Source organism: Bordetella genomosp. 10 (assembly GCF_002261225.1).
In the GTDB taxonomy this organism is placed as follows: Bacteria; Pseudomonadota; Gammaproteobacteria; order Burkholderiales; family Burkholderiaceae_B; genus Bordetella_C.
In genome coordinates, this window is sequence record NZ_NEVM01000005.1 from 230,687 (window position 1) to 287,202 (window position 56,516).

Annotated in this window: 52 protein-coding genes (2 of these 52 running past the window's edge); 41 read left to right on the forward strand and 11 right to left on the reverse strand. The window is 70.0% G+C overall.

Annotation, left to right across the window (positions count from 1 at the left end; translation table 11 throughout):
- Positions 1-511: the 5' portion of a LysR family transcriptional regulator gene (locus tag CAL29_RS17235; RefSeq protein ID WP_179284087.1), read on the reverse strand. Its footprint begins 389 nt before the window's first position; the window shows 511 of its 900 coding nt (coding positions 1-511); it begins with the start codon at positions 509-511; its stop codon lies off the left edge, out of view.
- 220 nt (positions 512-731) lie between these two features.
- On the opposite strand from CAL29_RS17235, the gene CAL29_RS17240 reads away from it, so the two are divergent.
- The 3 genes from CAL29_RS17240 (at position 732) to CAL29_RS17250 (ending at position 3,765) form a co-directional block, all read left to right on the forward strand.
- Positions 732-2,240: an MFS transporter gene (locus CAL29_RS17240; protein ID WP_256977537.1), complete on the forward strand. Its 1,509-nt coding sequence runs from the start codon at positions 732-734 to the stop codon at positions 2,238-2,240.
- Between the two features lie 163 nt (positions 2,241-2,403).
- Positions 2,404-2,820 (forward strand): I78 family peptidase inhibitor, encoded by a 417-nt coding sequence (locus tag CAL29_RS17245; protein WP_094854315.1) that lies wholly within the window; start codon positions 2,404-2,406, stop codon positions 2,818-2,820.
- A 261-nt stretch (positions 2,821-3,081) separates the two neighbouring features.
- Positions 3,082-3,765, forward strand: coding sequence for a 2OG-Fe(II) oxygenase (locus CAL29_RS17250; protein ID WP_373559824.1), 684 nt, complete (start codon positions 3,082-3,084; stop codon positions 3,763-3,765).
- Between the two features lie 25 nt (positions 3,766-3,790).
- Here CAL29_RS17250 and CAL29_RS17255 read toward each other — a convergent pair whose 3' ends face one another.
- A complete protein-coding gene (locus tag CAL29_RS17255; protein WP_094854317.1) occupies positions 3,791-4,693 on the reverse strand; it encodes a LysR family transcriptional regulator in 903 nt (300 codons plus the stop codon).
- Between the two features lie 100 nt (positions 4,694-4,793).
- Here CAL29_RS17255 and CAL29_RS17260 point away from each other — a divergent pair, with 100 nt between their 5' ends.
- Positions 4,794-5,918 carry a muconate/chloromuconate family cycloisomerase gene (locus CAL29_RS17260; RefSeq protein ID WP_094854318.1) on the forward strand — a complete coding sequence of 375 codons (1,125 nt, stop codon included), beginning with the start codon at positions 4,794-4,796 and terminating at the stop codon, positions 5,916-5,918.
- A 111-nt stretch (positions 5,919-6,029) separates the two neighbouring features.
- Positions 6,030-7,007, forward strand: coding sequence for a tripartite tricarboxylate transporter substrate binding protein (locus CAL29_RS17265; RefSeq protein ID WP_094854319.1), 978 nt, complete (start codon positions 6,030-6,032; stop codon positions 7,005-7,007).
- On the opposite strand, the gene CAL29_RS17270 is transcribed toward CAL29_RS17265, so the two are convergent.
- Positions 6,994-7,917 (reverse strand): LysR family transcriptional regulator, encoded by a 924-nt coding sequence (locus CAL29_RS17270; protein WP_094854320.1) that lies wholly within the window; start codon positions 7,915-7,917, stop codon positions 6,994-6,996. The genes CAL29_RS17265 and CAL29_RS17270 overlap by 14 nt on opposite strands.
- A 117-nt stretch (positions 7,918-8,034) precedes the next feature.
- On the opposite strand from CAL29_RS17270, the gene CAL29_RS17275 reads away from it, so the two are divergent.
- The 3 genes from CAL29_RS17275 (at position 8,035) to CAL29_RS17285 (ending at position 11,145) form a co-directional block, all read left to right on the forward strand.
- A complete protein-coding gene (locus CAL29_RS17275) occupies positions 8,035-9,030 on the forward strand; it encodes an aldo/keto reductase (RefSeq protein ID WP_094854321.1) in 996 nt (331 codons plus the stop codon).
- Positions 9,031-9,274: 244 nt separating this feature from the next.
- Positions 9,275-10,105: an alpha/beta fold hydrolase gene (locus CAL29_RS17280; protein WP_094854322.1), complete on the forward strand. Its 831-nt coding sequence runs from the start codon at positions 9,275-9,277 to the stop codon at positions 10,103-10,105.
- Positions 10,102-11,145 (forward strand): leucyl aminopeptidase, encoded by a 1,044-nt coding sequence (locus CAL29_RS17285; protein ID WP_094854323.1) that lies wholly within the window; start codon positions 10,102-10,104, stop codon positions 11,143-11,145. Before CAL29_RS17280 ends, CAL29_RS17285 begins: the two co-directional genes overlap by 4 nt.
- Before the next feature lie 54 nt (positions 11,146-11,199).
- On the opposite strand, the gene CAL29_RS17290 is transcribed toward CAL29_RS17285, so the two are convergent.
- Positions 11,200-11,949 (reverse strand): IclR family transcriptional regulator, encoded by a 750-nt coding sequence (locus CAL29_RS17290; RefSeq protein WP_094854324.1) that lies wholly within the window; start codon positions 11,947-11,949, stop codon positions 11,200-11,202.
- Between the two features lie 152 nt (positions 11,950-12,101).
- Between CAL29_RS17290 and CAL29_RS17295 the strand changes: the two genes are divergently transcribed.
- The 8 genes from CAL29_RS17295 (at position 12,102) to umoC (ending at position 20,322) form a co-directional block, all read left to right on the forward strand.
- On the forward strand, positions 12,102-13,076 hold the full coding sequence (locus CAL29_RS17295) for a Bug family tripartite tricarboxylate transporter substrate binding protein (protein WP_094854325.1): 975 nt from the start codon (positions 12,102-12,104) through the stop codon (positions 13,074-13,076).
- Between the two features lie 13 nt (positions 13,077-13,089).
- Positions 13,090-15,402 (forward strand): xanthine dehydrogenase family protein molybdopterin-binding subunit, encoded by a 2,313-nt coding sequence (locus tag CAL29_RS17300; RefSeq protein WP_094854326.1) that lies wholly within the window; start codon positions 13,090-13,092, stop codon positions 15,400-15,402.
- Between the two features lie 48 nt (positions 15,403-15,450).
- A complete protein-coding gene (locus tag CAL29_RS17305; protein ID WP_094854327.1) occupies positions 15,451-16,275 on the forward strand; it encodes a CoxG family protein in 825 nt (274 codons plus the stop codon).
- Positions 16,275-17,138, forward strand: a complete 864-nt coding sequence (locus CAL29_RS17310; RefSeq protein ID WP_094854328.1) for an FAD binding domain-containing protein — start codon at positions 16,275-16,277, stop codon at positions 17,136-17,138. Before CAL29_RS17305 ends, CAL29_RS17310 begins: the two co-directional genes overlap by 1 nt.
- Positions 17,135-17,635, forward strand: coding sequence for a (2Fe-2S)-binding protein (locus CAL29_RS17315; protein WP_256977540.1), 501 nt, complete (start codon positions 17,135-17,137; stop codon positions 17,633-17,635). Before CAL29_RS17310 ends, CAL29_RS17315 begins: the two co-directional genes overlap by 4 nt.
- Positions 17,636-17,643: 8 nt before the next feature.
- A complete protein-coding gene (locus CAL29_RS17320) occupies positions 17,644-18,864 on the forward strand; it encodes an FAD-dependent monooxygenase (RefSeq protein ID WP_179284088.1) in 1,221 nt (406 codons plus the stop codon).
- A 4-nt stretch (positions 18,865-18,868) separates the two neighbouring features.
- The gene (locus CAL29_RS17325) at positions 18,869-19,570 is read left to right on the forward strand and encodes an isochorismatase family protein (protein ID WP_179284089.1); all 702 of its coding nucleotides are present in this window, start codon (positions 18,869-18,871) and stop codon (positions 19,568-19,570) included.
- 272 nt (positions 19,571-19,842) lie between these two features.
- A complete protein-coding gene (gene umoC / locus CAL29_RS17330; RefSeq protein ID WP_094854330.1) occupies positions 19,843-20,322 on the forward strand; it encodes a lysozyme inhibitor LprI family protein in 480 nt (159 codons plus the stop codon).
- 46 nt (positions 20,323-20,368) lie between these two features.
- Here the strand turns inward: umoC and CAL29_RS17335 are convergent, their stop codons facing one another.
- The 5 genes from CAL29_RS17335 to CAL29_RS17355 all read right to left on the reverse strand — a co-directional run bounded on the left by CAL29_RS17335 (position 20,369) and on the right by CAL29_RS17355 (position 25,697).
- The gene (locus tag CAL29_RS17335) at positions 20,369-21,199 is read right to left on the reverse strand and encodes an ABC transporter permease (protein ID WP_094856712.1); all 831 of its coding nucleotides are present in this window, start codon (positions 21,197-21,199) and stop codon (positions 20,369-20,371) included.
- A gap of 106 nt (positions 21,200-21,305) precedes the next feature.
- The gene (locus CAL29_RS17340; RefSeq protein WP_094854331.1) at positions 21,306-22,139 is read right to left on the reverse strand and encodes an ABC transporter ATP-binding protein; all 834 of its coding nucleotides are present in this window, start codon (positions 22,137-22,139) and stop codon (positions 21,306-21,308) included.
- Position 22,140: 1 nt separating this feature from the next.
- The gene (locus CAL29_RS17345) at positions 22,141-23,148 is read right to left on the reverse strand and encodes an ABC transporter substrate-binding protein (RefSeq protein ID WP_094854332.1); all 1,008 of its coding nucleotides are present in this window, start codon (positions 23,146-23,148) and stop codon (positions 22,141-22,143) included.
- A 218-nt stretch (positions 23,149-23,366) separates the two neighbouring features.
- The gene (locus tag CAL29_RS17350) at positions 23,367-24,665 is read right to left on the reverse strand and encodes an NAD(P)/FAD-dependent oxidoreductase (protein ID WP_094854333.1); all 1,299 of its coding nucleotides are present in this window, start codon (positions 24,663-24,665) and stop codon (positions 23,367-23,369) included.
- A gap of 120 nt (positions 24,666-24,785) precedes the next feature.
- On the reverse strand, positions 24,786-25,697 hold the full coding sequence (locus tag CAL29_RS17355) for a LysR family transcriptional regulator (RefSeq protein ID WP_094854334.1): 912 nt from the start codon (positions 25,695-25,697) through the stop codon (positions 24,786-24,788).
- A gap of 59 nt (positions 25,698-25,756) precedes the next feature.
- Between CAL29_RS17355 and CAL29_RS17360 the strand changes: the two genes are divergently transcribed.
- The 5 genes from CAL29_RS17360 (at position 25,757) to CAL29_RS17380 (ending at position 36,491) form a co-directional block, all read left to right on the forward strand.
- Entirely contained in the window at positions 25,757-30,238 is a 4,482-nt protein-coding gene (locus tag CAL29_RS17360; RefSeq protein WP_179284090.1) for a DEAD/DEAH box helicase, read from the forward strand.
- A 352-nt stretch (positions 30,239-30,590) separates the two neighbouring features.
- Positions 30,591-31,316 carry a translesion DNA synthesis-associated protein ImuA gene (gene imuA, locus CAL29_RS17365; RefSeq protein ID WP_094854335.1) on the forward strand — a complete coding sequence of 242 codons (726 nt, stop codon included), beginning with the start codon at positions 30,591-30,593 and terminating at the stop codon, positions 31,314-31,316.
- A complete protein-coding gene (locus CAL29_RS17370; RefSeq protein WP_094854336.1) occupies positions 31,240-32,703 on the forward strand; it encodes a Y-family DNA polymerase in 1,464 nt (487 codons plus the stop codon). The genes imuA and CAL29_RS17370 overlap by 77 nt, the downstream gene beginning before the upstream one ends.
- 33 nt (positions 32,704-32,736) lie before the next feature.
- Positions 32,737-36,045: an error-prone DNA polymerase gene (locus CAL29_RS17375; protein ID WP_094854337.1), complete on the forward strand. Its 3,309-nt coding sequence runs from the start codon at positions 32,737-32,739 to the stop codon at positions 36,043-36,045.
- Between the two features lie 155 nt (positions 36,046-36,200).
- A complete protein-coding gene (locus tag CAL29_RS17380; RefSeq protein WP_094854338.1) occupies positions 36,201-36,491 on the forward strand; it encodes a hypothetical protein in 291 nt (96 codons plus the stop codon).
- A 228-nt stretch (positions 36,492-36,719) separates the two neighbouring features.
- Here CAL29_RS17380 and CAL29_RS17385 read toward each other — a convergent pair whose 3' ends face one another.
- On the reverse strand, positions 36,720-37,967 hold the full coding sequence (locus CAL29_RS17385; RefSeq protein WP_094856714.1) for a D-amino acid dehydrogenase: 1,248 nt from the start codon (positions 37,965-37,967) through the stop codon (positions 36,720-36,722).
- Between the two features lie 180 nt (positions 37,968-38,147).
- Here CAL29_RS17385 and CAL29_RS17390 point away from each other — a divergent pair, with 180 nt between their 5' ends.
- Positions 38,148-39,035 carry a LysR family transcriptional regulator gene (locus CAL29_RS17390; RefSeq protein WP_094854339.1) on the forward strand — a complete coding sequence of 296 codons (888 nt, stop codon included), beginning with the start codon at positions 38,148-38,150 and terminating at the stop codon, positions 39,033-39,035.
- A gap of 31 nt (positions 39,036-39,066) precedes the next feature.
- Here CAL29_RS17390 and CAL29_RS17395 read toward each other — a convergent pair whose 3' ends face one another.
- Positions 39,067-39,825, reverse strand: a complete 759-nt coding sequence (locus CAL29_RS17395) for a 4'-phosphopantetheinyl transferase family protein (RefSeq protein ID WP_094854340.1) — start codon at positions 39,823-39,825, stop codon at positions 39,067-39,069.
- A gap of 150 nt (positions 39,826-39,975) precedes the next feature.
- On the opposite strand from CAL29_RS17395, the gene CAL29_RS17400 reads away from it, so the two are divergent.
- The 19 genes from CAL29_RS17400 to CAL29_RS17490 form a co-directional block, all read left to right on the forward strand.
- On the forward strand, positions 39,976-40,779 hold the full coding sequence (locus CAL29_RS17400) for a beta-ketoacyl synthase chain length factor (protein ID WP_094854341.1): 804 nt from the start codon (positions 39,976-39,978) through the stop codon (positions 40,777-40,779).
- A gap of 2 nt (positions 40,780-40,781) precedes the next feature.
- Positions 40,782-41,600: a lysophospholipid acyltransferase family protein gene (locus tag CAL29_RS17405; protein ID WP_094854342.1), complete on the forward strand. Its 819-nt coding sequence runs from the start codon at positions 40,782-40,784 to the stop codon at positions 41,598-41,600.
- Positions 41,581-41,841 (forward strand): phosphopantetheine-binding protein, encoded by a 261-nt coding sequence (locus CAL29_RS17410; RefSeq protein ID WP_094854343.1) that lies wholly within the window; start codon positions 41,581-41,583, stop codon positions 41,839-41,841. The genes CAL29_RS17405 and CAL29_RS17410 overlap by 20 nt, the downstream gene beginning before the upstream one ends.
- An 18-nt stretch (positions 41,842-41,859) precedes the next feature.
- On the forward strand, positions 41,860-42,114 hold the full coding sequence (locus tag CAL29_RS17415; protein ID WP_094854344.1) for an acyl carrier protein: 255 nt from the start codon (positions 41,860-41,862) through the stop codon (positions 42,112-42,114).
- On the forward strand, positions 42,111-42,662 hold the full coding sequence (locus tag CAL29_RS17420) for a hypothetical protein (protein ID WP_094854345.1): 552 nt from the start codon (positions 42,111-42,113) through the stop codon (positions 42,660-42,662). Before CAL29_RS17415 ends, CAL29_RS17420 begins: the two co-directional genes overlap by 4 nt.
- Positions 42,663-42,701: 39 nt before the next feature.
- Positions 42,702-44,522 carry an AMP-binding protein gene (locus CAL29_RS17425; protein ID WP_094856715.1) on the forward strand — a complete coding sequence of 607 codons (1,821 nt, stop codon included), beginning with the start codon at positions 42,702-42,704 and terminating at the stop codon, positions 44,520-44,522.
- A complete protein-coding gene (locus CAL29_RS17430) occupies positions 44,515-45,258 on the forward strand; it encodes a glycosyltransferase family 2 protein (RefSeq protein WP_094854346.1) in 744 nt (247 codons plus the stop codon). The genes CAL29_RS17425 and CAL29_RS17430 overlap by 8 nt, the downstream gene beginning before the upstream one ends.
- Entirely contained in the window at positions 45,255-46,226 is a 972-nt protein-coding gene (locus CAL29_RS17435) for an LpxL/LpxP family acyltransferase (RefSeq protein ID WP_143277692.1), read from the forward strand. Before CAL29_RS17430 ends, CAL29_RS17435 begins: the two co-directional genes overlap by 4 nt.
- On the forward strand, positions 46,219-46,662 hold the full coding sequence (locus tag CAL29_RS17440; RefSeq protein ID WP_094854347.1) for an acyl-CoA thioesterase: 444 nt from the start codon (positions 46,219-46,221) through the stop codon (positions 46,660-46,662). Before CAL29_RS17435 ends, CAL29_RS17440 begins: the two co-directional genes overlap by 8 nt.
- Positions 46,659-47,273 (forward strand): outer membrane lipoprotein carrier protein LolA, encoded by a 615-nt coding sequence (locus tag CAL29_RS17445; RefSeq protein ID WP_094854348.1) that lies wholly within the window; start codon positions 46,659-46,661, stop codon positions 47,271-47,273. The genes CAL29_RS17440 and CAL29_RS17445 overlap by 4 nt, the downstream gene beginning before the upstream one ends.
- Positions 47,248-49,623, forward strand: a complete 2,376-nt coding sequence (locus CAL29_RS17450; RefSeq protein ID WP_094854349.1) for an MMPL family transporter — start codon at positions 47,248-47,250, stop codon at positions 49,621-49,623. Before CAL29_RS17445 ends, CAL29_RS17450 begins: the two co-directional genes overlap by 26 nt.
- Before the next feature lie 18 nt (positions 49,624-49,641).
- Positions 49,642-50,958: an NAD(P)/FAD-dependent oxidoreductase gene (locus CAL29_RS17455; protein ID WP_094854350.1), complete on the forward strand. Its 1,317-nt coding sequence runs from the start codon at positions 49,642-49,644 to the stop codon at positions 50,956-50,958.
- 178 nt (positions 50,959-51,136) lie between these two features.
- Positions 51,137-51,676: a hypothetical protein gene (locus CAL29_RS17460; protein ID WP_094854351.1), complete on the forward strand. Its 540-nt coding sequence runs from the start codon at positions 51,137-51,139 to the stop codon at positions 51,674-51,676.
- The gene (locus CAL29_RS17465) at positions 51,673-53,214 is read left to right on the forward strand and encodes a beta-ketoacyl-ACP synthase (protein ID WP_094854352.1); all 1,542 of its coding nucleotides are present in this window, start codon (positions 51,673-51,675) and stop codon (positions 53,212-53,214) included. The genes CAL29_RS17460 and CAL29_RS17465 overlap by 4 nt, the downstream gene beginning before the upstream one ends.
- Positions 53,211-53,765, forward strand: coding sequence for a hotdog family protein (locus CAL29_RS17470; RefSeq protein ID WP_256977542.1), 555 nt, complete (start codon positions 53,211-53,213; stop codon positions 53,763-53,765). Before CAL29_RS17465 ends, CAL29_RS17470 begins: the two co-directional genes overlap by 4 nt.
- Positions 53,766-53,769: 4 nt before the next feature.
- Positions 53,770-54,510, forward strand: coding sequence for a 3-oxoacyl-ACP reductase FabG (fabG, locus tag CAL29_RS17475; protein WP_094854353.1), 741 nt, complete (start codon positions 53,770-53,772; stop codon positions 54,508-54,510).
- Complete coding sequence (locus CAL29_RS17480; protein ID WP_094854354.1) at positions 54,510-55,736, forward strand: beta-ketoacyl-ACP synthase; 1,227 nt, start codon at positions 54,510-54,512, stop codon at positions 55,734-55,736. The genes fabG and CAL29_RS17480 overlap by 1 nt, the downstream gene beginning before the upstream one ends.
- A gap of 141 nt (positions 55,737-55,877) precedes the next feature.
- Positions 55,878-56,318: an excinuclease gene (locus tag CAL29_RS17485; RefSeq protein ID WP_094854355.1), complete on the forward strand. Its 441-nt coding sequence runs from the start codon at positions 55,878-55,880 to the stop codon at positions 56,316-56,318.
- A 185-nt stretch (positions 56,319-56,503) separates the two neighbouring features.
- On the forward strand, positions 56,504-56,516 hold the start of the coding sequence (locus CAL29_RS17490; RefSeq protein ID WP_094854356.1) for a GatB/YqeY domain-containing protein. Its footprint extends 452 nt past the window's final position; 13 of the gene's 465 nt are visible here — the first part of the coding sequence; its start codon is at positions 56,504-56,506; the stop codon falls past the right edge of the window.

Sequence of the window (56,516 nt, forward strand, 5' to 3'; positions counted from 1 at the left end):
CCGGGCTGGCGCAGGCCACCATGCGCATCGGCGCCAGCCGCCGGGCGACCAGCGAGAGCAGCACCGGTTCGTCGGCCTGGCGGATGACGACGTCGGCGCCGCCGGTGACGAGGTCGGGAAACTGCTGGCTCAGGTCGACGTCGATCGACACCTCGGGATAGCGCGCCAGGAAACGCGCGACAACCGGCAGCAGATGGCGCCGCCCGAACGCCATGGCGGAACTGATGCGGATGCGGCCGCCGGGCGCGCTGCGGAATTGCTCGATCTCGTGGCGGGCGTCCTCCGCGTGGGCGATCAACTGGCGGCAGCGCTCGTGAAACAGCTCGCCGGCCGGGGTCAGCCCGAGCTTGCGGGTCGTGCGGTGCAACAGCCTGACGCCCAGCGACTGCTCCAGGTCGGCCACGTGCTTGCTCGCCAGCGCCTTGGAGATGCCCAGTTTCTCCGCCGCCCGGGAAAAACTCTTGGTGTCGGCGATGGCCGAAAACGTCAGGAATTCGTTCAAATCGAGCATAGGGTCCACGCTCAGGCCCGGTTTCGCGGCCATATTAGCGCAGCGCCGGCGCGGCGGCGCGCCCAGGGAGGATGAGGCCCCCTGGGCGCGGCACGCCTATATAGACCGGGGACTGGGTAACGCCCGTGCGGGGCCTGCCTGGCGGAACGGGCCCAAGACTTGCGGCGCGGCGGCATCCCGCGGCCCCGGGCCGTGGACCGAAACCGAGGAAAACGGAGCGATGTCCCCTACTTCCCCCATGGATCGTCCCTCTCCCGCCGGCCATCCCCCGCCGGCCCCCGCGTCCGGCGAGACAGGCACCGGCCCGGCGCCGGGCAGCATCACCAGCGATATCCCCGCCCGCCTCGACCGCCTGCCCTGGTCGGGCTGGCATTGGCGCGTCACCATCGCGCTGGGCGTGGCCTGGGTGCTGGACGGCCTGGAAGTGACGCTGGTCGGCTCCATCGGCGGCGTGCTGGAACGCGCCGACACGCTGGCGCTGTCGGCCACCCAGGTCGGCTGGGCCGGCTCGCTGTATATCGCCGGCGCGGTGGTGGGCGCCCTGGGGTTCGGGCGGCTGGCCGACCGGCTGGGCCGCAAGACGCTGTTCATGATGACGCTGGCCATCTATATGGCGGCGACGCTGGCGACGGCGTTTTCACCGGATTTCCTCTTTTTCGCCGTCTGCCGTTTCGCCACCGGCCTGGGCATCGGCGGCGAGTACGCCGCCATCAATTCCGCCATCGACGAGCTGATCCCGGCCCGCGTGCGCGGCCGCGTCAACCTGGCCATCAACGGCAGTTTCTGGCTGGGCGCCGCGCTGGGCGCCGGCCTCAGCCTGCTGCTGCTGGATCCCCGCGTCCTGGGCCCCGAACTGGGCTGGCGCGCGGGCTTCGGCCTGGGCGCGGTGCTCGCCCTGGCCATCCTGCTGGTCAGGCGCGACGTGCCGGAAAGCCCGCGCTGGCTGCTTTCGCATGGCCGCGGCGAGGAAGCCCACCGCATCATCGACGCCATCGAGGCGCGCGTCCGGGCCCAGCATGGCGAGCTGCCGCCGGCGCAAGGCAGCATCACCTTCCGCCGCCGCGCCGGCGGCGGCCTGCGCGAGGTCGCGCGCGTCCTGCTGCAGCGGTATCGCCGCCGCAGCGCGGTGGCGCTGGCGCTGATGGTGTCGCAGGCCTTCTTCTACAACGCCATCTTCTTCACCTACGCGCTGGCCTTGACCCGCTATATGGGCGTGTCCGAGGAAAGGGTGGCGCTGTACGTGTTTCCCTTCGCGCTGGGCAACGTGCTGGGCCCGCTGGTGCTGGGCCCCCTGTTCGACCGGGTGGGACGGCGGCGCATGATCGCGGCGACCTACGCCTGTTCGGGCGTGGCGCTGGCGATCACCGCCTGGGTGTTCGTGCGCGGCTGGCTGGGCGCCGATGGCCTGGCGCTGTGCTGGTCGGCGGTGTTCTTCCTGGCCTCGGCGGCCGCCAGCTCGGCCTACCTGACCGTCAGCGAGGTCTTTCCGCTGGAAACGCGCGCGCTGGCGATCTCGATTTTCTATGCCGTGGGCACGGGCGTCGGCGGGGTGATCGGGCCGGCCCTGTTCGGCCACCTGATCGAAAGCGGCAGCCGGGCGGACCTGGCGGCCGGCTACCTGGCCGCCGCCGTGCTGGTCATCGGCGCGGGCTTGCTGGCCTTGCGCCACGGGGTGGATGCGGAGCGCAAGCCCCTGGAGGAGATCGCCACCCCGCTGGGCGCGGAATAGCAAGGCGGGGCATGGCCTCGGGCCAGGCAAGGGGTAGCTTCCAGGGGTAGCGTCCTTATGGGCGTTATTGTCAAGTTGCGACGACTTGTACGCCCCGGAGCCCCGGGAAGCGGACCTTGGTCTATGATCGAGTTTCGTGTTGTCTACGCAAGCCGAGGTATGCATGAACTGGAAGTTCGCCGCCGTTTTCCTTCTCGTCGGGCTCACCGCCTGCGCCCACAACGACAATATCGCGTCGACCAGCGGGTCGGCCTCCAGCGCCAGTAGCCCCAGTAGCCCGAGTGGCGGCAGCGCCGCGCCCGACAGCGGCAGCTATGGGAGCGGCAGCGCCTACAGCGGCGGCAGCTATGGCGGCTCCGCCACCGGCGGCGCGGCCGCCAATTGCGACGCCCAGCCGGTGCAGAACCTGATCGGCAAGACGCTCACCAACGAAACGACGGAACAGGCGCGCACGGGATCGAATTCGGCCAAGGTGCGGGTGCTCAAGCCCGGCCAGGTCATGACCATGGAATACGACCCTACCCGCATCAACCTGATCACCGACAAGAACAACGCGCTGACCGCCCTGCGCTGCGGCTGATCCTTCCCCTTCGACGAGTCTCGGGCGCCGCGCCCCGCGCGGCCCGTGCCTGCGCGCGCCCGGGACGCGTCGGCCTGCCTTGCTTCATGGCCGGGAGGCAAGCCGGCGACCGGCCAGCGGCCGCAATAACCGGAGCGCCACGCGAGTGGGCGCGGCGCACAATGGAGAACTATGTTTCTCCAACCGTCCGCCCCCATGTCTCTCCCTCCGCCTTCCCTCCCCGCCCCCGTCGCCGAACGTCTGGCCCGCCTGGATGACGCGATGCTGGCGCGCGAGCTCGACGCGCGCGGCTGCGCGATCGTCGACGGCCTGCTGCCGCGCGCGGACTGCGATGCGCTGAGCGCCGCCTACGACGACGGCGGCGCGCCCGGCCAGCCGCGCTATCGCAGCCGCATCGTCATGCAGCGGCACGGGTTCGGGCGCGGGGAATACCAGTACTTCGCCTATCCGCTGCCGGACCTGGTGGCGGCGCTGCGCCACGCGCTCTATCCACGTCTGGCGCGGATCGCCAATGCCTGGAGCGCCCGCCTGGGCACCGACCTGCGCTACCCGGCCGCCCACGCCGATTTCCTGCGCGCCTGCCATGCCGCGGGCCAGACCCGGCCGACGCCGCTGATCCTGCGCTACGACGTCGGCGACTACAACTGCCTGCACCAGGATCTCTACGGCGAGCACGTCTTTCCCTTGCAGGTGGCGATACTGCTGTCCGAACCGGGCCGCGATTTCGAAGGCGGCGAGTTCGTGCTGACCGAACAGCGGCCGCGCCAGCAGTCCCGCGTGGAAGTCGTCGACCTGCGCCAGGGCGACGCGGTGGTGTTCGCCGTCAACGAACGCCCCATGCCAGGCGCGCGCGGCGACTACCGCGTGAAGCTTCGCCACGGCGTCAGCCGGCTGCGGGCGGGACGGCGGCATACGCTGGGCATCATTTTCCACGACGCCGCCTGAAGGCCCGGACGGGCGAGGCCTCAGCTCACGGCGCCATGCCGCCGCGCGCCAGACGTTCCGCCGCGGCGATGGCCTGGGCCAGGAAGGGCGAGGCGTCGCCGCGCCGCCAGCTCAGGATCACCGGCGAGGTGAAAGCCACCGTCCCCGCGGCGATGGGAAGGCTGCGCAGGTCCGCGCGCAGCGAACGCTGCACGCTGGCCGGCACGACCGTCACGCCCAGGCCGGCGGAAACCAGGCCCAGCGCCGTTTGCAGCTCGTTGGCTTCCTGCACGACCACGGGCTGGCGGCCGGCGGCGCGGAACAGGCCCATCACGTGATCGCCGTAGTTGGGCCGCGGCCGCGCGGGATAGAGCACGAAAGGCTGGGCCGCCAGCTCGGCCACCGTCAGCCGCTTGCGCGCGGCCAGGGGATGCGCGGGCGGCAGCACGGCCACCAGCGGCTCGTCCATCAAGACGCGGCGCTCGATGGCCGGGTCGTCGAAGGGAATGCGGCCGATGCCCAGGTCGATGCGGCCGCTCTTCAAGGCCTCGATCTGCGGCAGCGTGGTCATTTCGCTCAGGCCCACGTCGACCCGCGCGTCGGCCTGGCGCAGATGGCGTATCAGTTCTGGCACGAAGCCGGACAGCGTGGACGGCACGAAACCGATGCCGAACCAACGCACGGCGTGCGCGCCCAGGCGCCGCGTGCCGACGACGATTTCCTCCAACCGCGCGTTCAGTTGCAGCGATTGCTCGTAGAAGAAACGCCCCGCCTCGGTCAGCTTCAGCCCGCGCGCGCCACGCTCGACCAGGCACACGCCCAGCTCCTCTTCCAGTTGGCGGATCTGGCGCGACAGCGGCGGCTGGGCGATGTGCAGGGCGGCGGCGGCCCGCGTGAAACTGCCCTCGCGCGCCAGCGCCTGGAAATAGCGCAGGTGCCTGAGCTCCATCCCTATACCTCAAAAGTATGACTGCCAACCAATATAGTCTTGGACGCCTCTCTTTTCCAGGGCAATACTGCGCCTATTCGCCATTACCCTCGTTTCAGGTATGTCCACTCCCCACATCGCGTCGATCGAGACCCTCCTGGTCGATCTGCCCACCATCCGCGCCCATCAACTGGCCATGACCGTCATGCAGAAGCAGACCCTGGTCATCGTGCGCCTGCGCGCCAGCGACGGCATCGAAGGCCTGGGCGAGGCCACGACCATCGGCGGCCTGGCCTACGGCGAGGAAAGCCCGGAAGGCATGAAGCTGGCCATCGACGCCTATCTGGCCCCGGCCCTGGTCGGCCAGGACGCCGGCAACGTCAACGCCGCCATGCGCCGCCTGGACAAGGTCGCGCGCGGCAACCGCTGCGCCAAGTCCGCGCTGGAGACCGCCCTGCTCGACGCCCAGGGCAAGCGCCTGGGCGTGCCGGTGTCGGCCCTGCTGGGCGGCGCGGTGCGCGACGCCCTGCCGGTGCTGTGGACGCTGGCCAGCGGCGATACGGCGCGCGATATCGACGAGGCGGAATCGCTGCTGGCCGCCGGCCGGCACGACACCTTCAAGCTGAAAGTGGGCCGCCGCGCCATCGCCGACGACGTGCGCCACGTCGCGCGCATCAAGACCGCGCTGGGCGAGCGCGCGCGCGTCACGGTGGACGTGAACCAGGCCTGGAACGAAGCCGACGCGGCCGGCGCCATCGCGCGCCTGGAAGCGGCCGGCGTGGACCTGATCGAACAGCCCATCGCCCGCGAGAACCGCGCCGGCATGGCGCGCCTGGCCGCGCGCTTCGTCGTCCCCATCATGGCCGACGAAGCCGTCGCCACGCCCGAGGACGCGCTGGAGCTGGCCCGCCTGGGCGCGGCCGACGTGCTGGCCCTGAAGATCGCCAAGTCGGGCGGCCTGCACGGCGTCATGCGCTGCGCCGCCGTCGGCGACGCGGCCGGCATGGCCCTGTACGGCGGCACCATGCTGGAAGGCTCCATCGGATCGGTGGCCTCCGCGCATGGCTTTCGCGCGCTGCCCACCATGGCCTGGGGCACCGAGCTCTTCGGGCCCCTGCTGCTGAAGGACGACATCGTCGCCAACCCGCCGCGCTATGAGAATTTCTCGATGCACGTGCCGGCGGGACCGGGCCTGGGACTGACGCTGGACGAGGACAAGCTGGCGTTCTACCGCAGAAAGGAATAAGGCGAAGCAGGCGGAAAGACAGGCCCGCCGCTTCCCGCCGATCACCCCCCGCTTTATCGAATCCCCGGGCGCCGTCGTCCGGCACAAAAAACAAAGACACTGGAGACTTCCATGCGTATTACCCGAGTCCTCGCGCGCGCCATGCTGGCCGCCGGCTTCCTCCTGGGCGCGGCCGGCGCCCACGCCGCGGGCTATCCCGAACGCCCGGTCAAGTGGGTGGTCCCCTTCCCGCCGGGCGGCGCCATGGACGCCATCGCGCGCACCCTGGCCGAGTCCATGGGCCGCAAGCTGGGCACCTCGTTCATCGTCGAAAACCGCCCCGGCGCGGGCGGCAACATCGGCGCGTCGACGGTGGCGCGCTCGGCGCCCGACGGCTACACCATCATGATCGCGGCCAACGGCATGGCGGTGAATCCGGCGCTGTACCACGACATGAACTACGACCCGCAGAAGGACTTCGCGCCGATTTCCCTGCTGGCCATCGTGCCCAACGTGCTGGTGACCAATCCGCAGCGCAACGACGTGCACAGCGTGGCCGAGGTCATCGCGCAAGCCAAGGCCAAGCCGGGCCGCTACACCTACGCCTCGGCCGGCGTGGGCACCTCCATCCACCTGGCGGGCGAACTGTTCGCCTCGATGGCGCACGTCGACATGCTGCACGTCCCCTACAAGGGCAGCGGCCCCGCCATGGCCGATCTGCTGGGCGGCCAGGTCGACTATATGTTCGACAGCATCACCTCGGCCAAGCCGCACATCATGGCCGGCAAGCTGCGTGCGCTGGCGGTCACCACGTCCAAGCGCTCCGCGGCGCTGCCCGACGTGCCGACGGTGGCCGAGGCCGGCCTGCCCGGCTACGAGTTGCTGCCGTGGTTCGGCGCCTTCGCGCCTGCGGGCACGCCGCCGGAAATCGTGCAGAAGCTCAATGCGTCGATGCGCGAGGCGATGGCCGATCCCAAGGTCAAGGACACGCTGGACTCCATCGGCGCCGAGCCGGTCGGCAGCAGCCCGGAAGAACTGCGCGCGCACCTGGCCAAGGAAACCGCGCAATGGGCCGTGCTGGTGAAGGAACGGGGCATCAAGATCCAGTAGGACCGGCGGCGCGGTAAGGCGGGACGTCGGCCTGGAAGAACTCGATGAAGGCGCGCAGCGCCGGACGCATCTGCCTGCGCGAAGGATAGTAGATGTAGAAGCCGTCGAACGACGGGCACCAATCCTGCATCACGGCGACCAGGCGCCCCGCCTTCAAGTCGTCGGCGATGAGCTGCTCGAACAGGAAAGCCAGCCCCAGGCCGTCCAGCGCGGCCTGCCGCATCAGGGCCTGCTGCGGCAAGATAAGGTTGCCTTGCACCTCCACGTTGAGGGCCTTGCCGTCCTTCTGCAATTCCCAGCGATAGACCCGGCCGCTGCTGAAACGCCGCCGGATGCAGTTGTGGCCGGCCAGGTCGGCGGGCTCGCGCGGCGCCGGATGCCTGGCGAAATACGCCGGCGTGCCGACGATGAGGCTGCGCCGGGGACCGCTGGCGCGCACCGCGATCATGTCGGCCTCCAGGCTCTCGCCCAGCCGCACGCCCGCGTCGCAGCCGCTCTTGACGATGTCCTCGAAACTGTCGTCCGCGCGGATGTCGAGTTCGATCCCGGGATAACGGGCGCAGAATTCCGGCAGGCGCCGTACGATCAGGTCTTCCACCACCGCCAGCGCCATGGTGACGCGCAAGGGGCCGGACGGCGCGTGGCCCTCCTCCGCCGCCTCGCACAGCCCCGCGGCGATATCGGCGAAAGGCCCGGCGACCCGGGCCAGCAGGCGGGCGCCTTCCTCGGTGGGCCGCGTCGAACGGGTCGTGCGCGCCAGCAGGCGCACGCCCAGGCTTTGCTCCAGCGTCGAGACGGCATGGCTCACGGCCGACGGCGCGATGCCGAAGCGTTCGGCCGCGCGGCGGAAGCTGCCCAGTTCCGCCACGCCGGCGAACACCATGAGCTGGGTGATCTGCGTCCGGTTCATCGTTCTTTCCCCATTGTTCTATCTATTAGATCAAGGCAATCTCAATTACCCGGATTATCGAATCAATCGTAAGTTCTTACCATGTTGTCTTTGCCGCGCACTTCGAGGAGCAAGACGATGCAACACCGCAAACTCGCACAATTCCAGGTCTCCGCCATCGGCCTGGGCTGCATGGGGCTGAGCCATGCCTACGGCGCGCAGGACGAATCGGCGTCCCTGGCGACCCTGGCCCGGGCGCTGGACCTGGGCGTGAATTTCTTCGACACCGCCGAAGCCTACGGTCCCCTGCACAATGAAACCCTGCTGGGCAAGGCGTTCAAGGGCAAGCGCGACCAGGTGGTGATCGCGACCAAGTTCGGCTTCACCTTCCACCCGGACCGGATGGACTCCTCCGCCATCAAGGGCACGGACGGCAGTCCGGCCAACGCGCGCGCGGTGGCCGAGGCTTCCCTGCGGCGGCTGCAGACCGACGCGATCGACCTGTATTACCTGCACCGCGTCGACCCCGCGGTGCCCATCGAGGAAACGGTGGGCGCGATGGCCAGGCTGGTCGAGGAAGGCAAGGTGCGGGCCCTGGGCCTGTCCGAGGTATCGGCCGAGACGCTGCGTCGCGCCCACGCGGTGCACCCCATCGCCGCGCTGCAAAGCGAATATTCGCTCTGGACCCGCGACGTGGAGAACAACGGCGTGCTGGCCGCGTGCCGGGACCTGGGCATCGCGTTCGTTCCGTTCAGCCCCTTGGGCCGCGGTTTCCTGACGGGGAAGCTGGCGCCGGTCGCGGACCTGTCCGAGGGCGACTTCCGCCGCGGCCTGCCCCGCTTCCAGCCCGAGCACGCGGAAGCCAATCGCAAGCTGGTGAAGGTCATCGAGGACATGGCGGCGGCCAAGGGGGTCAGCGCCGCGCAGGTCGCCCTGGCCTGGGTGCTGGCCCAAGGCCAGGACATCGTTCCCATCCCGGGCGCCAAGCGCATCCCGCACCTGGAACAGAACGTCGCCGCGACGGAAGTCCGGCTCGACGCCGCCGACCTCGCCCGGCTGGCCGAGACTTTCGCGCCGGCGAACATCTCCGGCAGCCGCTATCCGGCGGCCTTGGCGGCCATGGCGCAGAGGTAAGGTCCGGCGAAGGGCCGGCGCGGGATACCGCCGCAGCGCCGAACCCTTTCCAGGGTTCGGCGCCTTCGCGCCGGCGGACGCGCCTGGATCGGGAAAGCCCTAGGATGGTCTTTCCCGTTCTGATCTGTAGAATATCGTTCTGCTGGACGCACCCTCATGCGTCGTCCGCCCGAAATGGCGGCATCCATGGGGCGACATCGCGCCAGCTCGCCCGGGAGTCCGCTGCCCACGCCAAGGAAACGATGTGAACGATCGAGGCAAAGGCGCGCATCTGCGCGCCAATGGCATCCGCCAGCATTATCTGCATTGGGCCGGCCCCGGTCCCGCCGTGCTCATTATCCCGGGCATCGTCAGTCCGGCCATCCTGTGGCGCCACGTCGGGGAATGGCTCTCGGACGACCACGAGTGCTACGTCCTGGACGTGCGGGGCCGCGGACTGTCCGAGGCCGGTCCGCACCTGGACTACGGCGTCGGCGCCTGCGCCCGGGACGCGATCGCCTTCGTCGAAGCGGCGCGGATGGAAAAGCCCATCGTGGTGGGCCATTCCATGGGCGGCCGCATCGCGCTGCGCGCGGCCGCGCTGGCGCCGGACGCATTCGGCGCGCTCGTCCTGGTCGATCCCCCCACCAGCGGTCCGGGCCGCAGGGCCTACCCGGTGCCCAAGGCGAGAACCCTGGGACTGCTGCGGGCGGCCCAGCGAGGCGAAGCGCTGGAAGCGATGCGGCAAAGCGGCGCCGCGCCGTGGCCGGACGAACTGCAACAACTGCGCGCCGAGTGGCTGTCCACCTGCGACGAACGCGCGGTGCACGTGGCCTATGACGACTTTCATGGCGAAGACATCTTCGCCGACCTCGCGCTCGCGCGCGCGCCGCTTTCCCTGCTCTGCGCGGGCATGGGCGGCGTCGTCGCGGACGCCGACGTCGCGGAGATGCGCCGCCTGCGCGACGATCTGTCCGTCACGCGCCTGCCCGATGCCGGCCACCAGATGCAGGCCGAGAATTTCGCGGCATTCAAACCCGCGTTGGGCGCCATCCTTGCCCGACATCGCCAGACCCTAGCGAGGACGCCCAATTGAAAGTCGACGCCGAAATACTGGACCTGTTCACGAAGGAACTGGCGCTATGCGGCGTCAAGCCCGGCGAAACCATCGTCGTCTTGACCGCCGACGACGAATGGCAGGAGAACGCCGCGGCCTTCATGGCGGCGGCCCAGGGCCTGGGGGCGGCGTCCTTCAACCTGAACGTGCGCCGCGGCCAGCAGAATGCCGTCGGCGTGCAGGGACGCCATCCCCTGGTCGGCAACGAACTCGCCATGCGCACGCTGAAGTCGGCGGATATGGTCATCGACATGGTGGGCCTGCTGTTCTCGCGCGAACAGGCGGAGATCCAGGCCGCCGGCGTCCGCATCCTGCGCGTGATGGAGCCTTTCCACGTGCTGAAGCAGATGTTCCCCACGGAGGACCTGAAGCGCCGCGTCGAATACGCCAAGGGCTTGCTGGAAAAGGCCAGTGAATTGCGCTTCACGTCCGAGGCCGGCACCGACGTCACGTACCGGCTGGGCCAGTATCCCGTGATCTCGGAATACGGCTACACCCATGAGCCCGGCCGCTGGGACCACTTTCCTTCCGGCTTTTCCTTCACGCAGGGCAACGACGGCGGCGTCAACGGCACCGTCGTATTGCAGCCGGGCGACATTCTCTGCGCCTTCAAGAAGTATGTCGAATCGCCGGTGACCTTGAAAATCAAGGATGGGAATGTCGTCGACATTGCCGGCAGCGGCGTCGACGCGCATCTCATCGACAGCTACATCAAGAGCTTCGATGACGACAGGGCCTATGCCATTTCCCACATAGGATGGGGGCTCAACGAAAAGGCGCGGTGGTACCAGTTCTCGGTTTCCCGCCAACTGCCGGCCGAGCACGTGATGAATGCCCTGTCGTTCTACGGCAACGTGCTTTTTTCCCTGGGCCCCAACCTGGAGGTGGGCGGAGACAACGACACGGCGTGCCACCTGGACCTGCCCATGCGCCGATGCAGCCTCTGGCTGGACGGCACGCAGATCCTGGAGCACGGCGAAGTGGTCCATCCAGAAATGCGCGTGCACCGGCACGCCTGAGCCCCGCACGGAGCCCCGCACGACTCGCCGCGCCGCCTGGCCGCCCCTTCGGCGTCATGCCGCCGAGCGGGTCTTCTCGTGCCAGCGATCGAACGCCGAGGTATCGCCGCCCAGGCGGCGCGAGAGGTCGGCGGCCGCCACCAACAGGCGCGCCGACATCGACGGCAGCAGCTCGGCGGAAAACCGCGCCGCCGGCCCGGAAAGCGCCACCGCGCCGCGCAGGTTCTTCTGCGGGCCGAAGACCGGCGCGGCGATGGCGGCGATGTCCGGCTCGCGCTCCCCGACCGTAATGATGTAGGGCTGCTCCGGCGCCCGGGACGCGGGCGTTATCGTCTGGTCGAACGCGGTCAGCACCCGGCCGGCCGCGCCCTTGTCGAGCGGCACCAGGTCCCCGGTCCGGATATGGTCGCGGATCGAGCGCGGCGAATCGACGCGGAAGAGGCAGACCCGATGGTTGCCTTCGCGCGTGAAAAACGAAGCGCCCTCTTCCGTCTCCTGCACCAGCCGGCGAAGAATCGGCGGCACGTGGTCGTCCAGGCGCAAGGCCGACTGGTAAAGGCCGCCCCAGTGCAGGAGCATCGAACCGAGCTGATAGGTCCCGTCGTCCAGGCGCACGATGCAGTGCTCCTGCACCAATGAAGACAAGAGCCGGAGGATGGTGCTCTTGTACATCCTGGTTCTTCGCGCGATCTCGTTGAGCGACAGGGAACTGTCGCCCGCGCGGAAGGCGTTCAGTATCGCGATCGCCCGCTCCACCGCCGCAACGCCACCCGCCTTCGTGTCGCTTTCCGCTTCTTCCGACATTTATTGGCTCGATCTAGTGCATGTCCTAGTTGACATTGTAGCGTACCGTTCTGCAGAATAAGGTTCTTCTAGACAGAACGTGCTCCATAGCACGCCAGTGTCTCGCCGCGTTGTTCCTCGTTGTTCCGATAACTTTCCAAGGGGTACCGACCATGCTTAACGACAGTTGGAAAAAGCGCCTTGCGATGCTGGCCTGTGGACTTTTCATGGCCGGCGCCGCCCACGCGGAAACATTCCCGAGCCGGCCCATCACGATCGTCGCGCCCTATCCTCCCGGCGGGGCGACCGACCTGTACGCGCGCTCCGTCGCCGCCGGCCTGGACGCGCTGGGCCAGTCCGTCATCGTCGACAACCGGGCCGGCGCCTCGGGCATCATCGGCGCGGACTATGTGTCCCGCGCGGCGCCCGACGGCTACACCATGCTCATCGGCGCGTCGTCCATGTTCTCCGTGCTGCCCCTGCTCAGCAAACGCATGGACGCCGTCTATCAACGGATCGAACCCATCTCCATCCTCGGCTTCAATCCTTCCTACGTGGTGGTGCCGGCGACCCTGCCGGTCGACACCATCCAGGAACTGGTGGCCTTCCTGAAGCAGCACCCCGGCAAGTACGGCTACGGCTCCGCCGGCGCCGGCACCTCGCAGCACGTGTTCATGGAGCTTTTCAAGCAGCGCGCCGGCGTCGATCTCTTCCCCGTGCAATACAAGGGAAGCTCGCCCATGGTGGTGGACCTGATCGCGGGGCGCGTGACCATGGCGATCGAACAGGGCCCCGCCGTCCTGTCGTACATCAAGTCGGGCAAGCTGAAGGCGCTTGCCGTCACGACGGCGAAACGGTCCGAAGCCTTGCCGAACGTCCCCACCCTGGCGGAAACCATCCTGCCGGGTTTCGAGGCCGTCACGTGGTTCGCGCTGTACGCGCCCAAGGGCGTTCCGCAAAACGTCCTGGACAAGGTGGTGCCGCAGATCGCCAGGACGATGGCGTCGAAGGAAGTGAAGGAACGCCTGGGCGCGGTCGGCGTCGAAGCCGCGTCCAGCACGCCCCAGGAAGTGGTGAAGCGGCAGGCGGCCGAGACCGCGCTGTGGAAGGACGTGATCGCGCGCTCGAAGATTTCGCTGGAAGACTGAGAGCGGGACCGCCATGCATTCCACGCCTCCGTTTTCCCTCGGCGCCGAGCCGCGCGCGGACTATCTTGAAAAGGTCACGGGCACGGCGCTCTATGCCAGCGACATCGCGGTGCCGGGCATGCTGCACGGGAAGATCCTGCGCAGCACGGTGCCGCATGCGCGCATCGCGAAGCTGGACGTGAGCGCGGCCCTCGCCGTCCCGGGCGTGGTGGCCATCCTCACCGGCGACGACCTCAAGGACCTGCCCGGCGCCGAGATCCGCTGGGGGCTGTCGCTGCGCGACCGCCCGGTCATCGCGCTGGAAAAAGTGCGCTACGTCGGCGACCCCGTCGCGGCGGTGGCCGCGGTCGACGAGGCGGCCGCGGAGGAAGCGGTCGACGCCATCGCCGTGACCTACGAGACGCTGCCGCACGCGACGACCGCGCGCGAAGCCCTGGCGCCGGGCGCGGCGCTGATCCACGAGGACATGGAGGTGCTGAAGGATTATTACTTCAGGGGGCATTGCACGCCGGTCGCGGGCACCAACCAGTTCCAGCAGTGGTCCTACGAAAGCGGCGACGTGGACGCCGTCTTCCGGAGCGGCGCGCGCACGTTCGAGGACACCTTCACCTTCCCCATGGTCTTTCACTACGCCATGGAGCCGCACGTCTGCATCGCGCACTGGCAACCGCATTCGCTGGAGCTGTGGAGCGGCGGCCAGACGCCCACCGCGATCCAGCGCGTCTGCTCGGAAATCCTGGGCCTCCCGCTGGCCTGCGTGCGGGTGCACTCGCCCTACGTCGGCGGCGGGTTCGGCGGCAAGGCATCGGTGAAGATCGATCCGCTGGTGGCGGCGCTGTCCTGGAAGGCGCGCGCGCCTGTCCGCGTCTGCCTGACCATTTCCGAATCGATGCTCACCTGCCGGCGCCTGGATGCGGAAGTCACGCTGAAGACCGCGGTGGACGCCAACGGCAGGATCGTCGCGAAGGCGGTCCGCGCGGTGGTCAACGGCGGCGCCTACGCGGACACCGGCCCGGCCATCGCCGTGAAGGCCGCGATCCGGGCCATCGGGCCCTACCACATCCCCAACCTGCGGCTGGAGGCGGTCGGCGTCTATACGAACACGGTGCCGGGCGCGGCGTTCCGGTCCATCGGCGGGCCGCAGGCCGTGTGGGCCACCGAATCGCAGATGGACATCATGGCCGACGCCCTGGGGCATGACCCGGTCGCGTTCAGGATGCTCAACATGGCGGAGAAAGGCCAGACGCTGAAGCACGACCTCCGGCCGCTCGACGTCGACATGCGGCGGTCGCTGCGCGCCGCCGTCGACACGCTCGAACGCCTGCCGCAACCGCGGCACGCGGGGCGCCGGGGGATGGGGGTGGCCGTGGGAGCGACGGACCCCGGCATCATGCCCATCGGCGGCGCCATCGTCCGCCTGCGCGCGGACGGGTCGGTCAACGTTTCCGCCAACACGGTGGAAATCGGCCAGGGCAGCCGCGGCGTGCTGCGCATCGTCGCCGCCAGAACGCTGAACCAGCCCTTGAAAATGATCGCCGTGGCGCAGCCCGACACCCTGCAGGCGCCCTATGACTGGGGGACGGGCGCCAGCCGTTCCACCGTCATCATCGGCCTGGCCGTGCAGATGGCCTGCGAGGACATCGTGCGGCAGGTGGGCGAGATCGCCGCCGAGGTGCTGGGCGGCGGCGCCGGCGACTACCGCCTGGTCGAAGGCGCCGTCGAAGGGCCGGAAGGCGCCATCGCGCTGATGGAGCTGCTGCGCCGCTTCAACGGCATGGCCGCGGGCGAGTTCCTGGGCGTGGGACGCGTCAACCCGAACACCCGGGATGGCGGCTTCAAGCTGCAGCCGCTGTTCTGGGAAACGGGCGCCGGCGCGTTCGAGATCGCCCTGGACGAAGGCACGGGCGCCATCCGGGTATTGCGGGCGAGCGGCGCCGCCGACCTGGGGTACGTCGTGAATCCGAAGGCGGCGGAAGGACAGGACGAAGGCGCCATGGTGATGGGGCTCGGCCACACGCTGTCCGAGGAGTACGTCTACACGGACGGCCAGGTCGTCAACGGCACGCTGTTCGACTACAAGGTTCCGACGATGGAGGAAGTCCCGGAGCAGGTGGGGACCACCTTGATCGAAAGCGGCGACGGGCCCGGTCCCTTCGGCGCGCGCGGCGGCGGCGAAGGGGCGATCCTGCCCGTGGCGCCGGCGGTCGCCAATGCGCTGTTCCAGGGATGGGGCATCCGGTTGAAGGAATTGCCGCTGACGCCGGAACGCGTGTGGCGGGCGCTGAAAGAAAAGGAATCCATCGAAGAAAAAACCACCGACGAATAACTCCCACGAATAACACCGACGAATAATACGGACGCTGATACGAACGCCATGGACTTCAGAATCGATGCGCTACTGCCCGCGACGGCTTCGCAACTGTGGGCGATCTTCTTCGACGTGAAGCGGGTCGCCACGCTCATACCCGGCTGCGAGAACGTCGAGGAGGTGGAGAAACTCAAGGTGTTCTCGGCGGTCATGCGGCAGAAGATCGGACCGTTCAAGCTGGACGTTCCCACCCGCATCGACGTCGAGTCCTACGAGACCGAGCGGCAGGTCCGCCTGAAGGCCGCGGGCAGCGACAAGGCGACCGGCACCTCGATCGACGTCGGCATGGAGGTCAACCTCGAGGAACAGCGCGACGGCGACGAGGTGCTGTGCAAGCTCGACGTCAGCGCCAGCATGCAAGTGGCCGGCCGCCTCGCCTCCCTCGGCTATCCCATCGTGCGGAAACGGTCCGAACAACTCTTCGCCGAATTCGAGGAGCGGCTGCGGGCGGAGCTGGACAACGTGAACGGGGTCCGGCCCGCCGAACCGGCGCCCGGCAGCGGCCGGGAGACGGCCGGCGCGGCAAGGCCGGCCGCCGCCGAACCGCTGGCGCCCACGCCGGCCGCGGCCGCGCAACAACCCCAACCAAGGCAAGCCGAAGCGCCACGGCAAGCGCCGCGACAATCGCCACCGCCGCGCCTTGCACCGGCGGCCGGATCCCGCCGCGGCCGCGAAATCGAACTCGTCTTCCTGTGGCCCAGGCTGGGCATCAACGTCGCCGTGGCCGTCGGCGTCGCCCATGGCGCGGTGGCCTTGGGCCAGTCGCCCTGGTGGTGGCTGGCCGCCCCGCTGCTGGGCGTCGCGGCCAGCCTGGGAAAGCGGGCCGACTGATGCGCGCCAAGAAATTCTTCCTGCACCGGCCGCGCGATCTGGCCGAGGCCATCGCGCTCAAGGCGGAGCACGGCGACGCCGCGACCTTCCACGCGGGCGGGACCGAACTGCTGGTCGCCCTGAAGGCGCACGTCCTGCGATACGAGCACGTGATCGACATCAAGCAGATCCCGGGCCTGAAGGGCGTGCGCGTGAAGGACGACGGCGCCATATCGATCGGTTCGCTGACCACGCACGACAGCATCGCCAACGATCCCATCGTCCGTGCGTCGCTGCCGGGATACGCCGAGCTCAGCGAAAACGTGGCGAACATCCGGGTCCGGATGGCCGGCACGCTGGGCGGCGTACTCTGTTTCGCCGAGCCGCACGCGGACGCGCCGACCATGCTGTGCGCGCTGGACGCCTGGGTCGTCCTGGCTGGCCCGAGCGGGGACCGCGAGCTGCCCTGCCGGGATTTCCACCTGGGTGAATTCGCCACCGCGCGCGGCGACGACGAATTGCTGACGGCGATAGAAATCGCGCCGCAGTCGGCGGGCACGCGGTCCGCCTACCGGGCCTTCGGGCACACGGAAAGGCCGGCCGTCGGCGTCGCCGCGGCCTGGTCGACGGACAACCCGCAACGGCTGAGCCTGTGGGCCGGCGCGATTTCCGCCTGTCCGACCCGGCTGGCGCGCGCCGAGGAGGCCGCCGCCGCGCTCGCCGACGATCTTTCCGCCGAGGCCGTATGGAAGCGCCTGCGGCCCGCGGTCGCCGCGGACGCGGAGGACATCGACGCCCACGACGACCTCCATGGCGGCGCCGACTACAAGCGCCATCTCGTTTCCGTTCTTGCCGAACGCGCCCTGAAGGCCTGCCTGCCATGACCCGGACCGATACCGAATTTCCCATGATGCGCGTGGACTTCAAGGTCAACGGCCAGGCCGCGTCGCTGGACATCGAGCCCTGTGAAATGCTGATCGACGTACTGCGCGACCGGCTGCAACTGAAGGGCACCAAGCGGTCTTGCGACGTGCAGGTCTGCGGCGCCTGCACGGTGCTGGTGGACGGCAATCCCACCTCCAGTTGCACGACCCTCTGCGCCGACGCGCACGAACGCGAGGTCACCACCATCGAGGGCCTGGCGCAAGGCAAGCGGCTGGATCCCCTCCAGCGCGCGTTCATCGCGCACGGCGCCCTGCAATGCGGGTTTTGCACGCCCGGCATGATCCTCGCCGTCAAGGCAATGCTGGCGCGCCATGAGCGGCCCTCCGAGGAAACGGTCCGCCATTACCTGCGCGGCAACATCTGCAGATGCACCGGCTACGTGAAGATCCTCGAAGCCATCATGGATCTCGTCCACAACCCTTCCCATTACCGATAGGAGAACCCATGTCCGACTCCAGCAATACCCCGCCACGCACGCACGCGATCATCGCCGGCGCCGGGATGGGAGGGTTGACCCTGGCGCTGGCCCTTTTGAAAAAGGGCTTCGACGTCGACGTCTACGAACAGTCCCCCGAGCTTCGCGAGGTCGGCGCAGGCCTGTGGATCTCGGCCAACGGCGCGAAGGTCATGGCCGCCCTGGGCCTGAAGGAAAGGCTGGAGGAGATCAACCTGCCGCCGCAGGACAGGCTGATCCGCTACTGGAAGACCGGCGAGGGTAGATCCGTCTACAACCGCGACGGCAACCCGTCGAAGGCCGACCACACGCTGATCCAGGTGCTGCGCTCGGAATTGCAGCGCGTGCTGTATGAAGCCGTCGTGGCGATCAAGCCGGACGCGGTGCACTTCGGCGTGCGCTCGGCCGGCGCCGAAACGGTTGGCGGCCGCGCCCGCCTGCTGCTCGGCGACGGCGGCCATGTGGATGGCGACGTCGTCGTCGGCTGCGACGGCGCGCACTCCCGCGTGCGCCAGTCGATGTTCGGTCCCGCGCCGGCCCGCTACACCGGCGCCCTGGCCTGGCGCGGCCTCACCCCCATGGGCAAGCTCAAGCCGCAGCATCGGGAAGCGCTGGCGTCGACCTGGGTCGGCCCCACCGCCCACGTCACGACCTATCCCGTGCAGAAGAACGGCGAGATGTTTGTCAGTTTCTCGGCGCAGGTCGACAGCGACACGTGGCACACCGAATCGTGGTCGGAGAAAGGAGACCTGGCCGACGCGCTCAAGGATTTCGAGGGCTGGCATTCCGACATCGTCGACCTGTTCGTCGGATCGGAAAACCTCTTCCGCTGGGGATTGTTCGTCCGCGATCCGCTTCAAGCATGGTCCCAGGGCCAGGTGACCCTGGTGGGCGACGCCTGCCATTCCATGACGCCCTATCTCGGCATGGGCGTCAACATGACGATGGAGGACGCCTTCGTGCTCGCCCGCTGCCTGGAACAGGGTCCGGACGACATCGCGGCGGCGCTGCGGCGCTACGACCGCGCGCGCATCGAACGCGCGAACCGCACCAAGGCCGAATCGCTGAAGATGTTCCGCATCTTCCACAGCCCGGCATTGGCCCGGCCCGAGACCGCATGGCCGTACATCGACACGCACTGGTCGGCGCAGGCCGTCCGCGAGCGCTACGACTGGCTGCTGCAATACGACGCGACGACGGTGGAGATCTGACATCATGACCGAGGTAGTGGAAAAACGCGCCCGCCCCTGGGACGGCATCATTCCCGAGCGGGAGCTCGACATATACCGGCGCGCGGGCTGGGGCGCGCCGACCGGCATAGGCCGCCGTCCGGCCTTGCTGGTCATCGACGTGCAATACCGGTCGATGGGCTACGAAGCGATGCCCATCGAGCAGGCCATCGAGGCCATGCCCACGAGCTGCGGCGAATACGGCTGGCGCGCCGTGCCGCACATCGCGCGCTTGCTGCAAGCATTCCGGGACATGGGCGCGCCGGTCCTGTACCCCTACGTCGCCTTCAAGCGATCGCATGACCGCGGCCAATTCGAAGCCAAGGTCCCGGGCGTCATGGACGTGTCGGCTCCCGACTACGAGTTCGTCAAGGAGGTGCGGCCGCGGCAGGGCGACATCCAGATTCCCAAGCACCAGGCCAGCGCCTTCCATGGCACCGCGCTGGCCAGCTATCTGATCGGCCTGGGCGTCGACACCGTGGTGGTGACGGGCTGCACCACCAGCGGATGCGTGAGAGCCACGGTCGTCGACGCATGCGCGCTGAACTACAAGGTGGTCGTTCCGCAGGACGCCGTCTATGACCGGTCCCAGGTTTCGCATGCGGTGAACCTGTTCGACATGGCGAGCAAATACGCGGACGTCATGCCGACGGAGGAACTGGTGGATCTGCTGGGGACTTGCCGTTGAGGGGCAAGGCGGCCCCCGGGTTCGAGGGGGCCGGGCCATGGCAAGCGTGGCCGAGGAAACGAAGGAGACGGCGATAAAGGAGAAAGCGATAAAGGAGAAAGCGGGTTTTCTCTGGGGAAACCCTCGCTGTCCCCTCATAAAACCCGCATCAACGTAAAAAAGCTTTTGATTCCCTGCTCGACGCGCGCCCGCGGAACGCCGTTCCGGCCGTCTCTACTTACAATGTCGGGGCGCCCACTCCCTCCCGCGCCCCCACACCGAGCAGGAGTACCATGGCCTACCGCTTCCCCTCCCCAAGCCCCGTCTGGCTGCTGATCGGCAGCGCGGCGCTGGCGGCCCTCATCGCCGCCGCCTCCATCGCGGAAACCGTGCCGGCGCGCGCCGGCGGCATGGTCGTCACCGGCCCCGGGCCGGTGATTCCCGATCCGCTCAATGAATGCGAGAACACGGTGGGCGACCAGCCCCGCACCGCCCTCGCCCGTTGTCTCAACGACGCGCGGCACACCGCCGACAGGCAGATGCGCGACGCCTATGCGGAAGTCGAGAAAAACCTGCGCGAGATTCATTCCGCCGGCACGCCCAAGGCGGTGTCGACGCTGAAGGAAGCCCAGAAAGCCTTCCTCAAGTTCCGCGAGGCCGAGTGCAAGCGGCAAGGCGCCGCGGCCATGGGCGGCAGCGGCGCGGGCGATATGGAAGCGGCCTGCATCGTCAAGCTGACGCGCTGGCGGACCGGCGTCCTGGCATCCGGTTGAAGCGGGCGGCGGCGGTCGCGTCAGGACCGCCGGCCGCGCGCGCCGGTCAGAACTGCTGGGGACGCCATTTCAACAGGCGCGTTTCGCAGGTGGTGAGGATGTAGTCCACCGCCAGCGCCACCACCGCCAGCACGATCATGGCGGCGAACACGCCGCTGGCGTTGAACGATCCCTGGGCGGAGGAGATCAGCAGGCCTATCCCCTGCTTGGCGCCCAGGAACTCGCCCACCACGGCGCCCACCAGCGCGAAGCCGAAGCTGACGTGCAGGCTGGCGAGAATCCAGCTCATGGCCGAGGGTATGACCACCGACGTGGTGATCTGCCGCGGCGACGCGCCCAGGATCTTGGCGTTGGCGATCATGTAGCGGTCGGCCTCGCGCACGCCCTGGAAGGCGTTGCCGAACACCACGAAGAACACCATCACCACCGCCAGGGCCACCTTGGAAGCCATGCCCAGGCCCAGCGCGATCACGAAGATCGAGCCCAGCACCACGCGGGGAATGGAATTGGCGATCTTGATGTACAGGCTGAAGACGTCGGCCAGCAGCCGGTTGCGGCCCAGGACGATGCCGCAGATCACGCCGCCGACGGCGCCGATGACAAAGCCCAGCAGGGTTTCCTCCAACGTGATCCACACTTGCAGCCACAGCGAACCCTGGGCCGTGCCCTCGCGGAACCAGGTGACCAGTTGCTCGTAGATCGCCGAGGGCTGCGAATAGAAAAAGGGATCGATCCAGCCGCGGCGCGCGCCGATCTCCCAGCCTCCCAGGATCACCACCAGAAACAGGATGCGCAGGCCGACGACCAGCGCATGGCGCGCCCGCATGCGGCCGCGCGCCGCTTCTTCCTCGCGGCTCAGCGCGGCGGCCGACAGCATCTCGTGCCCGGCGGATCCCGACGCGCCGCTGGCCGCGGCGCCGGGTGGATTGCTTATCGTTGACATGACTATCTCTCTCGGCTTGGATACCACGTGCGCACGGCGTTCAGCCGATGTGCACCTCTTCGCGCAGATCGGCCCAGATCTGGCGCGACAGCTCGATGAATTGCGGCTGGTAGCGCACCTCTTCCATGACGCGCGGGCGCGGCAGGTCGATGTCGTAGACCTGCTTGAGCGTGGCCGGCCGCGCCGTCAGCACGAAGACCCGGTCGGCCAGGGCGATGGCCTCCTCCAGGTCGTGCGTGACGAACACCACCGACCCCGACTGCCGGGACCACAGGTCCAGCAGCTCGCCCTGCATCAGCGTGCGCGTCTGCATGTCGAGCGCCGAAAAGGGCTCGTCCATGAGCAGGATCTCGGGCTTGTTGATGAAGGTCTGCGCCAGCGACACGCGCTTGCGCATGCCGCCCGACAACTGGTGCGGATAGTGCTGGCCGAATTTATCCAGCCCCACGCGGGCCAGCCAATCCTGCGCCAGCTCCATCGCCTCCTTGCGCGCCATGCCGCGGAACAAGGGGCCGGCGGCCACGTTGTCGATCACGCTGCGCCAGGGAAAGACGGCGTCGCTCTGGAACACGAAGCCGATGCGCGGGTCGGTGTCGCGCACCTCCTTGCCCATGACCCGCACCGTGCCCAGCGTGGGCTTGATCAAGCCGGTGATCAGGCCCAGCGTGGTGGACTTGCCGCAGCCCGTCGGACCGACCACGGCGACGAATTCGCCGTGGCGGACCTGCATGGAAAAGTCGCGCAAGGCCACGGTGGCCTTGCCGTCCGGCGAGATGAAGCGGATGGAGACGTGGTCCAGCTCGATGGCCGGCACGTCCGCGCCCTTGCCGCCATCGGCCTTGCTGCTACTGCTATGGGTGTCGGCGACGGTCATGTCACTTGACCTGGTCGACGAACTCGTTGGTGTAGGTACGCGACAGGTCGATGGTCTTGCCCTTCAGGTTGGGACTGAAGGCCTGCAGCACCTTCAGGGCCGTCTCGGGGCCGCCCTGGGGCATGCGGCCGTCGGGCGAGAACATGGGGATGGACGCCTTCATGGCCTGCACGTAGAGCGCCTTGTTGCCGCCGTAGTAATCGGTGGGCATCTTGTCGGCGATCTCCTCGGGCGTGTGCGTCTGGATGAAATGCAGGGTGCGCACGAAGGCCTTCGCCAGCTTGGCGGCTTCGTCCTTGTGGGACGCCGCCCAGTCGCTGCGCACGTACAGGCTGGCCGCCGGGTACAGGCCGTCCAGCGCCTGGCGGGTGCCGTCGGCCGTGACCAGGTCGACGATGGGCTTGGCCTCGCCGGTGGACAGCAGTTGCGAAGTGGTCGGCTCGGTGGTCCAGGCGACGTCGATGCGCTTCTGCTTCATGGCCGCGATCAGGGTGCTGCCCGCGCCCACCGGCAGCATGGTGTAGTCGCCGCTGGGATGGCCGCCCTTCAGGGCCAGGTATTGCGCCAGGAAGCTGGACGAGGAGCCCAGGCCGGTGACGCCTATGGTCTTGCCCTTGATGTCGGCGAAGCTCTTGATGGTGCCGGCTTCATCGCTGCGCACCATCATCATGGCGCCGGGCACCAGGCCGAACTGCACGATGGACTTGATTTCCTTGCCCTTGCTTTGCAGGTCGATGGAGTGGTCGTAGTAGCCGACCACCGCCTCGACGGCGCCCGCCACCAACTGGTTCTCGGCGTTGACGCCGGCCTGCTGCGATTGCAGTTCGACGTCCAGCCCTTCGTCCTTGAAGTAGCCGAGATTCTCGGTCAGCTTGGGCGGCAGGTAGATGATCTTGTCGATGCCGCCCACCATGATGGTGATCTTGGAAGCGGCGTGGGCGCCGGCCGATACGGCCAGCGCGGCCACCAGTGCGCCCGCGACGGAGGAATAACGGAACCATGCTCGCATTGTGAGTCTCCAGAATTTTTGTCATTCATGGCCTGACGGTTTCGACGGCCAGGTTTAAGGCCGGTGAAAGGATCGAAATCGCTGCCGACCATGCCGGACCCAATTGTGAGACTCGTAACTTGCGACTGGCTTTCATACAGGGAAAACCCCCGTCCGCGGCGGGCGGCGGGGTTTTACGCCTGCGATGATTCATTTTCTCCGGGCAATGCGGCGCGCGGCTATTTTCCCTGGGTGATGAGGCGCGCGCTGCGCTGGCCGCGCGTGTGTATCCATAGCCAGCTCAGCGCCACGCTCAGGCGGTTGCGCATGCCGATCAGGAAGTAGATGTGGGCGATGCCCCAGATCCACCACGCCAGCGGCCCGCGCAGCTTGATGCGGCCGAAATCGATCACGGCCTTGCGCTTGCCTATGGTCGCCAGGTTGCCGCTGTGCTTGTAGCGGAACGGCCCCGGGGACGGCTCGCCGCGCAGCCGCGCCTTGATGGCCCCGCCCACGTAGCGCCCCTGCTGCTTGGCCGCCGGCGCGATGCCGGGCACCGGCGCGCCGTCCGGCCCGGCGATGCTGACGGTGTCGCCCACCGCGTAGATTTCCGGGTGGCCCGGCACGGTGAGGTCCGGCTCGACCAGCACGCGGCCGGCGCGGTCGGCGTTCGCGCCCAGCCACTCCGCCGCCGGCGAGGCGCGCACGCCCGCGCCCCACAGCACCGTGTCGGCCTCCAGCCGCGTGCCGCCGAAGACCACGCCTTGCGCCGAGCATTCGGACACCGACTGACCCAGCATCACCTCGACGCCGAGTTTTTCCAGCGCCTGCTTGGCGTAGGCTGACAGGGACGGGTCGAAGGCGCTCAGCAGGCGCTGTCCGCCTTCGATCAGCAGCACGCGCGCGCGGCGCGTATCGATGCGGCGGAAATCCGGCGGCAACGTGACGTGCGCCATCTCGGCGATGGTGCCGGCCAGTTCGACGCCGGTGGGTCCGCCGCCGATGACCACGAAGGTCAGCAGCGCGGCCTGGCGGCGCGGATCGGTTTCCCGTTCGGCGTGCTCGAAGGCCAGCAGGATGCGGCGCCGGATCATGGTGGCGTCCTCCAGGGTCTTCAGGCCGGGGGCGTGCGGCATCCAGTCGTCATGGCCGAAATAGGCGTGGCGCGCGCCGGTCGCCAGCACCAGGAAGTCATAGGGCACCCTGGCGCCGTCTTCCAGCAGGACCTCGCGCGCCCCGGTGTCGACGCCGCTGACCGTCGCCAGCAGGGTGCTGACTTCGGGGCGGTCGCGCAGCAGGTAGCGGATGGGCCAGGCGATCTCCGAGGTCGCCAGCGAGGCGGTGGCGACCTGGTAGAGCAAGGGCTGGAACAGGTGGTGGTTGCGCTGGTCGATGAGGGTGATGTCGACGTCCGCGCCCTTCAGGCGGTTGATGGCCTCCAGGCCGCCGAAGCCGCCGCCCACGACGACCACGCGAGGGCGGCCGGCCGCGCCGGATACGGTGGTTGGAGGGGAAGACGCGGAGGGTTGGTCGCTCATGATACGGATTCCTTGATGCAATGGCGGCCGCGCGCCTGAAGAAGCGTGTGGCCGTGAATCGGAAGGATACGCTACAGTTGCTGCACTGCAAAAAAGCCCCACGCCGCACGGCTTGCGCCGCTACGCGGCCCGGCTGGCCTTGCCGGCGCCGCCCAGGCGCTCCGCCACGTAGTCCAGGAAGCAGGCGATGCGCGCGGCAAGCGGCGTGTTGCGATAGTAGACGGCATGGATGGGTTGGCGGACGTCGACGGTGTCCCGCGCCAGCACCTGTACCAGGTCGCCGCGGCGGCGGTCCTCGTGCGACATGAAATCGGCCAGGCAGACCAGCCCCTCGCCGGCCAGCGCCAGGTGGCGCAGCGTCTCCCCGCTGGAAGCCGCCACCTGCGGACGGATATGCAGGCTGTCGCCCAGGGCGTGGCGCAGGGGCCAGTGGTTCAGCGTGTCCGGCTCGGTGAAGCCCAGCAGGCTGTGGCGCGCCAGGTCCTCCGCGCTGCGCGGCTTGCCGCGTTGCGCCAGATAGGCCGGGCTGGCCAGGATGCGCAGCGCGTTGCTGCCCAGCGGGCGCGCGTGCAGCGTCGAGTCGCGCAGGACGCCGATGCGGATGGCGACGTCGGTACGCTGTTCGAGCAGGTCGACGATGCGATCGTTGGATTGCAAGGCGAGTTCGATCTGCGGGTATTGCCGGCGGAACTCGCCGACCAGCGGCACGATGACGTGCAGCATGAAGGGAGACGCGGCGTTCACGCGCAGCAGGCCGGCCGGCTGCTGGCGCCGCAAGGCCATCTGCTCCTCGATGGCCTCGACCGATTCGACCACGCGGCGCGCCTCGCCCAGCAATAGCTGCCCTTCCTCGGTCAAGGCCAGGCGCCGCGTGGTCCGGTGCAGCAGCGTGGTCTCCAGCTTCTGCTCCAGGCGCCCCAGCGTCCGGCTGACGGCCGACACCGTTTGCCCCAGACGATCGGCCGCCGCCGTAATGGAGCCGGCGTCGACGACCGCGATGAAGGTCTGCATTTCGTCCAGGGTGGTCTTCATGGGAAGGATGATACCCGCCCGGCATTGACGTGTTCGAAATCGCCCCGATATAAGAGGACATGACCTCCCTCCCCGCCAAGGCCGACGTGCTGGACGCGCTGTTCCATCCGGCCGTCGCGGCCTGGTTCCACCGCAGCTACGACGCCCCCACGCCTGCTCAGCAGCGCGCGTGGCCCCTGATCCATGCCGGGCGTCCCACGCTGGTGGCGGCGCCGACGGGGTCGGGCAAGACGCTGACCGCCTTCCTGGCCGCCATCGACGAACTGGTGCGCATGGGCCTGGCCGCCGGCGGCGAGCTGCCCGACGCCACGCTGGTGCTCTACGTCTCGCCGCTGAAAGCGCTGTCCAACGATATCCGCGTCAACCTGCAGGCGCCGCTGGCGGGGATCGCCGAGGAACTCGCCGCGCGGGGCCTGCCGGCGCCCGCCATCCGCAGCGCCGTGCGCACCGGCGATACGCCGCAGAAGGAACGCCAGGCCATGCGGCGCCAGCCGCCGCACATCCTGGTCACCACGCCGGAATCGCTGTACGTGCTGCTGGGGTCGGCCGGCGGCCGCGCCATGCTGGCCGGCGTGCGTTCGGTCATCGTCGATGAAATCCACGCGGTGGCCGGCGGCAAGCGCGGCAGCCACCTGGCGCTGAGCCTGGCCCGGCTCGACGCCCTGTGCGCGCGGCCGCCGGTGCGCATCGGCCTGTCCGCCACGCAGAAGCCGCTGGAGGCGGTGGCCCGCTTCCTGGTCGGCCGCAACGCCGACGGCACGGCCGCCGACTGCGCCATCGTCGATATCGGCCATGGCCGCGCCCGCGACCTGGCGCTGGAAATCCCGCCGGTGCCGCTGGAAGCCGTCATGGCCAACGACGTCTGGGATCGGGTCTACGACCGCATGGCGGAACTGGCCGCCGCGCATCGCACCACGCTGGTCTTCGTCAACACGCGGCGCATGGCGGAGCGCGCCGCGCGCCACCTGGCCGAGCGCCTGGGCGCGGACGCGGTGGCGGCCCATCACGGCAGCCTGGCCAAGGAAGCCCGGCTGGACACCGAACAGCGCCTGAAGCGCGGCGCCTTGAAGGTGCTGGTGGCGACCGCGTCGCTGGAACTGGGCATCGATATCGGCGAGGTCGAGCTGGTGTGCCAGGTGGGCTCGCCGCGCGCCATCGCCGCCCTGCTGCAACGCGTGGGCCGCGCCGGCCACCAGGTGGGCGGGATTTCCAAAGGCCGGCTGTTTCCGACTTCGCGCGACGACCTGATCGAATGCGCCGCGCTGCTGGACAGCGTGCGGCGCGGAGAGCTGGACACCCTGCACGTGCCGCGGGCGCCGCTGGACGTGCTGGCCCAGCAGATCGTGGCCGAGGTCTCCAACCAGGAATGGTCCGAAGACGCGCTGTACGCCTTGCTGCGGCGGGCCGAGCCCTATGCGGATCTGCCCCGCGACCGCTACGACGCGGTGCTGCGCATGCTCGCGCAGGGCTATACCGGCCGCCACGGCGTGCGCGGCGCCTACCTGCATCGCGACACGGTCAGCGGCACGGTGCGCGGGCGGCGCGGCAGCCAGTTGACCGCGGTGACCTCGGGCGGGACCATCCCCGACAACGCCGACTACGCCGTGCTGCTCGAACCGCAAGGCCAGCAGATCGGCACCGTCAACGAGGACTTCGCCGTCGAGAGCCTGGCGGGCGACGTGTTCCAGCTAGGCAATACCGCCTATCGCATCCTGCGCATCGAGTCCGGGCGCGTGCGCGTCGAGGATGCGCACGGCATGGCGCCGAACATTCCGTTCTGGCTGGGCGAAGCGCCGGGCCGCAGCGACGAACTGTCGCAGGCGGTGGCGCGGCTGCGCGCGCGGGTCGACGCCGCGCTGCGGTCCATGGCGGGGCGGGCGCCGGACGACGCCCTGCAAGGCGCCATCGACGACCTGTGCGGCGCGACCGGCATCGCCGCCGGCGCGGCGCGCCAGATCGTCGAGTACCTGGCGCGCGCCCGCGCCTCGCTGGGCGCCCTGCCGACCCGCGACGTGCTGGTGATGGAGCGTTTCTTCGATGAATCGGGCGGCATGCAACTGGTGCTGCACGCGCCCTTCGGCAGCCGCATCAACCGGGCCTGGGGCCTGGCCTTGCGCAAGCGTTTCTGCCGCACCTTCAATTTCGAACTGCAGGCCGCCGCCACCGAGGACGCCATCGTGCTGTCGCTGTCCACCAGCCACAGCTTTCCGCTGGACGAGGTCTGGCGCTACCTGCGCGCGGCGACGGCGCGCGACGTGCTGGTGCAGGCCGTGCTGGACGCCCCGCTGTTCAACGCGCGCTGGCGCTGGAACGCCACCACCGCGCTGGCGATTCCCCGCTACAGCGGCGGCCGCAAGCTGGCGCCGCAACTGCTGCGCATGCGCAGCGAGGACCTGCTGGCGTCGGTCTTTCCCGACCAGGCGGCCTGCCTGGAGAACATCGCCGGCGAGCGCGAACTGCCGGACCACCCGCTGGTGGCGCAGACGCTGGACGATTGCCTGAACGAGGCCATGGACTGCGCCGGCTGGCTGGCCGTCCTGCGGCGCATCGAGCAGGGCGGCGTCACCCTGCTCGCGCGCGACCTGCCGGCGCCCTCGCCGCTGGCGATGGAAATCCTCAACGCCAACCCCTATGCCTTCCTGGACGACGCGCCGCTGGAGGAAAGACGCACGCGCGCGGTGCAGGCGCGGCGCTGGTCCGACCCCGCCAGCAACGACGACCTGGGCGCGCTGGATCCGGCGGCCATCGCGGACGTGGCCGCGCAAGCCTGGCCGCGGGTGCGCAACGCGGACGAGGCGCACGAGGCGTTGATGACGCTGGGCTGCGTGACCGCCGACGAAGCGGCCGGGCTCGGCGTGCCGGCCGGCGACGACGATGGCCGGGCGCGGACGGACGCGGGCGCCGCGGATGAAGACGGCGCCGGCGATGACTGGCGCCCCCGGCTGCGCACGCTGGCGCGGTCCGGCCGCGCCGCGCAACTGGTGCTGCCGGATGGCGCGCGTCTGTGGACGGCGCTGGAGCGCCTGCCCTGCCTGCTGGCGGTCTATCCCGACGCCGCCTGCGAGCCGCAACTGGCCCCCGCCGCGGAAGACTGGCGGCGCGAGGACGCCGTCGTCGAGCTGTTGCGCGCGCGCCTGTCCGGCAGCGGCCCGCGCACGCTGGAAGAGATCGCCGCGCCCCTGTCCCTGCCGGCCGCCGACGGCGCCGCCGCGCTGGCCCGGCTGGAGCAGGAAGGCGTGGTGCTGCGCGGCCGCTACACACCGGCGGCCCCGGCGGAACAGTGGTGCGAGCGGCATCTGCTGGCGCGCATCCACCGCCTCACCATCGCCCATCTGCGGCGTGAAATCGAGCCGGTGACGCGCCAGGACTTCATGCGCTTCCTGTGCCATTGGCAGCGGCTGGCGCCGGCCACGCGCGGCCAGGGAGCGGCGGCGCTGGGCGAAGTCCTGGATCAGTTGGAAGGCTATGAAGCCGCGGCCGGCGCCTGGGAGCGCGACCTGCTGCCGGCCCGCGTCGCCGGCTACCAGCCCGCCTGGCTGGACGACCTGGTGCGCGCCGGCCGCCTGGCCTGGCTGCGCATGCCGGGTCCGGCCCGCGGCGCCGTCGCCACGGTGCGGGCCACGCCCATCGTGCTGCTGCCGCGCCGCCAACTGGAGACCTGGCAAACCCTGGGCAAGCCGGCCGATCCGGACACGCTGTCGGCGCGCGCCCGCGACGTCCACGATGCGCTGCGGGGCGAAGGCGCGATGTTCTTCGATGAATTGCTGGGCGCCACCCGCTTGCTGCCGGTGGAGCTGGAAAACGCCCTGGTCGAACTGGTGGCCGCCGGCCTGGCCACGGCGGACAGCTACGACGGCCTGCGCGCCTTGCTGCTGCCGGCGTCGCGGCGCGCGCCCACCGGCGGCCGGCGCCGGCGCGGCGGCGCGCCCCCGCCCGGCCTGGACCAGGCCGGCCGCTGGGCCGTCGTCCGCCGCGCGCCGGTCGCGACCGATGCGGCCGGAACGCATCCTGCCATCGCAGCGGCCTCGGCGGCGACAGGCGCGGCCGTACATGGACAAGGACAAGGACGCACCCCCGCCCGCGATCCGGCGCAACTGGAGCATCTCGCGCGCGTCTTGCTGCGCCGCTACGGCGTGGTGTTCTGGCGCCTGCTGGATCGCGAGGCCGGCTGGCTGCCGCCGTGGCGCGACCTGCTGCCCGTCCTGCATCGGATGGAAGCCCGCGGCGAGATCCGCGGCGGGCGCTTCGTGGCGGGCCTGGCCGGCGAGCAATTCGCCCTGCCCGAGGCCATTCCCGTCCTGCGCGGACTACGCAGGCAGGAGGGCGACGGCGCCTGGATCGCCGTGTCCGCCGTCGATCCCTTGAACCTCTGCGGCACCCTGCTGCCCGGCGAAAAGATTCCCAGCGTGGCCGGCAACCGCATCCTGCTGCGCGACGGCGTGCCCATGGCGGCATGGGTGGCCGGGGAGTTCCGGGAACTCACGCCGCTGACGGCCGACGAGCGGCAGGCCGCCCACGCCGCGCTGGCGGAACGCGGCTGAAGAAACAGAGAAACATTTCGCCGGACGCCCTTGACAAAAACGCCGCGCCCTATATCAGGGTAAATACGGGCAGATCCGGCGCAATTTATCCAGCCCATTGATTTACAAGGGCTTTTAAGATTTTCCAAAAACCTATCCCTAGACTTGTCCACAGAAGATGTTGATAAGTCCAGGGATGACGGCCGGTGTCCGCCCCCTTTTTATTCCGTCGCGGGGCGGCGCGAGAGCCCGATTTTATGCTGTATATTTATCCAGTTCATTATTTTTTTATGCCCGCGTTCCCCGACGATCCGCGGGCGCCGGAATAACGCCCTTCATGGTCCCCCGATAAAACGCTTTCTCCGCCCGCGTCATGTCCTCCCCCGCCACCCTCGCCCCCGAGCGCATCCACCCCGCCTTGTGGCGCGGGACGCAGCTCGCGCGCGGCACGCGGGCGGCGGTGCGCACCGGCCATCCCCAGTTGACGCGCGAACTGCCGGACGGCGGCTGGCCCACCGGGGCCCTGACCGAACTCCTGCTGGCGCGTCCGGGGATAGGCGAGCTGCGACTGCTCCAACCCGCCCTGGCCGCGCTGCCGGCGGCTGGCCCGATCGCCCTGGTGCAACCGCCCTGCGTCCCGCATATCGCGGCCTGGCGCGGCGCGGGCCTGGACCCCAACCGCTTGTGGTGGATAGACCCGGCGCGCGAAACCGACGCCCTGTGGGCCGCCGAACAGATCCTGAAAAACGGCAGTTGCGCCGCCCTGCTGTGCTGGCTGCCGCGGGTGCGCAACGCCAGCCTGCGGCGCCTGCATCTGGCCGCCCAGGGCAGCGGCACGCTGCTGTTCGCCCTGCGGCCGGCGCGCGACGCCGAACAGGCCTCGCCGGCGCCCTTGCGGCTGGCGCTGCGCGCCGTCAGCGGCGGCCTGGCCGTCGACCTGCTCAAACGGCGCGGCCCGGTCTGCGCCCAACCCTTGTTCATCGCGCTGGACACGCCCCTGGCGCCCCGCCTTTCGCCTACGCATGCCCCTTACGCTCTGGATCGCCGTATCCCTGCCCAGGCTGGCGCTGGACGCACTGCGTCCGCCCTGGCCACTTGAAAGCACGGCTTGCGCGGTCATGCAGCAGGATCGCGTCCTGGCCCTGACGACCGCCGCCGCGGACCTCGGCATCCAGCCGGGGCTGCGGCGCGGCGGCGTCACGGCCATCGCGCCGCAAGTCATCATGCTGGAACGCGACCCCGCCGCCGAGGAAGACGCGCGGCAGGCCACCGCCCTGGCCTTGCTGCAATACACGCCGGAAGTCGCGCTGGCCGAGGCCGACACCATCCTGCTGAACGTGGGCGCCAGCCTGCGCGCCTTCGGCGGCCCGCGCCGCCTGCTGCGCCGCGCCCGCGCCACCGTCGCCAGCCAGGCGCTGCAGGCCGTGTGGTCGATGGCGCCCACCGCCGGCGGCGCCTGGCTGCTGGCGCAGGGCCACATGCGCCGCCGCCGGGTCATCCGCCTGGCGGCGCTGGCCCGGCGGCTGGACGCCCTGCCCTGCGGCCTGCTGCCGCAGGCCCAGCCCTACCAGGACTGGCTGGGAGGCATAGGCTGCGCCACGCTGCGGCACCTGCGCGCCTTGCCGCGCGCCGGCTTGCAACGGCGCTGCGGCCCGGCCCTGACGCTGGCCCTGGACCGCGCCTATGGCCAGGCGCCCCAGGCCCACGCCTGGCTGGCGGCGCCGCCGCGCTTCCGCCGCCGCCATGAGCTGATCGAACGCATAGAGCACACCGACGCCGTGCTGGCGGTGACCCGCCGCCTGCTCGAACCGCTGTGCGGCTGGCTGGCCGCGCGCCAACTGGCGGTGCCCCGCCTGCGGCTGGAGCTGGAGCACGAGCGCGGCCGCCACGCGCGGCCGCCCACGCCGCTGGACCTGGCCCTGGCCGAGCCCGCCTGGCAGGCCGGCCACCTGCAAGCCCTGCTGTGCGAACGCCTGGCCCGCCTGACGCTGGCCGCCCCCGTGATCGCGGTGGTGCTGGACGCACCCGACACCGTGCCGCGGCCGGGCGCCAACACCACCCTGTTCCCCGATCCCGCGCAACAGGCCGGCGACCAGGCGCGCCTGCTGGACCTGCTGGCCGCGCGGCTGGGCCGCGAGCGCGTGCGCGTGCCCTGTCCCGCCGCCGACCATCGCCCGGAGGCCGCCAACCGCTGGCGCCAGGCCCACGACGCGCCGTCCGCCATCGCGCCGGCTCCCGTCCTGGACCGCCCCTACTGGCTGCTCGATCCGCCGCAAGTCCTGCGGATCCGCGACCAACGGCCGTTCCACGGCTCGCCCCTGACGCTGGTGCGCGGCCCGGAACGCATCGAAAGCGGCTGGTGGGACGAAGGCCTGGCCTTGCGCGACTACTTCGTCGCCGAGGACGCGGAAGGCGCCCGCTACTGGATCTATCGCGAACGCGACGCGCGGGACGGCCGCTGGTTCCTGCACGGTTTGTACGCCTAGCCCTGGCTGCGCGGACCACCCCGGTAATCCATCATGCAGATATTGGAAGAAGACGACGACGACCGCCATGCCGACGACGACGGCGATGTCGATGGCGAGGGCGTGGCCGCGCCGTCCCTGCCCGGCTACGCGGAACTGTGCTGCCTGTCGAATTTTTCCTTCCTGCGCGGCGCCTCGCATCCGGAGGAGCTGGTCGAGCGCGCCGCCGAACTGGGCTACGAAGCGCTGGCCCTGACCGACGAATGCTCATTGGCCGGCGTGGTGCGCGCGCACGTGCAGGCCAAGGCCAGCAAGCTGCGCCTGGTCATCGGCAGCAGCTTCACCCTGGCGTCGGGCATCGCGGCCGTGGACGATCCGCCGCCGCGCATCGTGCTGCTGGCGCAGACGCGCGAAGGCTACGGCAACCTGGCGGAACTGATCACGCTGGCGCGCACGCGCGCAGCCAGGAAAGGCAGCTACATGCTGGCGCCCGCCGATCTCGAAACGCCCGCCGCCGGCCATGCGCATTTGCGCGGCATGCCCGATTGCCTGGCCATCCTGGCGCCGGAACATGGCGCGAGCGCGGACGTGCTGTCCCGCCAGGCGCGCTGGCTGGCGGCGCTTTTCCCCGGCCGCGCGTGGCTGGGGCTGGCCTTGCAGCACAACGACCGCGACGATCTGCACCGCGCGCACGTCGAGGCGGCGGCGCGGGCCAGCGGCCTGCCGGTGACCGCCCTGGGCCAGGCCGAAATGCACCTGAGATCGCGCAAGCCGCTGCACGACACGCTGGCCGCCATCCGCCTGGGCAAGCCCGTGCGCGAATGCGGCTACGCCCTGGCGGCCAATGCCGAACGGCATCTGCGTTCGCGCCTGCGCCTGGGCGCGCTGTATCCCGCCGCGGCCCTGCGCCAGGCCCTCTATATCGCGCGCCGCTGCACGTTCAACCTCGAAGAACTGCGCTACGAATACCCCGATGAAATCGTGCCCAAGGGCGCCACGCCGGCCAGCTACCTGCGCGAGCAGACCTGGCTGGGCGCGCGGCGCCGCTTCGGCGCCCATACGCCGCCGGCGGTGGCCGCGCAGATCGAAAAGGAATTGGCGCTGATCCAGGAATTGGGCTACGAGGCGTATTTCCTGACGGTCTACGACATCGTGCTGTACGCGCGCGAGCAAAACATCCTGTGCCAGGGCCGCGGCTCGGCCGCCAACTCGGCGGTCTGCTATTGCCTGGGCATCACCGAGGTCGATCCGGTCAGCGGCAACAGCCTGTTCGAGCGCTTCATCAGCAAGGAACGCAACGAGCCGCCGGACATCGACGTCGACTTCGAGCACCAGCGCCGTGAAGAGATCATCCAGTACATCTACGGCAAATACGGCCGGCCGCGCGCCGCCCTGACCGCCGTGGTCATCACCTACCGCCCGCGCAGCGTGCTGCGCGACACCGGCAAGGCGCTGGGCGTGGATCCCGCCGTCATCGACGCCGTGGCCAAGGCCCATCAATGGTGGGACGACCGCCGCGCGCTGCTGGAAGGCTTCGGCGCCTGCGGGCTGGACCCCGAATCGGCGGTGGCGCGGCAATGGGCCGCGCTGGCCACGCAACTGCTGGGCTTTCCCCGCCACCTGTCGCAGCATCCGGGCGGCTTCGTCATCGCCCGCGGCAAGCTGTCGCGCCTGGTGCCGATCGAGAACGCCGCCATGCCCGACCGCAGCGTGGTGCAGTGGGACAAGGACGACCTGGACGCCATGCGGCTGCTCAAGGTGGACGTGCTGGCGCTGGGCATGCTGTCGGTGATCCGCCGCGCCCTGGCCTTCGCCGGCATGCGCCGGGGCCGCCCCTTCGCCATGCAGGACGTGCCCCGGGGCGACGAGGCCACCTACCAGATGATCAGCGACGCCGACACCATCGGCGTCTTCCAGATCGAGTCGCGCGCGCAGATGACCATGCTGCCGCGCCTGAAGCCTAGAACGTACTACGACCTGGTCGTCGAAGTGGCCATCGTGCGGCCCGGCCCCATCCAGGGCGGCATGGTGCATCCCTATCTGCGCCGCCGGCAGGGACTGGAGGACATCACGTATCCCAGCAAGCAGGTCGAAGCCGTGCTGGAACGCACCTTGGGCGTGCCCATTTTCCAGGAGCAGGTCATGCAGATCGCCATGGTGGCGGCCGGCTTCAGCGGCGGCGAGGCCGACGAATTGCGCCGCTCCATGGCGTCCTGGCGGCGCAAGGGCGGCGTCGACAAATTCCGCGTCAAACTGATCGGCGGCCTGCTGGCGCACGGCTACACCAAGGACTTCGCCGAGGCCATCTTCCGCCAGGTCGAGGGCTTCGGCGAATACGGTTTCCCGGAAAGCCACGCCGCCAGCTTCGCCTTGCTGGCCTATATCAGTTCCTGGCTCAAGCGCCATGAGCCCGAGGCCTTCCTGGCCGCGCTGCTGAACTCACAGCCCATGGGGTTCTATGCGCCGGCGCAACTGGTGCAGGATGCGCGCCGCCATGGCGTGCGCGTGCTGCCGCCCGACGTGATGCACAGCGATTGGGAATGCACGCTGGTCGAATGCGCGCTGGTCCACGCCGCGGGGGATACGGGCGCGGGCATTGCGGGAGGCGGCGGGATGTACGCGCGGCACGCGCCGGCGCCCGGCCCCGAGCCGCGACCCGCCGTGCGCCTGGGCCTGAACCGCATCAAGGGCATGTCGGAAGCGGCGGCCGATCGCATCCGCATGGCGCGCGCGGCCGCGCCCTTTCGCGACAGCGACGACCTGGCGCGGCGCGCCGACCTGAACCGCCACGAACTGGACGCGCTGGCCGCCGGCGATGCCTTGCGCACCCTCGCCGGCCATCGGCGCCAGGCGCGCTGGGCCGCGGCCGCCGGCGCGCCCGCGCGCGGCCTGCTGCGCGATGCCGCCATCGTCGAGGACGCCATGCCGGACCTGCCGCCGCCCAACGAAGGCCAGACCATCGTCGAGGACTACCGCGCATTGGGCCTGACCTTGAATCGCCATCCGCTGGCGCTCCTGCGCGAAACCCTGCGCGCGCGCCGCTTCGAGACCGCGCAAGTCCTGCATACCTATCCCGACCGCCGCCTGGCGCGCGCCTGCGGCATCGTCACCGTGCGCCAGCGGCCCGGCACCGCCAAGGGCACCATCTTCGTCACCATCGAGGACGAGACCGGCGCGGTCAATGCCGTCGTGCGGCCGGAGCTGATCGAAAGCCAGCGCAAGGAACTGCTGGGCGCGTCGCTGCTGGGCATCTACGGCGTATGGCAGAACGTCAACCAGGTGCGGCACCTGATCGCGCGCCGCCTGGTGGACCTCACGCCATTGCTGGGCACGCTGAACACGCGCAGCCGCGACTTCCATTGAACGGCGCGCGTGGCCGGCGACGGCCCGGCGTTACATGCAGGCAGAGCATGACGCGGCGCGGGGGCATAAGGCTTGCTGCCTCCCGGAGGACCACGCGGAATTCATCCGCGCGGCCCCCGCCATCCTGGCGGTCCTATCCAGCACAGGAGCCGATGATGAGCCAGCAATCGAATCAGCAGAACCAGCAGGGCCAGAAGCAGCAGGACCAGCAAGGGCAACACGGCCAGAAGCAGCAAGACCAGCAAGGACAGCATGGCCAACAGGGCCAGCAAGGCCAGCACGGTCAGCAGCAGAACCAGAACGCGCAGCGCTCGCCGCAACAACAACAGCAGAACCGTTCCGGACAGCAACAACAGCCCGGCCAGCAACGCCCCTCGGGCAGCCAGGGCCAGGGGTCCCACGGCAGCGGCGACATGCAGAACAAGAACATGCAGAAGCAGCGCTGATCGGGGAGCACCGATCAGCACGTTGCGGCGCGCGGACGCGCACGGTTGAGTTAATCCCACCGCGCTCAAGCCACCGACCTTAAGCAGCGCACATCGACCACCGCGCGCGCTATGTGCGGTATGCAGTTCGCAGTAGGGCCAACCGCCGCCGACGCTTGCCCTCGGGCCCCGGGTTCGAAACGAGTCCGGGCCCGCTCCGGGACACGCCGGCGGCTCCCCGCCCCCGCCTCAGCGCGGCAGGAAAGGCGACGCGTCGATAGGCGTGGGCACGCCCGCCATCTGCGCCGTCAGCAAGGCAGCGCTGCCGCAGGCCAGGGTGAAGCCCAGCGCGCCCTGGCCCAGGTTCAGCCACAGGTTGGGCGCCGACCGGCAGGGTCCGATGATGGGCTTGCTGCCCGGCGTGGCGGGCCGCAGGCCGGCCCAGGCCGCCGCGGCATCCAGGTCCAGCCGCGGGAAGATCTCCGCCACCTGGCTCTTGAGCAAGGCGACGCGTTGCGGATCGATGGCCGCGTCGGCGCTGCCGATATCTACCATGGCCGCGATGCGCAGGGTCTTGCCCATGCGCGCATAAACGATGCGCCGTTCGTAATCGGTCACGCTGATGGCGGGCGCCTCGTCTTCATGGGCCAGCGGCACGCTCAGGCTGTAGCCCTTGAGCGGATACAGGGGCACGTCCTCGCCCAGCGGCCGCAGCAGCGCGCGGCTGCCCACCCCCGACGCCACCACGAACGCATCGGCGTCGATGTCGCCCCGGTCGGTGTCGGCCGCGGCGATGGCGGCGCCGCGGCGGCGCAGGGCGCGCACATTCGTACTCATGCGCAGGCTCACGTTCGGCAGCGTCTTCAACCGCTCGAACAAGCCTTCGGTGAAAAGGCGGCAATCGCCGCTTTCCTCGCTGGGGGTGTAGATCGCCCCCGCCAATTGCCCGCGCATGCCCGCCAGGGCGGGCTCCAGCGCCAGGGTTTCCTCGGCCGACAGCACCGATTGTTCGGCGCCGTGGGCGGCCTGGTAGGCCACCAGCCGCCGCGCCTTCTCCAGCAGGGCCGCATCGCGGTAGGCGATCAGCTTGCCGTTGCGCACATGGCCGAACTCGATCGGTTCCTGCGCGAGCAGGCCGTGCATGGCGTCGCGGCTCAGGTAGGACAGCGTCGACAGCTCGGCCGTGGAGGCGCGCGCCACCGACGCCCGGCAGGCCAGCACGAAGTCCAGGCACCAGCGCCATTGATGGGGGTCCAGGCGCGGCCGGAAACGCAGCGGCGAATCGGCCCGCAGCAGCCAGCTCGGCACGCTGGGCAGCACGCCCGGGCCCGCCAGCGGCGCCACATAGCTGTAGCTCAACTGGCCGCCGTTGGCGAAGCTGGAGACCTCGGCGGGCCGCTCGCGCGCGTCCACCAGCGTCACGTCGAACCCCTGGCGAGCCAGAAAATAGGCGGAGGACACGCCGACCACGCCGGCGCCTATCACGCATACGCGCATGAAAACCATCCTGGAAGTATCGTCCGAGCCCGATCGTGGGCATTGGCCCGATTGTGGGCGCCGGCCGGTCCGCCGGCAAATGCCAAAGTCGCGGGGTGGCATAACCTTTGGCTATGGGTAAGCACCCCTGATACGGTAAGCTGCCGCATAACCTGCAGCTATCCTTCCCGAAATCCGTCCATGCGCCTGCGCCACATAGAGTTGTTCGAAGCCATCCGCGCCACGGGATCGCTCAGCCGCGCCGCGCAGGCCCTGCATATTTCCCAGCCGGCGGCCAGCAAGATGCTGGCGCACGCCGAGGCGCAGGTCGGCTTCAAGCTGTTCGAGCGCGTCAAGGGGCGGCTGCGGGCGACCCGCGAGGCGGACATCCTGGCGCCGGACATCGCCCGCCTGTCGCGCGACCTGGAAAGCGTGCGCAAGCTGGCCGCCAATCTCCGGCACCATCCGCAAGGCCACCTGCGCCTGGGCTGCGCGCCCAGCCTGGGCCTGGGCATCGTGCCGCGCGCCGCCGGCCTGAGCCGGGCCCGCCAGCCGGACATCACCTTCAGCATCCAGACCCACCACACGGGCGAGCTGATCGCCGGCCTGCTGGCGCGCGAAATCGACATGGCGGTGACCTACGAGCCGCCGGCCCACCCGGGCATCGCCCGCATCGACCTGGACCGTTCCGAAATGGTCTACGTCAGCCGCGAGCCGGGCGCCGCGCCCATGCCCCTGTCCGCCGTCGACGGCGGCCGCCTGATCTCCATGGATCCGCAAGACCCGCTGGGCGGGCTGTTGCAGGCCGCGCTGGCCGAGCACGGCGCCAGCCTGGGCACCGCGCTGCGGGTGCATACCCACTACATGGCCTGCGCCATGGTCGAGGCCGGCTGCGGCGACGCCATCGTCGACGCCTACAGCGCCCAGGGCGTCGCGCGCCCCAGCCTGTCGCTGCGGCGGCTGGAGCCACCGGTGTACTTCCATATCGGCGCCCTGGTGCATGCCGACGACCCGCTGTCCGCGCTGCACCACGGCTTCCTGGACTGCCTGCGCGCGGCATGCGCGGAAGCGGCGAGGTCCCTGCCCTAGCACCCTGTCCTAATCCCCTAGCACCCCTGTCCTAATCTTCAGGATCGGCGTACACGAGACGCACCGGCGGCAGCACGCAGCCCCGCGCCGTGCGCCACGCCGGTTCGCCCGCTGGCCCGGGCGCCGCCGCGCCGTCGTCCACCGACCACGCCACGCTGGCTACCCAGTCCTCGCCGATCTCCCAGCAGCGCGCGCGCCATGCGCCGGCCGGCGCGCGCAGCGTCCATCGTCCCGCCGCCTGCGCTTGTAGCGCTTGCAGGCCCACGCTCCGCATGTCCGCCGGGAAATCCAGCCCGGCCGCCTTGATGAAAGCCTCCTTCAAGGTCCATAGCCGGTAGAAGAAGGCCAGCCGCCGCGCCTCCGGCAGCGCCGCCAGATGCGCCTGCTCGCCGGCGTCGCAGCACCATTGCGCCAGCGCGGCCACGTCCCTGGGCCGTCGCCGTTCGAGATCCACGCCCACGCGCCAGCCCGCCGGCGCGCGGGCGACCAGCGCGTGCCCGTCGCTATGGCTGAGCGACCAGGCCCGCGGCGCATCGCCGCGCGTCCCCGCCCCCGCCTGCCGCAGCGCCGCCCGGCTGACGCGCCATTGCAGCGCCGCGCGCGGCGTGCGCGGCAAGCCCGCCCGCGCCGCGTCGGCGTCGGACAGGACGGCGGGATCGTAGTCCGCCGCCGCCGCGGGACCGCCCCAGAGCAGGACGGGCGCCGCGCCGCGATCGGCGCCTTCGGAAGAATCGCCGGCGGGATCGGAATTACATCCGTGCCGGGGAACTGTAGCCTCAGATTCGGACACCCTTTATTCCTGTTCCAATCGCCACGCAGCAGGCCGCTCGCGCCAAATAAACTGACGTCAACCTGAATAATGACAAACTGTATTGCAATATGGAGACAGTGTAACCAGATAGTCTCGTGGAAGACCTTGCAGCCCGGTACACTGCGCGCCATGTTGAAATTTTCAATTCCGCAGTGGCACGCCTGGGCGCCTGGAATTGAGGGCGAGGAAGCCTGGCGGCAGTGGGCTCAAGCCCCTTGCATCCCGCCGGCCGAGACGCCCGCGCCCGCGCCACAACTCGGATTTCTTCCCGCGATGCAACGCCGCCGCCTCAGCGCGCTGGCGCGCATGGCCGTGGGCAGCGCCTGGCCGCTGAGCCGGGAAGGCGAAGCCCTCCCCATGGTCTACGCCTCGCACCACGGCGAAACGACGCGTGGTTACGAACTATTACAGAACCTGGCCCGCGACGAGGCCCTGTCGCCCACTTCCTTCAGCCTGTCGGTCCATAACGCCTGTGCCGGCATGTGGTCCATCCTGCGGCACGATACCACCGAGAGCGTGGCCCTGTCGGTGCAGGGCGACGGCCTGGAAAGCGCCATCGTCGAAGCCTCCCTGCTGCTGGCCGCCGGCCATCCCGCCGTGCTCGTGGTGCTGGCCGAGGAACGTCCTCCGGCCCCGTATGCGCCGTGGATAGACGACATTCCCTTTCCTTACGCCCTGGCGCTGCGCGTGACCGGGGGCCAGGACTATGAATTGACGTTGTCCGCGCCCGGCGCGGACGGCGAACCCGCGCGGGATGAGCCGAACGACGGCCCGAACGACGGACCAAACAACGGACCGCGCGGCGGCCCCGGGGAAGCGCCCATCGCCCTTCCCCACCCATTGAACCTGTTGCGCCACCTGGCGTTGGGCAGCCGCGCCTGGACGCACACGCACCAACGGCGCCAGTGGCGCTGGCGACACCTGTCCTCATAAGCATGGAAAACAGCATCGACCCTGTCGCCGAAACCTTGCCGCCGCGGCAGGACGCCTGGCTGCTGCGCCTGTTCGCCACCGCCTTCGCCTTCACGGCGTTCGGGCTCGGCGGCCTGCTCCTGCGCCTGGTGGTCTTTCCGCCGCTGCGGCTGCTCTGCCCGGACCTGTCCCGCCGCCAGCAGCGCGCGCGCGGCGCCATCTACTGGACCTTTCGCGTGTTCATCCGCCTGCTGGTGCGCACGGGCATCCTGACCTTCGAATTCCGCGGCGCCGAACGGCTGGGCCGGCCGGGCCAGATGATCGTCGCCAACCATCCCTCGCTGCTGGACGTGGTCTTCCTGCTGGGCCACGTCGCCAACGCCAACTGCGTCGTCAAGCACAGCCTGGCGGCCAATCCCTTCACCGCCGGGCCCGTGCGCAACGCGCGCTACATCACCAACGACGAAAGCCTGGAGATGTTCGACCGCGCCGCCGAGGTCCTGCGCGAGGGCGAAACCCTGGTGGTGTTTCCCGAAGGCACGCGCACGCCGCGCGGCGCTTCGCCGCGCTTCCATCGCGGCGCCTGTGCCATCGCGATGCGCGGCGCGCGCGTGGTCACGCCGGTGGTCATCCGCATGAACACGCGCAGCCTGACCAAGGGCGAGCCGTGGTATCGCATACCGCGCCAACGCATGCGCTACATCTTCGAAGCGGGCCCCGACGTCGATCCGCAACGGTGGACCAGCCAGCATCCGCTGCCCATCGCGGGCAGGCTGATGAACGAACACTTGCATAACTATTTTGAAATGGAGCTTGGGCGGGATGAGCCAGCTAGAAAATGAGATCAAAGTCCTCATCATCGAGGCGCTGGGGCTGGAGGACATTACCCCCGGAGACATCGACAGCCACGCCGAACTCTTCGGCGACGGGCTGGGCCTGGATTCCGTCGACGCGCTGGAACTGGGGCTGGCGCTGCAAAAGCGCTATGGCATCGCCATCGATCCCGAGACGCGGAACATGCGCAACCATTTCGCCACCGTGGCCAATCTGAGTGAGTTCGTCTCGGCGCAACGCAGCGCCTGAGTATCTGGAGCAAATGAGATGCAGACCCGGGAAGACATTTTCAACGTGCTCCGCGACGCGATGGTAGAGCTTTTCGAAATCGAGCCCGAGCGCGTGGTGCCCACCGCCAATCTTTATACCGACCTGGAAATCGACAGCATCGACGCCATCGACCTGCTCGACCACATCAAGCGCAAGACCGGCCACAAGCTGGCCGCGGAGAACTTCCGCACCGTGCGCACGGTCCAGGACGTCGTCGACGCGGTGATGCGGCAACAGGAAGCCGCCGCATGACGCGAGCCGTCCTGGCGCTCGCTTTGCTGATGGCCGGACTGGCTTACCCGTTCGTGGTCCATGCCGGCCTGCAGGGCGGCGGGGCCCGCTGGGTCGCGCTGCCGCTGGCCGCGCTATGGCTCGGGCGCGCGCTGACGGCGCCGCGCGGCCAGGCCGGCGGGCGCCTGCTGCCGGCGCTGGCGCTGGCCTTCTGCCTGGTGCTGGCCTTCGCGCGCGACCCGCGCTGGCTGCTCTGGTATCCGGTCCTGATCAATGCCGGCCTGTGCGCGGTCTTCGGCGCCAGCCTGGCGCGCGGCATGCCCGCCATCGAGCGGCTGGCGCGCCTGCGCGAGCCCGACCTGCCCGCCGCCGGCGTGGCGTACACGCGCCGCGTGACGCAGATCTGGACCGCCTTCTTCGCCCTGAACGGCGCGGCCGCGGCCGCCCTCGCCCTGTGGGCGCCGGCAGGCTGGTGGACCCTGTATAACGGCTGTATCAGCTATATCCTCATCGGCATCCTGGTGGCCGGCGAATGGGTCGTGCGCCCATACGCCCGCAAGGCGGCCTAGGATCCAGGATAGTAGACAGTAAACGAGTACTTGCTGAACATGGCCTGGATTCCCCTTCATGCGCTGCTGGACGGCGCGTCCGCCAACCGCCTCGTCGCCCATGGTCCCGAGCTGGACCGGGCCACGCTGGCGCGCCGCGCCCTGGCGCTGGCGGGCGCCCTGCAAGCCCGCGGCGTGCGCCGCGCCGGCTTGTGGTTCGACGACGCGGCTCAACTGGCGATCGCTCTGCTGGCCTGCTGGCGCGCCGGCGCCGCCGCCGTGCTGGCGCCGGACGGCCGGGCGGCCACCCGCGCCGCCCTGGCGCGGCAGGACGCCGGCCTGGACCTGTGGCTGACCGACGACGACGCGGCGCCGGACGGCCCGCCGGAAGGCCCGGCCGGCGCGAAGCCCCCTCCTTACCCGGGCGCGGACGGACTCGCGCGGCATACGATCGAAGACCTGATGGCCGGCGCGACGCCGCTGCCCGGCGGATTGCTGGACCTGGACGCGGGCAGGGTCGTCCTGTGCACCTCCGGCTCCAGCGGCCAGCCCAAGCAGATCCGCAAGAGCTGGCGCCAGTTGGCGGCCGAGATCGAGGCGCTGGAAGCCCTGTGGCACTGGTCGCGGCAACCCGCCTGCGTGCTGGGCAGCGTCAGCGCGCAGCATATGTACGGCCTGCCCTTCCGCCTGCTGTGGCCGCTGTGCGCGGGCCGCAGCCTGGGACGGCGCCAACTGGTCTACCCCGAAGCCCTGCAACACGCCAGCCTGCCGCACGCCGATTTCGTCTGGATCGCCAGCCCGGCCCTGCTCAAGCGGCTGGGCAGCAGCCTGGACCATGCCGCGCTGCGCGGCGGCCTGCGGCAGATCGTTTCCTCCGGCGGCCCGCTGCCCGGCGACGTCAGCGATGAGCTGGCGCGCGACCTGGGCTGCCGTCCCTGCGAAATCTACGGCAGTTCGGAAACCGGCGCGGTCGCCTGGCGGCAGGGCGATACGCCCTGGCGTCCGCTGCCCGGCGCCGAGATCGGCGCCGACGCCGAGCAGGCGCTGTGGGTGCGATCGCCCTGGCTGGACGATGACCGGCCGTTCCAGAGCAGCGATGCCGTGCGCCTGACCGAAGACGGCTTCGCCTTGCTGGGCCGCCTGGACCGCATCGTCAAGATCGAGGAAAAGCGCATCGCGCTGCCGGCCATCGAACAGGCGCTGTCGGCGCACCCGTGGGTGCACGAGGCGCGCATCGACCTGGCGCCCGGCGCCAAGCGCCTGACGGCGCTCGTCGCGCTGACGCCGCAAGGCGTGCACGCCCTGCGCAACGGCGGCCGCGCCGCGCTGTCCCAGGCGCTGCGCGCCCATCTCGCGCCCACGCAGGAGGCGCTGGCGGTGCCGCGCCATTGGCGCTTCGTGCGCGAGCTGCCATGGAACGCCCAGGGCAAGCTGCCGCGCGCCGACTTCGAACGCGCGCTGCAACGGCCCCGCTGGCCGCGCGAAATCCCGGCGCGCCAGGACGACGGCGCGGACGGCAAGCACGCGCCGCAAAATGCCGGCGGGGAGTCCGCTGCGACGGCCGGGACGCGCCGCTACGCGCTGGACGTCCCCCTGGACCTGCTCCAGTTCGACGGCCATTTCACCGCCACGCCGGTGGTGCCGGGCGTGGCGCAAATCGACTGGGCCATGGACCTGGCCCGCCGCGACCTGTCTCCCGGGCTGGATTTCCGCGGCGTCGACGCGCTCAAATTCCAGCGCCTGGTGCGACCGGGCGACCGCATCGAGCTGTCCTTGCGCTGGGAGCCCGCGCGCGGACGCCTGTATTTCGAATACCGCCAGGACGGCCAGCCCTGCTCGTCCGGGCGTATCCTGACGCAAGCCCGCTCCGACGATGTTTAAGCCCTGCGCCGTGATCCCCGTCTACAACCACCCCGCCACCGTGCGGGCGGTGGTGGATCGCGTGCGCGCGGCGGGCCTGCCCTGCGTGCTGGTCGACGACGGATCGCAGGCCGATTGCGCGCGCACGCTGGACGAACTGGCCGGCGAAGGCCTGGCGCAACTCCTGCGCCGCCCCGTCAACGGCGGCAAGGGCCAGGCCGTCCAGGACGGCCTGCGCCACGCCGGCGCCCTCGGCTACAGCCACGCCCTGCAGGTCGACGCGGACGGCCAGCACGCGCTGGACGACATCCCCGCCTTCCTCGACGCCGCCCGCCGGCATCCGGACGCCGTCGTCTGCGGCGCCCCCGCCTATGGCGCCGACGCGCCGCGCAGCCGCCGCTACGGCCGCTGGCTGACCCGCGTCTGGGTCTGGATCAATACCCTCTCGGGCGCCATTCCCGACGCCATGTGCGGCTTCCGCGTCTACCCGCTGGCGCCCACGCTGGCGCTGCTGGCGCGCTGCAATCCCGGCCACCGCATGGACTTCGACATCGCCGTCCTGGTGCGCCTGCACTGGCGCGGCGTGCCCATGGTCTGGCTGCCCACGCGGGTGTCCTATCCGGCCGGCGGCGTCTCGCATTTCCAGGGCCTGCGGGACAACCTCCTGATCAGCCGCATGCATGCCCGCCTGTTCTTCGGCATGCTGCCGCGCGCGCCCTCACTGTTGGCTCGGCGCCTGGCGGGGCGCAAACCGTGAACGTCCAGCACAAGACCGGCGGCGAAGCCAGGGACGACGCCAGGAACGAACCCCGGCGCGGCCACTGGGCCGCGCAGCGCGAACGCGGGGTGTCGCCGCTGCTGAACCTCACCGCCTGGGCCGCGCGCACCCTGGGCCGGCGCACGGTGCGGCCGCTGGTCGTGCTGATCGTGCTGTATTTCTTCTGCTTCGCGCCGCGCGCGCGGCGCGCCATCGCCGACTACCAGCAGCGCCTGCGGGCGCGCGGGCTGGCCGGGGCGCTGCCGGCGCGGCGTCCGGTGTTCGGGCAGTTCATGGCCTTCGCCGACGCCCTGCTCGACAAGCTCGACGTCTGGCAGGGCCGCCTGACCGCCGCCGACGTCACCGTCCTCGACCCCCACGGCCTGCACGCGCAAATGGACGGCCGGCGCGGCCAGATCCTGGTCTGCGCGCATATCGGCAACCTGGACGTGTGCCGCGCGCTGGTCGAGCGCAGCGGCGCGCTGGCCCTCAACGTCCTGGTCCACACCCGCCACGCCCAGGCCTTCAACCGCCTGCTGGAACGCCATGGCGCCAGCCGCCTGCGCCTGTACCAGGTCACGGAACTGGACCCGGCCACCATGCTGGACCTGCATCGCCGCATCGAGGCGGGAGAATGGCTGGCCATCGCGGGCGACCGCGTGCCGGTGCACGGCCAGCGCGTGGCGACGGCCGACTTCCTCGGCGCGCCGGCGCCCTTCCCCCAAGGTCCCTGGCTGCTGGCCGGCCTGCTGCGCTGCCCCGTCAACCTGCTGTTCTGCACCAAGATCGGCGGCCGCTACCGCATCGCCATGGAGCGCCTGACCGAGGGCATCGCCTGGTCGCGCGGCGGCCGCGACGCGGCCATCGGCCAGGCCGCCCAACGCTATGCCGACCGCCTGGCGCGCGAATGCGCGGATGCGCCGCAACAATGGTTCAACTTTTATCCTTTTTGGAGCGACCATGCGTAAGCGCGGTGTGTACAACGTCGAGATATCCTTGACGGTTCCGTTCTTCGACGTCGATTCCATGAACGTCGTCTGGCACGGCCACTATGTGAAATATTTGGAGCAGGCCCGTTGCGCACTCCTGGACGCCATCGGCTACGGTTACGACGCCATGCGCGAATCCGGGTATGTGTTCCCGGTCATCGACCTGCAACTCCGTTACGTGAACCCCGCCCTGTTCGGACAGCGCGTGTCCGTCCGCGCCGAACTGGTGGAATGGGAGCATTGTTTGAAGATCCATTACCTGATTACGGATGCCGCCACCGGCACCCGCCTGACCCGGGCCAGCACGACCCAGGTCGCCGTCGCCATCGCCAGCCGCGAAATGCAGTTGGCGTCGCCCGAACCCTTGCTCGCGGCCGTGCGGCGGCTGCGCGAGACGGGCAAGGTGGCGCAATGAGGCGTTTCCTGCGTTATCTGGGCGCGTGCGGCGCGCTGCTGCTGGGCGCCGCCGCGCTGCCCGCGCAGGCCTTCGACCTGAAGGACCTGCAACAGCAATTGCAGGCCGCGCCCGTCGTGCGCGGCCAATTCGTGCAACAGAAATTCCTGCGCTCGCTGCCGCAGCCGCTCACCAGCAATGGCGTCTTCGTGCTGTCCGCGCAGCACGGCCTGCTCTGGGAACTGCGCGTGCCGCTGTTCCAGGACCTGCTGATCACGCCCGAGGGCATGTACCGGCGCGGCGATGGCGGAAAGTGGCAGGCCCTGCCGCAGCAGATAGGCTCCGGCCGCGAAACCCGCCTGTTCCTGGCCGTGCTGGCCGGCGACACCAGGGGCTTGCAGGACAACTTCGACATGCAGGTCAGCGGCTCGGCCGGCGACTGGCAGTTGGTGATGACGCCCAAGTCCGCCCTGCTCAAACAGATATTCCAGGACATCCGCATCAACGGCGGCAAGCTGGTCGACCGCATCGAACTGCGCGAGACGCAAGGCGACCGCACCGTGATGGAGATGAAGAACGCACGCGCCGATAACAAGCTGGACGACGATGAGACCCGAGATTTCGCGCCTTGATACCGAGGCGCCCAACCAACGCGAGCGCCTGCTTTCCCTGATATTCCGCGTGGCCATGGTGCTGGTGCTGCTGCTGGGCGCCTGGCAGTCCCGCCATGGCCTGCCGGTGTCCTCCAGCCTGCTCGACCTGCTGCCCCATGCCAGCAGCGACACGCTGCGCCGCGAGGCCGACGCCCAGATCCAGAAGCCGCTGACCCGCCAGATGGTGGCGCTGGTCGGCGCGCCGGAGCGGGAACGGGCGGTCGAACTGGCGCGCGGGCTGGGCCACTTGTGGAACCACAGCGGCCTGTTCGCCAGCGTCCAGGTCGACGTCGACGTCGACCTGGACGCCGTGCGCAAGCAGTTGGCGACGCAGCGCCTTTCCCTGATTTCCGGCGCCGACCGCGCGCGCTTCATGAACGATCCGGCGGCCTACGCGGCGCAACGGGTGCGGGAGCTGGCCGATCCCTTCTCCGTCGGCGGGTTGGTCCCCGCCGACCAGGACCTGCTGGGCCTGGCGCGCCTGGCGGAGAAATCCCTGCGGCCGCCCGGCAAGCTGCATTTCGATCTCGCCAGCGGCACCCTGCTGACCGAACAGGACGGCAAGTACTGGGTCCTGCTGCGGGCCCAGACCAGCGGCGACGCCTTCGATCAACGCGCCCCCACCGCCATCGCCGCCCTGGTCGCCGAAAGCCGCGCCGGCGTGGCGAAGGACGGCGGCGAACTGCTCGCCACCGGCGGCGCGCTGTACGCCGCCTCGGGCCAATCCCAGGCCCAGGCGGAAAGCGGCTGGATAGGCGGCGGCTCGCTCGTGGGCATCGTGCTGCTGTTGCTGCTGGCCCTGCGCCGCTGGCGCGCGCTGCTGGCCTTCGTGCCGGTGGCGGCCGGCCTGCTGTGCGGCGCGGTCGCCTGCGCGGCGGTCTTCGGCAGCGTCCACATCCTGACCCTGGTCATCGGCGCCAGCCTCATCGGCATCGCCGTCGACTTTCCCCTGCACTACCTGGGCAAGAGCTATGGCCTGCCCGACTGGACCGCGCGCGACGCCCTGCGGCGGGTGCTGCCGGGCCTGAGCATCATCCTGGCGGCCACCCTGGTGGGCTACCTGGCCCTGCTGTTCACGCCCTTCCCGGCGCTGACGCAGACCGCCGTGTTCTCCGCCGCGGGCCTGGTGGGCGCCTACGCCTGCACGGTCTGCGAACTGCCGCGCTGGCTGCGCGGCTGGGCGCCGCGGCCGTGGAAGGGCCTGCCGCGCGTGGCCCAGGGCCTGCTGGACACGCTGTCGGCCTGGTCCGCGCGCCGCACGCTGCCCTGGCTGGCCCTGGGCGTGGCGCTGGTGTGCGCCGGCGGCCTGCTGAAGCTGCGGGTGCAGGACGACCTGCGCCTGTGGGTCAGCCTGCCGCCCTCGCTGCTGGACCAGGCCAGGCGCATCGGCGAGATCACCGGCATCATGCCCACCAGCCAGTATTTCCTGGTCCGCGCGCCGGACCTGGACACGCTCTACCGGCGCCAGGCCGATCTCGGCCACAACCTCGACGACCTGGTCGCGAAGCACGCGCTGGCCTCCTATCTTTCGCTGAACCAGTTGCTGGCGCCGGAAGCGGCCCAGCAGCAGTTGCGCGACCGCATGCGCGACCCCGCCTGGCGCGCCCGCCTGACGCCATCCTTCGGCACCGTGGGCGTGCCCGCCGCCACCGTGCTGGCCAACGTCGATGCCCTCATCGACCTGCCGCCGGTCAAGATGACGGACGCCCTGGCGGGCCCGCTGGGCGAGAGCCGGCGCGATCTCTGGCTGGGCGAACACGACGGCCAGGTCGCCGCCATCGTCAGCCTGCAAGGGCTGCGCGACGCCGGCGCCGTGGCGGCCGCCGCGCAGGGGCTGGAGGGCGTGAGCTACGTCGACCAGACGGGCGACCTCAACCGCAGCTTCGCCAGCACCCGCTGGGAGGCCGCGGAACTGAAACTCCTGTCCTACCTGATCGCCGCCGGCCTGCTGTGGGCCACGCTGGGCCGGCGCGCGGCCTGGCGCCTGTTGGCGGTGCCGCTGGCCGCCTCGGCCTGCACGCTGGGCGCGCTGGGCATCCTGGGCCAGCCGCTCACCCTGTTCAGCCTGTTCGGCCTGCTGCTGGTCTCGGCCATCGGCCTGGACTACGCCATCGTCATGTACGAACGGGTGGCGGGCGCCGCCTCATGCCTGATCGGCGTGACGCTCGCGGCCCTGACCACCTTGGTGTCCTTCGGCCTGCTGGGCCTGAGCAGCACGCCCGCCATCGCCAATTTCGGCATCGCCGTGGCGCTGGGCGTCGCCTTCAGCGTGCTGTTCGCGCCCTGGGTGCGGCCCGCGCCCGAATTCCCCCACCCTCCCACACGCTAAAAAAGAGAAACCCCGGTCATGCAGGAACGTCACGACATCGTGGTCATCGGAGCCGGCCCCGCTGGCGCCATCGCGGCGGCGCTGCTGCAGCGCCGCGGCCATCGGGTCACCATCTTCGAACGCCAGCGTTTCCCCCGCTTTTCCATCGGCGAAAGCCTGTTGGCGCACTGCCTCGAATTCGTCGAGGAAGCCGGCATGATGGACGCCGTGCGCGCCGCCGGTTTCCAGGAAAAGAACGGCGCCGCGTTCGCCTGGGGCGACCGCTACACCGCCTTCGATTTCCGCGAGAAGTTCTCGCCCGGCCCGGGCACCACCTTCCAGGTCCTGCGCTCGCGTTTCGACCAGGTGCTGGCCGACGAGGCCGCGCGCCAGGGCGTGCGGGTGCATTACGAGCATGAAGTGGTGGCGGCGGATTTCGACGGTCCCCAGCCGTGGCTGGAAGTGCGCGACCTGCGGGCGGGCGCCGACGCCGCGCCGCGCCGCATCAACCCCCGCTTCGTGCTGGACGCCAGCGGCTACGGCCGCGTGCTGGCGCGCCTGCTGGACCTGGAACGGCCGACCAAATTGCCCCCGCGCCGCGCCATCTTCACCCATATCGAAGACCGCATCGACCCCGCCGGTTTCGATCGCCAGAAGATCCTGATCAGCGTCCATCCCGAGCACGAGGACGTGTGGTTCTGGACCATACCCTTCTCCAACGGCCGCTGTTCGCTGGGCGTGGTGGGCGCGGAGGAGAAGATCCAGCCGGCCGACGGCGACCTGATGGGCGCCCTGCGCCGCTGGGTCGACGGCGCGCCCAACCTGCGCCGCGCCCTGGCCAACGCCGTGTGGGACACGCCGGCCAATACGATAGGCGGCTATTCGGCCAGCGTGCGGTCCCTGCACGGCCGGGGCTGGGCCCTGCTGGGCAACGCGGCGGAATTCCTCGACCCGGTGTTCTCGTCGGGGGTGACCATCGCCATGCATTCCGCCAAGCTGGCCGCCGAATGCCTGCACCGCCAGTTGGGCGGCGAGACGGTGGACTGGGAGGCGCAGTTCGCCGCGCCGCTGATGCGCGGCGTGCAATGCTTCCGCACCTACGTCCAGGGCTGGTACGAGGGCAGCTTCCGCGACGTCGTTTTCTTCGAGAAGGCCCAGCCGCAGATCCGCGCCATGATTTCCTCCATCCTCGCCGGCTATGCCTGGGACGAGGCCAATCCCTTCGTCGCCGAGCATGAGCGGCGCCTGCGCATGCTGGCCGACGTCTGCCGCGGCGGCCTGTCGGGCCAGCGCCAGGCCCAGGGAATGGCCCAGCCCGGCACGGCGGTGGCGGGGACCCGCGGCGAGGCGGCCTGAACGCAGGGAACGCAAACCCGAATAAAGGGAACGGAACCGGCACGCTGCCTGTCGGCCAGTCGCCGAATCGGGCATGACCCGGCGAGGCAGAACCCGAAGGCAAATCCGAACAAAGCAGACCCGGATACCGCAAAACCGAACTTGGCCGAACCGAACACGGCAAAATAACGTCCAGACCATGACCCAAGCCAGACTCATCCTCGCCTCCGTGTTGTCCGCCGCGCTGCTGGCGGGCTGCGCCTCGGCGCCGCCCGCGCCGGTGGCGCCCGCCGAGCTGCACCTGCCCCGCTGGGTGCAGGTGCACATCAGCACGCCGGGCCAGCCCGACGAGGACGCCATGCTGGCGGTGCAGGACGAAGGCCAGGGAGCGACCCGCTGGTCGCTGTTCGACCCCCTGGGCATGCCGCGCGCGCGCCAGATCCTGCAGGACGGCAAATGGCGCAACGACGGCTTCATGCGTCCCAACGGCAAGGCCAGCGACATGTTCTCCGCCATCCTGTTCGCCTGGACGCCGGAGCAGTCGCTCGCCGGCGCCTACGCCGGCAGCGACTGGCACAGCCAGCCCACGCCGGCGGGCGGCCGCACCCGGGTCCTGGACCAGGATTGCTCGCCGCGCTGGCAGGTGACCTGGGCCGCGCACGCGCCGGACGACACCTTTTCCATCCGCCAGCCCGACGGCACCGTGCTGGCGATCTCCCCGCTGAAGAACACGCCATGAGCGCGCCGGGCCGCCCCAAGCGCGAATCCTCCCTCGGGGAGGAAGTCGCGCAGCGACAGGAGGGCACAACCATACACGCGCCGGGCCGCCCCAAGCGTGAATCCTCCCTTGGGGAGGAGGTCGCGCAGCGACAGGAGGGCACAACCATACACGCGCCGGGCCGCCCCAAGCGCGAATCCTCCCTGGGGGAGGAAGTCGCTCCAGCGACCGCGCCTTCCCCCGCCTGGCTGGGCCGCCCCGGCGTCGTCTGCGCGCTGGGACAGGGCATGGACGCGGTCCATGCCGCGGCCCTGCGCGGCGACACCGGCGGCATGCTGGCGCAGGAAGGCTGGCTGCGCGACCGCGCCATCGTGGTCGGCGCCGCCGCAGGCGACTTGGCGGAACTGCCCGCCACGCTGGCCGACGGCCAGCCGCCGCCCGACCACTACCACAGTCGCAACAACCGCCTGCTGATGACGGCCGCCGGGCAGATCGCCGACACGCTGCGCGCCGCCGTCGCGCGGCACGGCGCGGCGCGCGTGGGCATCGTGCTGGGCACCAGCACCTCCGGCATCGCCGAATCCAGCGGGGCCTTCCGCGCCCGCTCGCGGGACGGCGCCTGGCCGTCCGGCTACGACTACCGCCGCCAGACGCTGGCGGCGCCGGCCGCGCTGCTGGCCGACTGGCTGGGCATCGCCGGTCCCGCCTATACCCTGTCGACGGCCTGCACGTCCGGCGCGCGCGCCCTGTTGTCGGCCAAGCGCCTGCTGGACGCCGGCCTCTGCGACGCCGTGATCTGCGGCGGCGTCGATACGCTGTGCCCGCTCACCATCAACGGCTTCGCCTCCATCGAGGCCATCGCCGCGGGCCTGAGCAATCCCTTCTCCGCCCATCGGGACGGCATCAACATCGGCGAGGCCGCCGCGCTGTTCCTGATGCAGCGCGAACGCCCGCGGGGCCCGGCGGTCCGCCTGCTCGGCGGCGGCGGCAGTTCGGACGCCTGGCACATGTCGGCGCCCGATCCCACCGGCAGGGGCGCGATGCTGGCCATGCACACCGCCTTGCGCGACGCCGGCGTCACGGCGGCCGACATCGGCTGGATCAATCTGCACGGCACCGGCACGCCGCACAACGACGCCATGGAAAGCCTCGCGGTGGACGCCCTCTTCCCGCAAGGCGTGGCCTGCACGGCGACCAAGCCCCTGACCGGCCATACCCTGGCCGCCGCCGGCGCGCTGGAAGCCGCGCTCTGCTGGGGCGTGCTCGACCCGGCCGCGGACGGCGGCCTGCCGCCGCAGCGCTGGGACGGCGCCGCCGATCCCGCCCTGCCCGCGCTGCGCCTGACCGCCCCCGGCCAGCGCCTGCCCGCCGGCCGCCCCCGCATCGTCATGAGCAATTCCTTCGCCTTCGGCGGCAACAACGCCTGCCTGGTCCTGGCCGAAGCCGACGCCGACATCGCCGCGACGCGCGCCACGACGGGAAGCACGGTCACGGCGGACGCCCGCACGGACGGCAACACGGCCGCCGGCGGTGCCGCCGCGACGGGAGGCGCGTCATGACGGACCGCGCCGATCTCGCCTCGTTCCTGGACGCCTCCGGCGTGAATGCCGACGCCGCGGAATCGGCCGCCGACGCCTGGCCGGTCGCCGACTGGCCCGTCGCCGAGCTGCTGCCGCACGACGGCGCGGCCATCCTGCTGGACGCCGTGCTGGCCTGCGACGAAGACACGCTGCTCGCCCGCGCCACCGTGCGTCCCCACGCCGCCTATGGCGACGCCGCCGGCAACCTGCCGCCCTGGCTGGGCCTGGAGCTGATGGCGCAGGCGATCGGCGCCTGGGCCGGCTGCCACGCGCGCCGCGCCGGCGAGCCGATGAAGCTGGGCTTTCTGCTCGGCACCCGCCGCTACGACTGCCGCGTGCCCGCCTTCACCGTGGGCATGCAGTTGACCATCGCCGTCGAACGCTCCTTCCAGGACGCGGCGGGCATGGGCGTCTTCGCCTGCCGGATCCAGCGCGGCGACGAATGCCTGGCCGAGGCCCGCCTGAACGTCTATCGCCCGCCGGACGCCGGCGCCTTCATCCACGAACCGTCCCCCGCGGACCATGCCTGAACCCATGACCTCACCGCTTTCCGACACCATCCTGGTCACGGGATCCAGCCGCGGCATCGGCCGCGCCATCGCCATGACGCTGGCGCGCGCCGGCCACGACATCATCCTGCATTGCCGCGCCCGCCGCGAGGACGCCGACGCCGTGCGCGCCGACATCCTGGCCCTGGGCCGCGACTGCCGCGTCCTCCAGTTCGACGTCGCCGACCGCGCCGCCGCCGCGGCCGCGCTGAACGCCGAGGTCGAGGCGCACGGCGCGCCCTACGGCGTGGTGCTCAACGCCGGCCTCACGCGCGACGCCGCCTTCCCCGCCCTGAGCGGCGAGGACTGGGACCGGGTGCTGCGCACCAACCTGGACGGCTTCTACAACGTGCTCAACCCGCTGGTCATGCCCATGGTGCGGCGGCGCGCGCCGAGCCGCATCGTCTGCATGACGTCGGTGTCCGGCCTGGTGGGCAACCGCGGCCAGGTGAACTACAGCGCCTCCAAGGCCGGCCTGATCGGCGCGGCCAAGGCGCTGGCGGTGGAGCTGGCCAAGCGCCGCATCACGGTCAACTGCGTGGCGCCGGGCCTGATCGAAACCGATATGATCGACGAGCATGTCCCGGTCGAGGAAATCCTCAAGACCATCCCGGCGCAGCGCATGGGGCAGCCGGAGGAAGTCGCGGCGGCGGTGGCGTTCTTCATGTCGCCGGCCGCGGCCTACGTCACGCGCCAGGTGCTGGCGGTCAATGGAGGGCTGTGCTGATGCATCGCGTCGTCGTCACCGGCATGGCCGGCATCAGCGCCCTGGGGCGCGACTGGAACACCGTGCGCGCGGCCTTCGAGAGCGGCCGCAACGCCATCCGCACCATGTCCGACTGGGACGTCTACAAGGAACTCAACACGCGCCTGGCCGGCCCGCTGCCGGAATACGCGCCGCCGTCGCACTGGACCCGCAAGCAGTTGCGCAGCATGGGCCGCGTCTCGCAACTGGCGGTCAATGCCGCCGAAATGGCCCTGGACGACGCCGGCCTGCTGGGCGATCCCGGCATCGCCGACGGCCGCATGGGCGTGGCCTGCGGCTCGTCCACCGGCAGCACGGCCGACGTCATGGCCTTCGGCAACATGCTGCTCAACGGCGTCACCGACGATCTCAACGCCAACTCCTACGTGCGCATGATGCCGCACACCACGGCCGCCAACATCGGCATTTTCTTCGGCCTGAAGGGTCGCATCATTCCCACCTCCAGCGCCTGCACCTCGGGCAGCCAGGGCATAGGCTACGCCTACGAGGCCATCCGCTACGGCCGCCAGCAGATGATGCTGGCCGGCGGCGCGGAGGAATTGTGTCCCAGCGAAGCCATCGTCTTCGACGCGCTGTACGCCACCAGCCAGCGCAACGACACGCCGGAACTGACGCCGCGCCCCTACGACGCCACCCGCGACGGCCTGGTGATCGGCGAAGGCGCCGGCATGCTGGTGCTCGAATCGCTGGAGCACGCCCAGGCCCGCGGCGCGCGCATCCATGCGGAAATCGTCGGCTTCGGCAGCAACTCGGACGGCACCCACATCACCCGCCCGGAAGCGGCAACCATGCAGATCGCCATGGAAATGGCGCTGGCCGACGCCGGCCTGCCGGCGTCGGCCGTCGGCTACGTCAACGGCCACGGCACGGCCACCGAGCAGGGCGACATCGCCGAGACCCAGGCCACGCAAGCCGTGTTCGGCAGCGGCATGGCGATCAGCTCGCAGAAAAGCTACCTGGGCCATACGCTGGGCGCCTGCGGCGCGCTGGAATCCTGGTTCACCATCGAAATGATGCGCAACGACTGGTACGCGCCCACCCTGAACCTGAACCAGGTCGATCCGCGCTGCGGCGACCTGGACTACATCACCGGCGGCGGCCGGCGTCTTTCCGGCGAATACGCGATGAACAACAATTTCGCCTTCGGCGGCGTCAACACCTCGCTGGTGTTCCGCCGCTGGCCGTAGCGCCTGTTTACCTGGCCTGTTTACCTGTTTACTTATTTACCTGTTTACCTGTTTTTCGGTAGCGCGTCTTTCGCGGTACCTGTTCTGGCAAGGCAATCCTCTCATCCAACTCGAACGTTTTTCATCCAACAGGAGTGCTTGATGCATAAGATTTCCAAAACGCTGGTCGGCCTGACCCTCTCCCTCGCCTGCGTCGCCGGGGCCCAGGCCGCCGACCGCATGTCGATGAACTCCTTCCAGGCCGCCGTCGATGCCGGCAAGGCCGACGGCAAGCTGGACGGCAGCGTCAAGTTCTACCTGGCCGGCACCGGCCCCAAGGGCAAGGTCCTGCAGGCCAACGTGGTGACGAACCGCAAGACCAACGCCTTCGGCAAGAGCGACGAGACGGCCTGCTCGTGGGCGGCCATGTCGGCCCTGATCAGCCTGCAGGAAGCCGCCAAGAAGGTCGGCGCCAACGCGGTGGTCAACATCGTCAGCTACTACAAGAAGAACGTGAACCAGAGCGCCACCCAGTACGAATGCCATGCCGGCGCCGTGGTCGCGGGCGTCGCCCTCAAGGGCGACCTGGCGGTAGTGAAGTAGGCCCCCCCTACCGCACGGCGTGCGGCCCCCTCAAGGGGGCGACACCAGCGGACCGGGAGACCCGGCTCCGCGGTGCCTTCGATGGGCTTTGCTTCTTTCTTGCCGCCGGGCCGCCTCAAGGCGAAAATGCCCCCGTGGGGGGCAGCCGCGCCGCGTGCGGTTCTTCTTTTTTATAAGGTTCCATCATGAGCACATCGA

Coding starts and splice junctions, on each gene's coding strand:
- CAL29_RS17240 (WP_256977537.1), top strand. CDS start 732: ATGTCCCCTACTTCCCCCATGGATCGTCCCTCTCCCGCCGGCCATCCC.
- CAL29_RS17245 (WP_094854315.1), top strand. CDS start 2,404: ATGAACTGGAAGTTCGCCGCCGTTTTCCTTCTCGTCGGGCTCACCGCC.
- CAL29_RS17250 (WP_373559824.1), top strand. CDS start 3,082: ATGCTGGCGCGCGAGCTCGACGCGCGCGGCTGCGCGATCGTCGACGGC.
- CAL29_RS17255 (WP_094854317.1), bottom strand. CDS start 4,693: ATGGAGCTCAGGCACCTGCGCTATTTCCAGGCGCTGGCGCGCGAGGGC.
- CAL29_RS17260 (WP_094854318.1), top strand. CDS start 4,794: ATGTCCACTCCCCACATCGCGTCGATCGAGACCCTCCTGGTCGATCTG.
- CAL29_RS17265 (WP_094854319.1), top strand. CDS start 6,030: ATGCGTATTACCCGAGTCCTCGCGCGCGCCATGCTGGCCGCCGGCTTC.
- CAL29_RS17270 (WP_094854320.1), bottom strand. CDS start 7,917: ATGAACCGGACGCAGATCACCCAGCTCATGGTGTTCGCCGGCGTGGCG.
- CAL29_RS17275 (WP_094854321.1), top strand. CDS start 8,035: ATGCAACACCGCAAACTCGCACAATTCCAGGTCTCCGCCATCGGCCTG.
- CAL29_RS17290 (WP_094854324.1), bottom strand. CDS start 11,949: ATGTCGGAAGAAGCGGAAAGCGACACGAAGGCGGGTGGCGTTGCGGCG.
- CAL29_RS17295 (WP_094854325.1), top strand. CDS start 12,102: ATGCTTAACGACAGTTGGAAAAAGCGCCTTGCGATGCTGGCCTGTGGA.
- CAL29_RS17300 (WP_094854326.1), top strand. CDS start 13,090: ATGCATTCCACGCCTCCGTTTTCCCTCGGCGCCGAGCCGCGCGCGGAC.
- CAL29_RS17305 (WP_094854327.1), top strand. CDS start 15,451: ATGGACTTCAGAATCGATGCGCTACTGCCCGCGACGGCTTCGCAACTG.
- CAL29_RS17310 (WP_094854328.1), top strand. CDS start 16,275: ATGCGCGCCAAGAAATTCTTCCTGCACCGGCCGCGCGATCTGGCCGAG.
- CAL29_RS17315 (WP_256977540.1), top strand. CDS start 17,135: ATGACCCGGACCGATACCGAATTTCCCATGATGCGCGTGGACTTCAAG.
- CAL29_RS17320 (WP_179284088.1), top strand. CDS start 17,644: ATGTCCGACTCCAGCAATACCCCGCCACGCACGCACGCGATCATCGCC.
- CAL29_RS17325 (WP_179284089.1), top strand. CDS start 18,869: ATGACCGAGGTAGTGGAAAAACGCGCCCGCCCCTGGGACGGCATCATT.
- umoC (WP_094854330.1), top strand. CDS start 19,843: ATGGCCTACCGCTTCCCCTCCCCAAGCCCCGTCTGGCTGCTGATCGGC.
- CAL29_RS17335 (WP_094856712.1), bottom strand. CDS start 21,199: ATGCTGTCGGCCGCCGCGCTGAGCCGCGAGGAAGAAGCGGCGCGCGGC.
- CAL29_RS17340 (WP_094854331.1), bottom strand. CDS start 22,139: ATGACCGTCGCCGACACCCATAGCAGTAGCAGCAAGGCCGATGGCGGC.
- CAL29_RS17345 (WP_094854332.1), bottom strand. CDS start 23,148: ATGCGAGCATGGTTCCGTTATTCCTCCGTCGCGGGCGCACTGGTGGCC.
- CAL29_RS17350 (WP_094854333.1), bottom strand. CDS start 24,665: ATGAGCGACCAACCCTCCGCGTCTTCCCCTCCAACCACCGTATCCGGC.
- CAL29_RS17355 (WP_094854334.1), bottom strand. CDS start 25,697: ATGAAGACCACCCTGGACGAAATGCAGACCTTCATCGCGGTCGTCGAC.
- CAL29_RS17360 (WP_179284090.1), top strand. CDS start 25,757: ATGACCTCCCTCCCCGCCAAGGCCGACGTGCTGGACGCGCTGTTCCAT.
- imuA (WP_094854335.1), top strand. CDS start 30,591: ATGTCCTCCCCCGCCACCCTCGCCCCCGAGCGCATCCACCCCGCCTTG.
- CAL29_RS17370 (WP_094854336.1), top strand. CDS start 31,240: ATGCCCCTTACGCTCTGGATCGCCGTATCCCTGCCCAGGCTGGCGCTG.
- CAL29_RS17375 (WP_094854337.1), top strand. CDS start 32,737: ATGCAGATATTGGAAGAAGACGACGACGACCGCCATGCCGACGACGAC.
- CAL29_RS17380 (WP_094854338.1), top strand. CDS start 36,201: ATGAGCCAGCAATCGAATCAGCAGAACCAGCAGGGCCAGAAGCAGCAG.
- CAL29_RS17385 (WP_094856714.1), bottom strand. CDS start 37,967: ATGCGCGTATGCGTGATAGGCGCCGGCGTGGTCGGCGTGTCCTCCGCC.
- CAL29_RS17390 (WP_094854339.1), top strand. CDS start 38,148: ATGCGCCTGCGCCACATAGAGTTGTTCGAAGCCATCCGCGCCACGGGA.
- CAL29_RS17400 (WP_094854341.1), top strand. CDS start 39,976: ATGTTGAAATTTTCAATTCCGCAGTGGCACGCCTGGGCGCCTGGAATT.
- CAL29_RS17405 (WP_094854342.1), top strand. CDS start 40,782: ATGGAAAACAGCATCGACCCTGTCGCCGAAACCTTGCCGCCGCGGCAG.
- CAL29_RS17410 (WP_094854343.1), top strand. CDS start 41,581: ATGAGCCAGCTAGAAAATGAGATCAAAGTCCTCATCATCGAGGCGCTG.
- CAL29_RS17415 (WP_094854344.1), top strand. CDS start 41,860: ATGCAGACCCGGGAAGACATTTTCAACGTGCTCCGCGACGCGATGGTA.
- CAL29_RS17420 (WP_094854345.1), top strand. CDS start 42,111: ATGACGCGAGCCGTCCTGGCGCTCGCTTTGCTGATGGCCGGACTGGCT.
- CAL29_RS17425 (WP_094856715.1), top strand. CDS start 42,702: ATGGCCTGGATTCCCCTTCATGCGCTGCTGGACGGCGCGTCCGCCAAC.
- CAL29_RS17430 (WP_094854346.1), top strand. CDS start 44,515: ATGTTTAAGCCCTGCGCCGTGATCCCCGTCTACAACCACCCCGCCACC.
- CAL29_RS17440 (WP_094854347.1), top strand. CDS start 46,219: ATGCGTAAGCGCGGTGTGTACAACGTCGAGATATCCTTGACGGTTCCG.
- CAL29_RS17445 (WP_094854348.1), top strand. CDS start 46,659: ATGAGGCGTTTCCTGCGTTATCTGGGCGCGTGCGGCGCGCTGCTGCTG.
- CAL29_RS17450 (WP_094854349.1), top strand. CDS start 47,248: ATGAGACCCGAGATTTCGCGCCTTGATACCGAGGCGCCCAACCAACGC.
- CAL29_RS17455 (WP_094854350.1), top strand. CDS start 49,642: ATGCAGGAACGTCACGACATCGTGGTCATCGGAGCCGGCCCCGCTGGC.
- CAL29_RS17460 (WP_094854351.1), top strand. CDS start 51,137: ATGACCCAAGCCAGACTCATCCTCGCCTCCGTGTTGTCCGCCGCGCTG.
- CAL29_RS17465 (WP_094854352.1), top strand. CDS start 51,673: ATGAGCGCGCCGGGCCGCCCCAAGCGCGAATCCTCCCTCGGGGAGGAA.
- CAL29_RS17470 (WP_256977542.1), top strand. CDS start 53,211: ATGACGGACCGCGCCGATCTCGCCTCGTTCCTGGACGCCTCCGGCGTG.
- fabG (WP_094854353.1), top strand. CDS start 53,770: ATGACCTCACCGCTTTCCGACACCATCCTGGTCACGGGATCCAGCCGC.
- CAL29_RS17480 (WP_094854354.1), top strand. CDS start 54,510: ATGCATCGCGTCGTCGTCACCGGCATGGCCGGCATCAGCGCCCTGGGG.
- CAL29_RS17485 (WP_094854355.1), top strand. CDS start 55,878: ATGCATAAGATTTCCAAAACGCTGGTCGGCCTGACCCTCTCCCTCGCC.